The sequence below is a fragment of the Microbulbifer sp. HZ11 genome (assembly GCF_000708675.1).
GTDB lineage: Bacteria > Pseudomonadota > Gammaproteobacteria > Pseudomonadales > Cellvibrionaceae > Microbulbifer.
This window is the reverse complement of record NZ_JELR01000002.1, coordinates 1,786,466-1,844,136: the sequence shown is the minus strand read 5'-3', so window position 1 is coordinate 1,844,136 and position 57,671 is coordinate 1,786,466. Positions and strand designations below refer to the sequence as shown.

Sequence of the window (57,671 nt, the reverse complement as noted above, 5' to 3'; positions counted from 1 at the left end):
GGCAACAACTGCTCGAAAGCCCCGGCTCTGGTCGGATACACTTTACCCATTCACCCGAGAAGTAGACCGCGAGCAAGCCGTACCGGACATGCGATCATTTTTAGTTAAAGCCTTCCTGATACTTCTGCTGCTGGGCGCGCTGGTAGTGGGGGCGTTTGTGGCTTTTCCCGGTCTGAAGTACGAGCTCTACCGGAAACTGCCCCCCAAGATCCGCTGGAATATCTCCTACGCACTCACTGACAAATTCGTAGTGGGCATGGTCTACTTTGTCGAGCGCAACAATCAGCTGTTGCTGGTGCGCCATACCTATCAGGATAAGTGGGCCCTGCCCGGGGGCTGGGTGGAGCGCAACGAATCATTCGAGGAATCGGCGCGGCGCGAGCTGAGCGAGGAACTGGATATCAAGATCGACGACTTCGAGGTGCTGGAAGTGAACAAGGTACCGCGCTCGGGAATCATCAACATCGCAGTTCGCGGCCGCCTCAAGGACAAGCAGGTGGCGATCCGCGACGGAGAAATCTACGGCTACCGTTTCTTCGATCTGCATCGCCTGCCGGACGATGTGATCTATACCCACAAGCCCTATATCAAGCGTTACCTGGAGGCGCGGCGACCACCGAGAGAGTTACCGCCGGAAGAGCCGATACCGGCATCGCCGCCGGAACGACAGTCTCCCTAGACGACGCTATCTCATCCCTTGATGCCATTGGCAATCTGGAACACCACCCGTGCGGCCGTGCGCGCCGCGTGATCCTCGATATCAAAGTAGGGATTGAATTCCGCGATATCTGCCAGGCACACCTTCTTCGATTCCAGCACCGTATCCAGTAGCGGTTCGAACAATTCAAACGCCACGCCGCGCCCGGCCGGTGCAGACACCGCGGGCATCACGGCCGCCGGAAGCACATCCAGGTCGATGGTGAGGTACACATAATCCACTCGGTCGATAAAGTCGGCGATCTGCTTTTGCACCAGCTCGATCCGCCAGGGCACAATTTCCCGGTCGGAAATCACCTGTGCCCCCAGCTCTTCCGCCCGGTGATACAGGGCAGGGGTGTTCGCGGTGGCGGCGGCGCCAACGCAAAGGTAATTGAAGGGACGGCCGTTCAGATCGCACTGTTCGGCGATCTGGTAAAACGGGGTGCCCGAAGACCCCTGGGGGGCAGGCAGGCGGATATCCAGGTGCGCATCAAAGTTGATAATGCCGAGGGTCTTGTCCCGGTGCTGTTCGCGCATCCAGCGGGCGATCCCCTGATAGCTACCATAGGCGATCTCGTGGCCACCGCCGAGTACCATGGGGAAGTGCCCGGCACTCATCAACTCGGTAACGCGCGCCCCGAGCATGGCCTGCCCGGACTCGAGGTCGTCCTTTTCCACCCGCACGTTGCCGGCATCGTACAAAGGTGCACCAAAGGTTTTCGGCAGATTCGCCAGGGCCAGGCGCAAAATCCGCGGCCCTTTGGCGGCGCCGATACGGCCCTTGTTGCGGCGCACTCCCTCATCGGAGGCGAAGCCGAGAATGGCAAAGCCCGGCGGACTGTCCAGGTGCAGCGGCACTATGTCCTGGTGCCAGCGCTTGCCGGCCTTGCCATCCTCACTGTCAACCCGTCCGCTCCAAAGGCGCATATCAGCCAGCTGTAACATGAAGCCCCCCAACAAAGATTTCGGCCGGTTTCAGCGCGCCCACCTCGTAGGCAAGCTGGTCCGGGGTTTCCATCGGCCACAGTGCCATATCCGCACGCAGCCCCGCGCGCAGTACCCCTCGGGAACAGCAGATTCCCAAGGCGCGGGCCGCGGACCGGGTGACGCCGGCGAGCGCTTCCGCCGGTGTCAGGCCAAACAGGTTGCAACTCATATTCATCATCAGTCTCAGGGAGGCGATGGGGCAGCTACCGGGGTTCAGGTCGGTGGAAATCGCCATGGGGACACCGGCAGCGCGCAGGGTTTCCACGGGCGGTACACGGGTTTCCTTCAGGGTGTAAAAGGCGCCCGGCAACAGCACGGCGGCGGTGCCGCTCTCGGCCATGGCGGCGACGTCTTCATCGGTGATGTATTCAATATGTTCTACCGAGAGGGCACCGGCGCGGGCAGCCATTTTGGTGGCACCGGTTGCCGCGAGCTGTTCCGCATGTACCTTTACCGGCAGATCCAGCTGCTGCGCGGCCTTGATGACCCGTTCGCACTGTTCCACCGAGAAGGCGATATGTTCACAGAACATGTCCACGGCATCGGCCAACTGCTCCTTGGCGACAGCGGGCAGAATCTCGTTGCACACCAGGTCGATATAATCGTCGGCGCGGCCGTCGTATTCCGGCGGCAGAGCGTGGGCGGCAAGGCAGGTGGTAAGGATATTCACCGGGTGATGCTGAGCGAGACGGCGGGCGACACGCAACTGCTTGAGCTCGGTGTCGAGGTCCAGGCCGTAGCCGGATTTGACCTCGACGGTGGTGACACCCTCGCCCATCAGGGCTTTGAGGCGCGGCTGGGCCTTGCGGTACAGGTCGTCGGCGCTGGCGGCACGGGTGGCGCGCACGGTAGACAGGATACCGCCACCGGCGCGGGCAACTTCTTCATAGCTTTCACCGCCGAGGCGACGGGCAAATTCCCCGGCGCGGTGGCCGCCGTACACGAGATGGGTGTGACAGTCGATCAACCCCGGCGTGAGCCACTGACCTTCGCCGTCGACAACCTGGTCGGCGGTACATTCCGGCAGTTCGCGGCGCGGCCCTATCCAGACGATTTTGTTGCCCGTCACCGCCACCGCGGCATCCTCTACCGCGCCATATGCGCCGGGCAGGGACGGGTCCATGGTGGCCGCGTGGACATTGGTAATCAGCAGATCACAGCGTTCAGTCATAGTCGCTCACTGAATTGGCGTTATTTGTAACGATAGCCCTGTTGGGAGAGTTTGGCGCGGATTCTCACAGCGCTTGAACTTCGTTTCTTGGCGGCCGGGCACCTTGGTCTCGTGCGTTGGCCGCCAATCACAGATTGGCGTCGTTAGGCTGCGCGCGAAGCAGTGCTTCGCAAACACTTGCCTAACCCATGTACGCTTCGTCGGCAACGTCCCTGTTGCCGACGATCCTGAAACCCTGCCCCCAGCACCTGACCTTCGATTCATACTTCTGCACTTCGGCCCTCGTCATCCCGGACTTGATCCGGGATCCAGTGCCACTGAACTGGCCGAGCTTCTGGATGCCGGATCATGACAACAACAATCCGATCCTTTTGTAGGAACCTGCCCTGCAGGCGAACAACCACCCACCTATTGACAGCCTCCCACATCAAATCCATAGTTGCCCCACCAACAAGCTTGTATATACAAGAATGTACAACCAGGCGGACACTCTACCCGAGCAGGTAAAGACCACACAAGTATGAGCAGTCAGTTATCCACAACCACCGCCACTACAGATCTCGGCAGTCAGCCCCGCTACGCCGCCATCAAGGCGTATATCCGCGCGCAGATCGAATCCGGTGAATGGCCCGCGCACTTTCGCGTGCCCTCGGAAAACCAGCTCGCCCAGGACTTCAACGTCAGCCGTATGACCGCCCGCCGTGCACTCAGCGAACTCACCGACGAAGGCGTACTGATCCGCTCCCAGGGCCTCGGCACCTTCGTCGCCGAACCGGTGCCTGCCGGCTCCCTGCTGGAAGTCCGCAACATCGCCGACGAAGTTGCCGCCCGCGGTCACAGTTATAGCAACCGCATCCTCAAACTGGAGCAGACCGAAGCCAACACCGAAGTCGCCGTCGCCCTCGGTCTCGCCGAAGGCGCTGCGGTCTACCACTCCATCATCGTGCACCTGGACAACGACCTGCCGATCCAGTTCGAAGAACGCTATACCAACCCCACACTGGTGCCGGAATACCTGCACCAGAACTTCCACGCGGCTACACCCAATGAATACCTGACCCGTGTGGCACCGCTGACGGAGGTGGATACCACGGTTGAAGCGATTGGTGCGGATGAAGCAGTTGGTACGGCGCTGGAAATCAAGCAGGGGACGGCGTGCCTGCAGATCTGGCGGCGTACAAAAAGCAGTGCGGGCACGGTGAGTTTTGCGCGGCTGGTGCACCCGGGGAATCGGTACCGGTTGGGCGCACAACTCCGGTTTTAAAAGTTCGTCATGCCGGTACCGGATCGAGTCCGGCATGACAAAAGCATCCGGCATCCAGATGTGTTGCCAGTTCGGAGGCACTGGATCCCGGATCAAGTCCGGGATGACGAGACTCGAAGGACAGAAGCACGAATTGAAGGCGGGGTGCCGGGTAGAGGTTTTCAGGATCGTCGCAAACAGGATGTTTGCGCCGAAGCGCCCAGGGATGGGTTCACAGCGGTCCTGAAAACCTCTACCCGGTGCCTCGCCGCCACAGAACCAGATTTAAAACTGCGGGCCAAAAACCCACCAAACTCCAATTCAAACTATCCACAGAATTTGGAAATAGACGAGGCAACCATGACCGATAAACGTCACGACCCCAGCCGCAAAATTGCCGCACCTACCGGCACCAAGCTGAACGCAAAAAGCTGGCTCACCGAAGCCCCCCTGCGCATGCTGATGAACAACCTGCACCCGGACGTCGCCGAGCGCCCGGAAGATCTCGTTGTTTACGGCGGCATCGGCCGCGCCGCGCGCGACTGGGAGTGCTACGACAAAATTGTCGAAGTCCTCAAGCGCTTAGAAGACGACGAAACCCTATTGGTGCAATCTGGCAAACCCGTGGGCGTGTTCAAAACCCATGCCGACGCCCCCCGCGTATTGATCGCCAACTCCAACCTCGTCCCCCACTGGGCCAACTGGGAACACTTCAACGAGCTGGATAAAAAAGGCCTGGCCATGTACGGCCAGATGACCGCCGGCTCCTGGATCTACATCGGCTCCCAGGGCATCGTCCAGGGCACCTACGAAACCTTTGCCGCAGTGGCCCGCAAACACTTCGACGGTGAAGCCAAAGGCAAATGGGTACTCACCGGCGGCCTCGGCGGCATGGGCGGCGCTCAGCCGCTGGCTGCCACCATGGCCGGCTTCTGCATGATTGCCGTCGAGTGCGATGAAACCCGCATCGACTTCCGCCTGCGCACCGGCTACGTGGACAAAAAAGCCACCAGCCTCGACGAAGCCCTGGCGATGATCAACGAAGCCATGGAAAAGGGGGAAGCCATCTCCGTCGGCCTGCTCGGCAACGCCGCCGATGTATTCCCGGAAATTGTCGAGCGCGGCATTGTCCCGGACTGCGTTACCGACCAGACCTCCGCCCACGACCCGCTGAATGGCTACCTGCCGCAAGGCTGGACCATGGACCACGCCGCCGAAATGCGTAAGCGCGACGAAGCGCTGGTAGTCAAAGAAGCGAAAAAGTCCATGGGTGTGCAGGTGCAGGCCATGCTCACGCTTCAAGAGCGCGGCACCGCCACCCTCGACTACGGCAACAACATTCGCCAGATGGCGTTTGAAGTGGGTGTGGAAAATGCCTTCGACTTCCCCGGCTTCGTACCCGCCTACATCCGTCCACTGTTCTGCGAAGGCGTCGGTCCCTTCCGCTGGGCGGCGCTTTCCGGCAACCCGGAAGACATTTACAAAACCGACGCGAAAGTAAAAGAACTGATCCCGGATAATCCCCAGTTGCACAACTGGCTGGACATGGCCCGCGAGCGCATTCAGTTCCAGGGACTGCCCGCACGTATCTGCTGGGTCGGCCTGAAAGACCGCGCACGCCTGGCACTGGCGTTCAACGAAATGGTGGCCAAAGGCGAACTGGAAGCACCGGTGGTGATCGGTCGCGATCACCTGGACTCCGGCTCCGTCGCCAGTCCCAACCGCGAAACCGAATCCATGATGGACGGTTCCGATGCCGTTTCCGACTGGCCGCTGCTGAACGCGCTGCTGAATACTGCCTCAGGCGCCACCTGGGTGAGCCTGCACCACGGCGGTGGCGTGGGCATGGGCTTCTCCCAGCACTCCGGTGTGGTGATCGTGTGTGACGGTACCGAAGCCGCGAAAAAACGCATCGAGCGCGTGCTGTGGAACGACCCGGCCACCGGCGTTATGCGCCATGCGGATGCGGGCTATGACATTGCCAAAGAGTGCGCCAAGGAGCAGGGCCTGGACCTGCCGATGCTAAAAAACTGATCAATCTTATTTAAATCGTCATCCCGGACTTGATCCGGGATCCAGCATCGGCGCCTGAAAAAACTCCGCTGCCAAATCACTGGATACCGGCCTTCGCCGGTATGACGGGGCAATCAAAAATTCTCGGTGAAAAATTTTATGTACCAACTGCAAATCACCCCCGGCCAACTGAGCCTGGAACAACTGCGCCGCGTCGCCCGCGAGCCGGTCAAACTGACCCTGAACAGAGACGCACACGCAGCCATCGAAGCGTCCGCGAAAACTGTTGCCGACGTACTGGAACAGGGCCGCACCGTATACGGCATCAACACCGGTTTTGGCCTGCTGGCCAACACCCGCATTGAAAAGAAAGACCTGGAAACCCTGCAGCGCGCCATCGTTCTTTCCCATGCCGCCGGCACCGGTAACTTCATGAGCGAAGACACCGTGCGCCTGCTGATGGTACTGAAAATCAACTCCCTGGCGCGCGGCTTTTCCGGTATCCGCCTGGAGGTGATTCAGGCACTGATCAAACTGGTCAACGCCGGTGTCTACCCCGCCATTCCGGAAAAAGGCTCCGTGGGCGCCTCCGGTGACCTGGCGCCGCTGGCACATATGAGCGTGGTACTGCTGGGCGAAGGTGAGTGCTTTATCAATGGCGAGCGCAAGGCCGCGTCCGAAGGCCTGCGTTTTGCAGAAATGCGCCCGCTGGTGTTGGCGCCGAAGGAAGGCTTGGCACTGCTGAACGGCACCCAGGCATCCACCGCGTTTGCCCTGCAGGGTCTGTTCAGCGCGGAAGACCTGTTCGCCGGTGCTGTGGTAACCGGAGCGCTGACCCTGGAAGCCGCCAAAGGCTCCCGCCGCCCCTTCGACGACCGCATCCACGCCGCCCGCGGCCAGGTTGCCCAGCGCGACGTGGCCGCGAGCTTCCGCGACCTGCTGGGAGATGAAAGTGAAATTGGCGAGTCCCACGAGAATTGCGAAAAAGTGCAGGATCCCTACTCCCTGCGCTGCCAACCCCAGGTGATGGGCGCCTGCCTGCAGCAGATTCGCTTCGCATCTGAAGTGTTGCTGGCGGAAGCCAACGGCGTGTCCGACAACCCGCTCGTGTTTACCGACCAAGAGAACCCGGAAAACTCCGACATCATTTCCGGTGGCAACTTCCACGCAGAACCGGTGGCGATGGTGGCAGACAATCTGGCGCTGGCGATTGCCGAGATCGGCTCCCTGTCCGAGCGCCGCATGGCCCTGCTGATCGACTCCAACCTGTCCGGCCTGCCGCCGTTTTTGGTGGACAACGGCGGGGTGAATTCCGGCTTTATGATCGCGCAGGTGACTTCTGCGGCACTGGCCAGCGAGAACAAGACCTTCGCCCATCCGGCAAGCGTGGATTCACTGCCCACCTCCGCCAACCAGGAAGACCACGTCTCCATGGCCACCTTCGCCGGCCGCCGCCTGCGGGATATGGCGGACAACACCTGCGGCATCCTCGCGGTGGAACTGCTTGCGGCCTGCCAGGGCCTCGACTTCCGCGCACCGCTGAAAACCACCGAGAAACTGGAAAGCGCCAAGGCCGCCCTGCGCGAGCGCGTACCTTTCTACGATAAGGACCGCTACTTCGCACCGGATATTGAGGAAGCCAAGCAGTTGCTGGCAAGTGCGTATTACCGCGAATACCTGGCAACCGAAATGTTGCCAAGCAACCGGTAACGCCTGAACCACCAAGCCTGAATCGGCTGTCTTCGCTTGTACACACCCTGTGCGCAGGCGAAGACAGACTTTTGAAAACGCTTCCCCGCCAATCGCGCCGGGGTTAACCCTCCGCCTTCATTGCCACCGGTGATCCTTCGGCCTTGTATTTTTTGGCCAGCTTGCCACTCATCTTGCCCGTAGCCGCCCACACCAGCAGCGCCACCCACGCAATCCACGACAGTCCGGCCGGGATATTGGCGAGGAAAATTTTCCCCAGGTGCCCGCGATTGAAAAAGATTGCCAGAAGGCTCGGCAGAAACCAGATCGCGAAAAAGAAAATGACGAAACCGACGGTCTGGACCGGATCCATTTGTGCAAGCAGCTCGAGAAAATCGGAAAACTTTTGTTCAAGGTTCGACAACATGGTTAATGTCTCTTTAATGATAGAAATTCGTTATTCGCTGATCGATCGACACCTTCTGTAGTACCCGCACATATCGCTTTCTTACAATTTAATTTTCAGTTACTGCGATATTTTCCTGCTGCCATTTCGCGATCTGCTGCTCGCTGCTCTTTATGCGGCGCCAGTACCAGAAACTCCAGATACCCATGGCCAGCGCAAACACAGAAATCCAGGTAAGGGCAAAGCGGCCTGAATCGGCGAATACTGGCTCCAGCCAGCCATACGCCGACAGCCACTGCCACACCGCAAAAATCCCCAGCTCTGCGATAAAAAACAGCCAGGCAAAAATCAACATGCGCCGCTTGCGCACGAGGCGCAGTCGAGCCAGGTCCAGATAACCGCGTACCGACTCTTCCAGCGGTTCCCACACACCGCGGCGGTTAACAACCGAAAACGCCATGGCAAAGGCCAACAACACAACGACCAGCAACGCGCGCCAGAGGGCATCACCGGCCTCGCTTCTCAGCACCAGGTAGACGCCGCCTACGCCGACGACGAGGGATGTCCCCCATTCAAACCAAGCGTACCAGCGCATGCGTCGCTCCTGCCGGCCTACGTGCGCACGAATGGCTTCGGGTACTGGCGCCGCAACCGGAGCCTGTTGCCACAGATTGGCGAGATCCTGCAGTCCATCCTCTGCATTTTGATCCGCGCTGGGCCCGCCGCCTGCTCGATTGTTCATCTGCTGATTCACACCGTGTTACTCAATTTTGTGTTCAGGCGGTCGCGCGCCCGGTTTAGACGCACCGCCACATTGGACTCGCTGATCCCCAGCACCTCGGAAATCTCGCTATAGCTCAGGCCCTCGAAGCGCAGGGTCAGAACCTGCCGCATACCCAGGGGCAACAGGGAAACCGCCCGCATCAGCCGTTCCGCGTCGCGACTCCGCTCCAGTTGCGCCTCGGGGCCCGGCCGCTCATCGGCGACCGTTTCCAGCACCTCACTGTCTTCACTGTCGCGGCGACGGGCCAATTGGGTAACGCTGCGGTTGTGGGCAATACGGTAGGCGAAGGTGCGCAGGCTGGAGTCTCCACGGAAACCGGGTAGCGCCCGCCAGATGGCCAGCCAGATCTCCTGCACCAGGTCTTCGCGCTCGGCCTGATTGCGCACATAACTGCCCGCAAGGCGGGCAATACCGCCGCCGCACTCCTCGATCAGCTGCTGGAAAAGTTGTTCGCGCGCGTCCAAGTTGTGGTTCTTCTTTCCATGTCGTTGGGGCCGCCTGAGGCGGGTAGTGCCAGTTACTGTATCCAGTAGCGCCAAAACCTTACATAAATTTTCCGCCACTGCCGCCGGCGGGTAATCCGGCGTCAGCGAGACCGGTTAGGTGCCGCCAGTCACGATTTGGCCCAGATTGACGTTTACGTTAACGTAAACGTCAACTAGACTTCGGGCAAATCTGAGGACTATCCATGAGCGCCCCAGCCATATGAGCAGCACTGTGACCCAAAGCTACAGCATCTCCGAGCTGGCCCAGGAGTTCGGGATTACCACCCGCACCATCCGTTTCTATGAGGACAAGGGACTGATCAGCCCAGAGCGCCGTGGGCAGACGCGGGTGTACACAGCGGAAGACCGGGTGCGCCTGAAGCTGATCCTGCGCGGCAAGCGCCTCGGGTTCTCGCTGGATGAGAGCCGGGAAATCATCGATATGTACGACCCGGCCCACGGCAATGTGGAGCAGCTCAATCGCCTCCTCGACCGTATCGACGCCAAGCGCCAACAGCTGCGCCAGCAGCAGCGGGATATCGAGAAGATGCTCGCGCAGCTGGACGAGGCGGCAGCCCGCACCCAGGCGGCGCTGAAAGAACACAACAACTGACACTTACTCGAACAATACTCTGACTGATTCACTGCGGAGCAGCCCATGAATACCCCTTACCCAACCCTGAACTTCGACCTCGGTGAAGACATCGATATGCTGCGGGATATGGTCTACAAGTTCTGTCAGGCAGAACTGGCCCCGCGCGCGGCGCAGATCGACGAGGACAATCTGTTCCCCGCCGATATGTGGAAGAAGTTTGGCGAGCTGGGCCTGCTGGGCATGACTGTGGAAGAGGAGTACGGCGGCTCCAATATGGGCTACCTGGCCCATGCGGTGGCGATGGAGGAGATCTCCCGCGCGTCTGCGTCTGTCGGTCTGTCCTACGGCGCCCACTCCAATTTGTGTGTAAACCAGATTCGCAAGAACGGCACTCCGGAGCAGAAGGCGAAGTATCTGCCGAAGCTGTGTTCCGGTGAACATATCGGTGCGCTGGCGATGAGTGAGCCGAACTCCGGTTCCGATGTGGTGAGCCTGCAGTTGAAGGCGGAAAAGAAGGGTGACCGTTTTATCCTGAACGGCAACAAGATGTGGATCACCAATGGTCCGGATGCGCACACTTATGTGATCTATGCGCGTACCGAGCCGGGTATCAGTTCTGGTGGTATTACGGCGTTTATTGTTGAGCGCGGTTTTAAAGGTTTCACTCAGGCGCAGAAGCTGGACAAGCTGGGTATGCGCGGTTCCAACACTTGTGAGCTGGTGTTTGAGGACTGTGAGGTGCCGGAGGAAAATATTCTGGGCCAACTGAACGGCGGCGTGCGCGTGCTGATGAGCGGTCTGGATTACGAGCGTACGATTTTGTCCGGTGGCCCGGTGGGCATTATGCAGGCGTGTATGGATATCGTGGTGCCGTACATTCATGAGCGCAAGCAGTTTGGCAAGGCGATCGGTGAGTTCCAGTTGATGCAGGGCAAGGTTGCGGATATGTATGCGGATCTGAATGCGAGCCGCGCTTATTTGTACGCTGTAGCCAAGGCTTGTGACCGCGGTGAGGATTCGCGCAAGGATTCTGCGGCGGTGATCCTGTTTACTGCGGAGCGTGCGACGCAGATGGCGCTGCAGGCGATTCAGACTCTCGGTGGTAACGGTTATATCAACGAATACGCGACCGGCCGCCTGCTGCGCGATGCCAAGTTGTACGAGATTGGCGCGGGCACTTCCGAGATCCGTCGCATGTTGATCGGGCGCGAGCTGTTTAACGAGACTCGCTAAGCTTCGTAGGTATGAACGGGGCGGCACTACTGCCGGGATGGGTTCGCTGGACACGCCGTGAACCCATCCATGGGGGCTCTGCAAAAACATCCTGTTTTTGAAGGTCCAACGAACCCATCCCGGCAGCAGCGCCTGCGCATTTTATTTCTGTGTTCTAACCAACCAAACTATTTCTATGAACCAGATTCAGACCAAGATTAATTCCCGGGATCCGGCGTTTGCGGAAAACCGCGAGCAGATGCAGAGCATTGTGGATGACCTGCGGGAGAAGCTGGAAACCATCGCCAAGGGCGGCAGTGAGTGGGCGCGGGAGAAGCATGTCTCCCGCGGTAAATTGTTGCCGCGCGATCGTATCGACGCGCTGCTGGATCCGGGCAGTCCGTTCCTGGAGTTTTCTCAGCTGGCGGCTTACGACGTTTACGGTGAAGACGTGCCGGCGGCAGGGATTCTGACAGGCATCGGTACCGTTGCCGGCCAGCCCTGTGTGATTGTCGCCAACGATGCGACGGTGAAAGGTGGAACCTATTACCCGCTGACGGTGAAGAAACACCTGCGTGCACAGGCAATTGCCGAGCAGAACAACCTGCCCTGCATTTATCTGGTGGATTCCGGCGGTGCCAACCTGCCACGCCAGGACGATGTGTTTCCGGATCGCGAGCATTTCGGGCGTATCTTCTTCAATCAGGCGAACCTGTCTGCGCAGAACATTCCGCAGATCGCGGTGGTGATGGGCAGCTGTACCGCCGGTGGCGCTTATGTGCCGGCGATGGCGGATGAGTCGATTATGGTGAAGGAGCAGGCGACGATTTTCCTGGCGGGGCCACCGCTGGTGAAAGCGGCTACCGGGGAGGAGGTTTCTGCGGAAGAACTCGGCGGTGCGGAGGTGCACTGCAAGACTTCCGGGGTTTCCGATCACTTTGCCAATAACGATATCCACGCGCTGCAGATTGCGCGCAATTCCGTGGCGCGGTTGAACCGGGTGAAAAATCCCGGTCTTGATGTGCAGAAGCCGATCGAGCCGATTTATCCGCCGGAGGAGATCTACGGCATTGTACCGAAGGATTCCCGCCAGCCATTTGACGTGCGCGAGATTATTGCGCGGGTTGTGGATGGTTCCGAATTTGACGAATTCAAGGCGATGTACGGCACTACCCTGGTGACGGGCTTTGCCCGGATTCACGGCTACCCGGTGGGTATTGTTGCCAACAACGGCATTCTGTTTGCCGAGAGCGCGCAGAAAGGGGCGCACTTTATTGAGCTGTGTGCACAGCGCAATATTCCGCTGATTTTCCTGCAGAATATCACCGGTTTTATGGTAGGCAAGCAGTACGAGGCCGGCGGCATTGCCAAGCACGGTGCCAAGATGGTGACCGCGGTTGCCACCGCCAAGGTACCGAAGATCACGATTCTGATCGGCGGCTCTTTCGGCGCCGGTAACTACGGCATGTGTGGCCGCGCCTACGATCCCAACTTCCTGTTTATGTGGCCGAACGCGCGCATCTCGGTGATGGGCGGCGAACAGGCGGCCGGTGTGTTGGCACAGGTGAAGAAAGATCAGATGGCGGCAAAAGGTGAGGACTGGAGCGAGGAAGAGATCGCCAAGTTCAAGCAGCCGATCATCGATGACTACGAACACCAGGGGCATCCCTACTACGCCTCCGCGCGACTGTGGGATGACGGGGTGATCGACCCGAAAGATACCCGCACCGTATTGGGACTGTGTCTGGCCGCGGCCACGCACAAGGAGCCAGAAGAGACCAAGTTTGGGGTTTTCCGAATGTAGTATGGTGGCCGGTTCTGACTTCAGAGCGGGGCCCTGCTACCGGGTCGGGTTTGCTGGACACGGACTAGGCGTCCCCCCTCAACCCATCCATGGGGGCTCTTCCGCGACATCCCTGTCGCAGAAGGTCCAGCAAACCCGACCCGGTATCAGGACCTTCTGCACTTCGAACCAGAATAGCCGCAAACACATTTGAACTAAGGAATCACCATGACCGAAAAAATGCTGTGCGAAATCGACAACGAAGGCGTGGCCACGGTTACCCTCAACCGTCCGGAAATCCACAACGCCTTTGACGACGACCTGATTCGCCAGCTGGGCGAAACCTTCGACAACCTCGCCCGCAGTGGTGGGGTGCGCGCGCTGGTTCTCGCGTCCAACGGCAAAAACTTCTCCGCCGGCGCCGACCTGAACTGGATGAAGCGCATGGCGGACTACAGCGAAGAACAAAACCGCCAGGACGCCGCCGCTCTCGCCGCCATGCTGCACAAGCTCGACCAGTTCCCCGCCCCCACCATCGCCCGCGTACAGGGTGCTGCGTTTGGCGGTGCGGTTGGCCTGGTTAGCTGCTGCGACATCGCCGTCGCCGCCGAGCGCGCCAGCTTCTGTCTGAGTGAAGTAAAAATCGGCCTGCTGCCAGCCACCATCAGCCCTTATGTCATCAACGCCATCGGCACTCGCCAGGCGCGCCGATACTTTGTGACGGCCGAGCGCTTTTCCGCAGAACGCGCAAAAGAAATCGGCCTGGTTTCCGAAGTCGTGCAGGAAGCCGAACTGGATCTGACGGTACAGAAGCTGGTGAACAGCATTACCGACAACGGCCCCAACGCTGTGACCATGGCCAAACAATTGGCGATGTCCATGTCCAACCGCGTTGTTAATGACGAGCTGCAGGGGCAGACCAGCGCACTGATCGCTGCCGTTCGTGTGTCGCCGGAAGGACAGGAAGGGCTGAGTGCGTTTCTGGAGAAGCGCGCGCCTAGTTGGATGAATTCGAGCGAGGATTAAGCCTCGCAGGCTGGATCCCGGATCAAGTCCGGGATGACGATGCTCAAAGTGATACAGAAATTTCGTCATTCCGGACTTGATCCGGAATCCAGAACTTACGAAGTACAAATATTTCGACTGAAGGCAAAGTACTGGGGGCTGGTTTTTGAAAGCGTCGGCGACAGGGACGTCGCCGACGCAGCGTACAAGGATGTATTGAAGGGGGGCGCCTAGCCCGGTTTCAAAAACCAGCACCCAGTGCTTTGCCGCCACCGTAGAAGAACAGAGCACCAAACAGAGCCAGCTATGATTCGCAAACTGCTGATCGCCAACCGCGGCGAAATTGCCTGTCGTATTATCCGCACCGCGCGTCGCCTCGGCGTCGCCACCGTCGCGGTTTATTCCGACGCAGATGCCAACGCCCTGCACGTCCAGCAGGCCGACGAAGCCGTACACCTCGGCCCCGCACCGGCCAAAGAATCCTACCTGGACATCGACAAAGTCCTCGCCGCCGCCAAACGCACCGGCGCCGACGCCATCCACCCCGGCTACGGATTCCTCTCCGAGAACGCCCACTTCTGCCGCGCCTGCGAAGAAGCCGGCATCATCTTTGTCGGCCCACCCGCCGCCGCCATCGACGCCATGGGCTCCAAATCCGCCGCCAAGCGGATCATGGAAGAAGCCAATGTACCCCTGGTGCCCGGCTACCACGGCCAGAACCAGGACCCCGGCATTCTCGAAGGCCACGCCAACCGCATCGGCTACCCGGTACTACTCAAAGCGGCCGCCGGTGGCGGTGGTAAAGGTATGCGCCGCGTAGACAACCCCGACGACTTCCACGCAGCACTGGACGCCGCCAAGCGCGAAGCGCGCAACGCCTTCAACGATGACATCATGTTGATCGAGCGCTACGTGGTGAATCCACGCCACGTGGAAATCCAGGTGTTCTGCGACAAACAGGGCAAAGGCGTATATCTGTTCGAACGCGACTGTTCGGTACAGCGCCGCCACCAGAAAGTGGTGGAAGAAGCCCCGGCGCCCGGCTTGTCCGCCGAGACCCGCAAGAAAATGGGCGAGGCCGCCCTGCGCGCCGCTCACGCCATCGGCTATGTGGGCGCCGGTACCGTCGAATTCCTGCTGGATGCCGGCGGCTCATTTTACTTCATGGAAATGAACACCCGCCTGCAGGTAGAGCACCCGGTAACCGAAATGATTACCGGCCAGGACCTGGTTGCCTGGCAGCTGTCTGTCGCCGCCGGCGAATCCCTGCCGCTGGCCCAGGACGACCTGCATATCGTCGGCCACGCATTTGAAGTGCGCATCTACGCGGAAGACCCGGACAACGATTTCCTGCCCGCCACCGGAAAACTGCTGCGCCACCAGCCTCCGGCGGAAACCCAATCGGTACGTGTGGATACCGGCGTGCAGACCGGCGACGAAATCAGTGTGCACTACGACCCGATGATTTCCAAACTCATCGTGCACGGTCGCAACCGCCGCGAGGCCCTGGCAAAAATGGATCGCGCCCTGCAGCAGTATCAGATTGCCGGGCTGCGCCACAATATTGAATTCCTGCGCAGAGTCATCAACCACACCGCCTTCGTGAATGGTCGCGTCAACACGCATTTTATCGAAGATCACGAACAGGAAATCCTCCAGCAGGAGCAACAGCTGCGCTCCCAGCAGTGTGCCGCCATTGCCGCCTTTCTGTTCCACAGCGAGGCGCGCGCGCAACACCGCTCCGCGCCAAAAGCCGACCCTTTCTCCCCCTGGCACAGCGGCAACAACTGGCGCAATGGCCTCACCGTTTGGCGCAGCAAAAAAATCGAAGTGCATGGCCGTGAGATTGAAATCCGTTTCTCCGGCAGCGAAGACAACCTGCGCTGGCAGTGCAGCGCCGCCGTGGACAATCAGAGCGGCACCGTCGCCGCTCTACACGGTCAGAATGTGGCAGTGCTCGACGGGCGCCGGGTGAACTATTCCAGCGTGGCTCATGACAGTGAGGGTACGGTATTTGTCAGTGGTGAGCAGGTGGACTTCAAGATCCTGCCACCAGACACCGGCGAAAGCGCCGATGCCGCCCACGGTCTGGAAGCGCCGATGAACGGCACCATCGTCACCCTGCTGGCGGAGCCCGGTGACAAGGTCAGCCGGGATCAGCCCCTGCTGGTGATGGAGGCCATGAAAATGGAACACACCCTGCGCGCGCCGGCAGACGGCACCGTCAACCAGTTCTTCTGCGCTGCTGGCGAACTGGTGGATGGCGGCAGCCTGTTGATCGATTTCAGCGCTGAAACCGCAAACGCTTAAGGAGTTGTTGAAACATGGCTCTTCCGGATCGCGTAAAAATTGTCGAAGTGGGCCCGCGGGATGGCCTGCAGAATGAGAAACAACCCATCTCCGTAGAGACCCGGGTGCAGCTCATCGACCTGCTGAGCGACAGCGGTCTCAAGGTGATCGAGGCGGGCAGTTTCGTCAGCCCGAAATGGGTGCCGCAGATGGCATCCAGCGAGGAAGTCCTTGCCGGTATCCGCCGCGAGCCCGGTATCACCTACAGCGCACTCACCCCCAATATGGTGGGCTACGAGCGCGCACGGGATGCAAAGGCGGACGAAGTCGCGGTGTTTGGCGCGGCGTCCGAGAGCTTCACCCGCAAGAACATCAACTGCTCCATCGAGGAAAGCCTGGAGCGCTTTCGCCCGCTGGCGGAGCAGGCCCGCATCGACGGCATTCCGGTGCGCGGCTATGTATCCTGTGTGCTCGGCTGCCCCTACGAGGGCGACATCAGGGCCGAAAAGGTGGCCGAGGTCAGCAAAGCGCTGCTGGATATGGGCTGCTACGAGATCAGCCTCGGCGACACCATCGGCGTCGGCACACCGGACAAAGCCCGCTATATGATCGAGACAGTAGCGCAGCAGGTGCCCATAGAAAAGCTCGCGGTGCACTTCCACGATACCTATGGCCAGGCCCTGGCAAACATCTACGCTGCACTGCAGGCCGGTGTGGCCGTGGTGGATTCCGCGGTGGCCGGACTCGGCGGATGCCCCTACGCCCGCGGCGCCTCCGGCAATGTGGCCAGCGAAGACGTCCTCTACATGCTGGATGGACTGGGGATTCGCACCGGTGTGGATCTCGCACGACTGGCCAAGGCGGGCAACTTTATTTCCCGCGCACTGGGTCGTGAAAGCGGCTCGAAAGTCGCACGCGCTATCGCCGGTGAACCCGGGGTCATCAAGGGGGACTGACATCTCTCAGGGTCGATCTTGATCACAAGGTCACCAGATTCATTGCGATCTGATACTATCGGGCGCTTCGATTCAAAGCGCCCGAATTTTGACCACATGAAAGCCCTACGTTTACTTCTTGTTACCCTCACCGCACTGCTGTTGCTGGCAGCGCTGATTGCCCCCGGCCTGATTGGCCCCAAAGTCGAGGAGGCAGTGCAACAGCAGCTTACCCTGCAGCCAAATATCGACCTCTCCGGCTACCAGCGCGGCTGGTTCGGCGCCGAGGCGCTGACCCTGCTTAAAGGTAAGGACGGTGCCACCGAAACCATCAGCGAGATCCAGCACGGCCCGGTCCTGTTCACCCGCAGCGGCCTCAGAGTGGGCGCTCTATACGTGGAGACCCGCCTTACCGGCGAACAGCTGGAGCCGGTGTTACGCCACCAACTGGAGGCCTACTATGGTCCTATTGGTGCGAATGTGGACGACAGCCCGGTAGTGCTGGAAACCCTGGTCGCCGCCAACAACCGTGTCATCAACACCCTGTATCTTGAGCCAATTGACCGCGCCGTGGCGGACCAGCAGATCCTGTTCAAGGGTGGTGAGATCCGCTTTGTGACGGACTATCGGGGCAGGCAGCAGGACAGCCGTTTTGATCTTGGCGAATTCGTACGTATGGACGGCCACCGCGAGGCTTTGTATGTGCAATCTGCCCAGGGTGATTTTGCCCTGGCGCCCTCCGGCGCCGGCACCCTGCATGCCACCTTGCCACTGGTGCGCACCAATAACGACAACGGCCCACTGGAACTGCGGGACGTGCAGCTGGAGTACGCCAGCGAACTGGTGGCACCGCGCACACTCAAGGTTCAGGCCGGAGTAAAGCTGCCGGAAATTCAGTCATCCACACCGGCCCGCAGCCTGACCCAGCAGATCAACCTGCCATCCATCAGCTACGACGACCTGCACCACTTCCTCTACAACCTGATGTTGACCCCTTCTCACCAGCGCAGCTGGCCCGTGGTCTTCCAACGCCCACTGCAAGCGCAGCAGCAGCTGGACATTCAGACCGCCAATGGCCCGATGCAGCTGCAGCTGGATGTCGACTGGAAGGGCATGCCACGCAGCCGCAACATTCCCGAGAAAAAACTGTCCTGGCTGGACAACCTGAACGGCAGCGCCAATATTTCCGCCGCAGAGCAGGCGCTGATGCAGTCACCTCTGATCATGCAGGCCAGCGCCCTGAAACAGTACGGATTTATGCAGGAGCAAGATGGCCAGCTGACCATGCACCTGCAGCTGGACCGAGGCAACCTGGAAGTGAACGGCCAGCTGTTGCCCGCGGACCTGTTTGTACTGGCATTGATGGGCGGTATCTGAAAGCGGCAGGTAAAAGAGCCAGAGAACAGACAAAAAAAGAGCGGCCAATTGGCCGCTCCAACGGTTTCTCTCACCGTTTATCGGTACTACTAAAATTGGTACTACTAAAATTGGTACTACTAGAATCGGTACATCAAAATTCTGTCACCGTACCGTCTCAGGGATAGGCCGGTCGGTTCTCCGACAAGGTCAACCAGCCGCGTATCACGCGATAGCACACCCACACCCAGCTGATTCCCCAGACCACGAAGCCCACCAGAATCCACACGGTTGCCCAGCCAATCACAAACCACAACAGGCTGTACCAGAAGGTGCGAATCTGCCAGCGGAAGTGTGACTCGGCAACGGTGCCACGCACATCCCCCATCTTCACATAGTTGATAATCACGCCAACAAAAAAGGGCACGGCGGTGAAGATACTGATTGCCTGGATCAGGTATACCAGGGTCGCGATGTCGCGCCCGGCGCGCTCGCGTTCGGATTGCTGTTCGGCGGGATACTGCTCGGACATGGTCGGGGTTCCAATCGATTATTCAGCGCTTAAGTGTAAGCGTTAATTCCATCACCGATAAACACACTGTCGTGTCCTTCCCGTTATTTATCGCACGCTGGCCGGCAAACGGGCTAGCGCAGCGCCCACTCAGTGTGCACATTTTTCTCCCGCCAGGCTTTCAACTGCTGAATGGAAGAGCGCATCAGCCCGAGAATTTCTGTGCGCTGGTGGCGACAGTATTCGCGCTCACTATCGATGGTCAGCCGCGACGACAACGCCTGCAGACGCGCGGCAATCACTTCCAGCCCGACACTTTCTGCCTCCGCGGCAATCGCCTGGGCCTGATGCTGTGCATCGAGCCAATGCCGGCCAGTGAGAGCGCTGGTAAAGGCCGTGATCTTCTTCGGCAGACTGGCCAGGCGATCACCCAACAGCTCAGCAAATGTCAGATGGCCCAGAGTATCCCGCTGGCGCTCCAGAGTACTTGCGTTCAACACCTTGCTGGCTCGAGACGGTTTGCCCGCCGGGGACTTGGGTTGGGTCTTCTGATCCACCCAACTCAACAGCTGTATCAACTGTGCATCCGACGGGTTGCAAGGGAGCACACCGGAAAGGCCGCGCCCGGCGAAGCGCTCGCGATCGTCCTTGCTGACGCTGTCCAGCATTCCAAAAATGAACAGGTTTTCATTGGAAAAATCACCACGCATCTTGCGCGCAGTCTCGACTCCGTCAATCAAGGGCAGGCGCACATCGATGAGCACCAGATCATACTTGGCCCTGAGTGCCGCCTCGGCACCATCGATACCATTGGTTTCCCGGCGTACCTTGTGGCCGCCGGCCTCGAGACGGGGGCGCAGGCTGGGATGGCTGTCGTTCTCCACCAACAGGATATGCAGCGCACGCCGAGGCTCTTCAACCGCCACGGGAGGGGCGGCAATGGCCTCATGCCCGTCGGCGCTGCCCTGACCCGCGCGCTGGATTTCTTCTATGTTGCTGCGCAGCGTACGGCACTGCCCGAGTGCGGCGTCGGCCAGGTGGCGGGTCTCATCATCGCCGCCGCGGGACAGCAGGTTCATGGTGCTCACCAGGGTTTCCAGTGGCTTGCGCATCCGGTGCCCGGTGAGCGAGAGAAAGTCCCGATACTGTTCCTCTGCCTGCTCGGCAGCAATCCTGGTTTCTTCGAGCAGTTTGTCACGCTCCATCAGCTCGTGCATTCGGGTTTGCACCTGACGGAACAGCTTGCCATTTTCCGCCTGTAGATCGGACACTCGGGTACCCGCCGCATCCTGGGCGATTTGCAGCCGGGTGCGCAGGCGTATGTTCAGCAGCACCGTCACAACCAGTGCGACTGCGACCAACAGGGTCCAGAAGAGAGGTACGTGGATCTCGAGCAGAAGCTCCTGCCCGGGAAAAGCGCAGGCAATGGCAGGAGTCAGCGTGGTAATCGCCACAGTAACACGGCCACCTGTTGCCCTTCGCTGGGCAGGTAGCCGACGGCTTACTCTAGAGCTGGCACCCACACAGGCGCCACTCGCCGCACGGCAGTAGATCATGGTCATATTCATCCTTGTAACCACTGAAGAATTCGGGTTATTCCAGCAACCCGGCCCATATCCCCTGTCCATTCGTCCCACCCTGCTGCTTTCAGCGGGCGGTCTTTTCAGGGGCCATTTCTCGTCGCATGGGCAGTACGGCGAGCGCTTCATGGTGTTGGTGTGGTGAACACGCGTTCAGTCACATTTCTGCGGCAACCAAGGCATCCTGCCCGGTACTCACTTTGCTGTACACCAAATCCGGTGCCGCATGACACTATTTTACGCCAGAATTTCAATATGCGACGTATTTCTCGCTGGGCGCATTTGAAGGCAGTAACCAAAGCAAGTCAACTACACAGCATTACAAGCCATTACGCCCGTTCCAGGTCAGTTGATGTCCGGTGGTATTCAGCGCCTTTGCAACGGGTCCCCCCGCGACTCCAGAGCCGTCGCAAAAAATCGAGATACATGCCGTAAGGGCGGCCAAGCACACCAGCGATCAGGGCAAATGTGACACAGGCGGTAGCTATCTCCCCCGCCGAGGCGCCCCCCAGTAGCATATTGGCGGTGTACAGCGGCAACTGGAAACTGAGAAACACGAACGTATCCACACCGTAATTGTGCAGGGCACTGCCGCGCCCGAAGCGCTCAACCACCCAGTTGCGGTAGAGGCTGAACGGCCGTGCGATGAGGGTATTGAACACCACCGCCAGCAACCGCACCTTCAGGTGCTCGCGCCAGCTCATCCCCGCCAATACCAGCTCGATGGGGATCGCAATAGCCCAGGAGAAGCTGTTCATGGCAAACACGTCGAGCAACCACTCGCTCCAGCGGGTACGGCGGTTGCGGCGCTGATTCAGGCGGGAGTTGGTGCACTGGGATGTCTCAACGGGAGTCTCGTCCTCCAGTGCCATCACGGGCGGAGAGACGGGAATGGCTTCGGTAGCCTGAGACAGGGACTGGGGCGACATGACGAAACTGGACCTGAAATACAGTGGCTTTTGGCCACGGGGATGACGGCTATTGCACATTATTCAGCCACTTTTGATGGCCGAGCGCGATTATATCCACAGAAACCGTAATTTCCAGCCTTCTTATATTATATTTAGGTTAATTATCGCCAATTGCATCCTAATAATGCATATTGCACGAAACACTCATCACCCCCACACCTCTAAACTCTAGCGCCTACCTCACTACTGCTATCCTCACCGGCACCGGGACCTTACACTACTTACCTATGCAACTTTACGCATAGCTACTCCTCAAACCGTCGAGAACCCCAATGTCTCTGAGATTTGCCGTGCTCAGCCTGCTGGATATAGAGGCCGGCAGTGGCTACGACCTCAAACGCCGCTTCGAGCGCAGCGTCAATCATTTCTGGAGTGCCAGCCACCAGCAGATGTACCGAGAGCTCCACAAGCTGCACAACGAGGGGTTACTGGATTGCGTGGAAGAGCGACAGGATGGCCGCCCGGACAAGAAAATATACAGCCTGACCGATGCCGGGCGGGCTGCGTTGGAAGCCTGGATCACCCAGCCCGCCGCCGCACAGAAGATCCGCGACCCTTTCTTGATCCAGGTGTTTGCCGGCCACCACCTGTCCGCAGCGCAGATGCGTGCAGAACTCACCGACCACCTGAGTCAGCACCGGGACAAACTCGCCACTTACGAGGCCCAGAATGCCCGCTTCTACCGGCGCCCGGCAGACCAGCAGCAACGACTGTGGATTTCCCACCAGCCTTTATTGCTGGGCATAGAAACGGAGAAAACCTGGATCCGCTGGGCGGAAACGCTGTTGTCCCGCCTGGACGAGGAGATCGCCAATAGCGGCTCGGTGACTGACTAAGACTCCCCCGGATCAGGAGCGATACCGCAGAGGACGTGGTTCAACGGCATGCTGGAAGCATCGGACTCCACACCGCCAGGACAGGCAAGAATATTCCTGCTTCATTCGACGCTGTCGGGAAAATACACCTGAGGACTCAGAAGGCATCTTCGGGAATATGGCACACCACTTCGACATTGTGCCCATCCGGGTCCAGCACAGAGGCGCTAAAGTAGTTGTCGTGATATTCCGGGCGCAGGCCAGGAGCGCCGCTATCTCTGGCACCGGCCTCCAGAGCAGCATCGTAGAATGCCAGCACCGTGTCCCGATCTTCAGCACTGAACGCAAGACGCAGCGCGGGCGACGTGCTCGAGCCACCTCTGATTAACAACTGGGATTTACCACCCCAGCCAAATCCGGCCCAGTCGCCCATCTCCATTACCAGCTCGTACCCAAGGGGCGCCAGAGCGGCCTGATAAAACGCTTTACTGCGATCATAGTCGTGCACAATCAGACCAATATGGTCCAGCATGGTAGCCCCCAGGCGCGATCAATTCTCACTGAGAAAACTCAGTATAGATACGAGCGGGCAAGACCGCTGGCAGTGACCAGCGGAAACACACTATACGATTGAGAAGTACGCCAGAAAACCGTAGATGACTACGGCACTACCACAGAGAAACTGTCCCAGTATCAGTGCACGAATTGCGACGGTATAGCGGATACAACTGCCCTGAGAATACAGATCGCGGGTAAATACTCGTGCCGCTTCCGGCAATTGCGTTTCTACCGCACGCAGCCCCGGAACCGCCAGACTCAATAGCTGACGACTACGCATATCCATCACCCAGAAAACGGCAGATACGATCACGACAAAGCCGCCAAGCAACACCAGGATCAGAGGGTGAAATCCTTTCTCCACAGCCGTGAAGACACCACCATCGGCAAACATGGAGAGAACCACAAAAAAATTGAATGCTTTTAAACGCTGCTCCGCGTTAAAACGATAATGGTCACACAGGTACTGCTGTTCGTTCACGAGTCGGACTCTGCAATAATTATTCGATGATCATGGAGACTGCTGGGCAAGTTTGCCGTGAACACCATTCACGGTTTTCACCGCCGCGGAACCGTACCAGGGGTGCAGTTCCATCACCAGGCGGCCAGCCTGAATCGCGGGGTCGGTTTCTGTCAACTTGCGCGCCTCTTCCACGGTATCCACATCGAAAATATAAATACCGCGCAGTTCACCACCATCCAGAAAGGGACCGGCGAGCACCAGTACACCTTCATCCGCCAATCGCTGAATATTTGCCATATGAGCACGCTGCAACTCCGCCGCAGATGCCTTATCCTGGTCGCGATTGGGGCCGGCTTTCAGTAGCGCCAACACATATTTGTGCATTCCATATTGATCGGCACCGAGTGCCTCGGCAAGTTGCGGATCGTAAATAGCGTTTTCACTTCCGGATTCCGCCACGCTGGCACGGGCCCAAAAAGTTAACCCGACCAACAGCAGGGTCGCCAGGCTCCACGATTTCAATGGCATTGAGAGTTCTCTCGCTTATTGTTGTTGAAGTAGAGGCCGTTGGATTTACGGCACGACCATCACATCGGTATTGCTGCGCCCCAGTATACGCTCGGCGGTATTCCCCAACAAAAACCCTTTCGGTCCTTTGCGTACACCGCGCCCGACCAGAATGGCCCTCGCCTTGTTCCGGTCAACAACCCGGTTCACCTCTGCGGCGGGCTTGCCTGTGACAAAGTGGGTTTTCGTGCAGTGCACACCACTGTCGGTGATCACCTTGTCCACCGCGTCGAGAAGCGCACCGGTTTGCTCACGAAACGCATCCAGGTCGACAATTTCATCCGGCGCCGGCACACAGGCCACCGCTTCGAGATCCGCCCCCAACCGCTGGCTTATGGCCTCACCGAACGCAAGCACCCGCCGATTGAGCTCGATGTGCAGGGGGTTATCCAGTGCGGGGTCGAGGGCACTGACAATACGGTCGTGCTTCACCCAATGGGTACTGACCGCGAGCCAAAGAGGGGTGGGCAGGTTTTCAATCAGGCGCCAGTCAATAGACCCGAATCCGCCCCGGCCGAATTGCTTTTGAGCCGTCTTGATAACGAGGTCGCAATCGTTATCGGCCAGATAATCCAGGATCCACGAGGGAATATCGTGGTGCCAGACCACTTCTGCGCGAGAGCCTGCCGGTAACGCGTGTTTCTGTTGCATTTCCGCAAGCCATTTATGGCGAGCTTCCTGCATCTCGGCACTGACATTCAGGACTGCTCCCGATAAAAATGAAATAGACGCCAACGGCTCATAAACGAAACTCACCAGATGCAGCCGGGCTCCCGATTTTTCCGCGAGATCCAGCGCTCGCTGCAGCGCAATCTGTTCGTGCTTGGGCTTATCGAGAATAACGAGAATGTTCTGCATTGTGCCTCCGTCCGGGGGTTTCCTGACTCGCATGCATAGCATTCTAAACCACGTTGAAGTCAGCCTCTCGTTTCATTTCCGCGCCCACGGCGCACTGGACCGGGAAATCGGGTGACCTCTCCAGCAGATGACCCTGCACCGCGCAATCGGTCATTCACAATACATTCACTCTATTGCAATAAAAACGTCCTAGTCTCCCCGGCCGGTAAATCAACAAATAACGCTCAGGGCAATATAATTTAAGGACTTCCCCATGCGCCAAAACACACGTAAATTCCCACGATATTCCGGCGAGAAGACACTGCTCGCACTGGTAATCGGCCTCGCCGTCTCAGGCTCCGCCATGGCGCAGCAGAGTGCCGAAAGCATGGAAGAGGTCGAGGTCTACGGTGGCTCCCGCGCGGCACTGGCCAATGCCCTGGAGAAAAAGCGTGCTTCCGACAAGGCATCCAGTGTTGTCGACTCCGACGCCATGGGCAACTTTGCCGATACCAACGTCTCCGAATCCCTGCGCCGCCTGCCCGGTATCATGGTGGAAAACGACCAGGGTGAGGGGCGCTACGTATCGGTGCGCGGTATGAACACCGACCTGAACGCCATGACCATCAACGGTGTGAGTACCGCCTCTCCGGAAAACCGCCGTGGCGTGATGCTGGACGGGGTACCTTCGGACATGCTCGACTCCATGACCGTGTACAAAACCCTGACCCCGAACCTGGACGCGGACACCATCGGCGGTGCCATCGATCTGGAAACCATCAGCGCATTCAAGTACGACGGCTTCCACAGCAAGGTCAAAGCCGAGACCTCCTACAACGAGCTGACCAAAGACGGAAGCAACCCCAAGCTGGCCGTTACCGCCACTAACCGCTTCCGCCTGCAGGACGGCGAACTGGGTGTGGCCATGGTACTCAGCGACCAGACCCGTCACATCGTCGCGCGCAACAATGAAACCGGCGGCTGGGGCGACGAAGCCATCGATTCCGACTTTGAAATGCGCTACTACGACCTGGAGCGCGAGCGTCAGGGTGTGGTACTGAACTTCGATTACCAGGCAGATAGCGGCAACAGCTACTTCGCGCGCTTCTTCCACAACGAGTACACCGACACCGAAGACCGCGCCAAGTGGGAGACCCGCTCACTGGAAGACGATGCCACGGTAGAAGGCGATATCGCCACCTACCCGACCCAGCGCATGGATACCGAATCCCGCCCGCGTGTTGAAGTGCGCAACATCAGCTCCGCCCAGTTCGGCGGTGAATTCCAGCTGAGTGAGCGCAGCACGCTGAAGGCGGAAATTTTCGGTTCGCAAGCGGAGCAGGACGACACCGACAAGTGGAATGCCATCTACCGCAGCATCGAGCTCGATACGCCGATGACCTACGACAACAGCGACCCCAAAAAACCGGTGCTGAACTACGCCGATGAACTCTACGATCCACAAAACTACTTCCTCAAGGCACTGGAAAGCGAAACGGCGCTGAGCACCGACCGGGATTTCGGTCTGCGGGTGGATATGGACCTGGCCCTGAACGACGTTACCGAACTGCAATACGGCATCAAGTATCGCCAGCGCGACAAGGACAACGACTTCAACTTCTGCGGCTACGAGCCCATTGATGATGTCACTCTGGCGGAACACGACAACCGTGTGATCGGGGATTACTTCGGCAACAATCACGGCCCCTCACCCACCTTTGACGGTGTGCGCGACCTGACCCCGACCCTGGGCAATGGCAGCTTCGCTCTGTCCGACGGCACCAGCTGCCGCGCCCCCGGCGAGCTCTATGAGCTGAGCGGCGACGAAGAAGAAGAATCCATCGCCGCAGACTGGTACGCGGAAGAAAATATTTTCGCCGGCTACCTGATGGCCACCACCACTACCGACTTCGCCACCTACGTCTACGGCCTGCGCTACGAAGACACCCGCGCGACCTACCGCGGCAAGCAGTTCGACGGCGATGCCTACGCAGGGGATGTTGCCTATGACAACGACTACGGCTTCCTCGCGCCCTCACTGAACGTGCAATTGCAACTGGCCGGTGACCAGCTGTTGCGCCTCGGCGTATTCCGCTCCCTGGTACGCCCCGGCTTCGGTGAGGCCAGTGCCGGCGCCGAAATCGATCTGGAAGATAACGAGATCGAGGGCGGCAACCCCTACCTGGATCCGACCACCGCGTGGAACCTGGATGTCAGCTACGAGTACTACGTAGGTGAAGGTACTTTTATCGGCGCCGGTCTTTTCTACAAAGACATCAGCGATGCCATCGTCGAAGTCAGCGCAAGCGATGCGGAGTTACGCGGACAGGTATGGGATCGCATGGAAACCTACATCAATGCGGACGACAGCCGTATCTGGGGTGCGGAACTTGCGCTGCAGCACGCCTGGGACAATGGCCTGCTGGCGATGGTCAACTACACCTTTGCCGACGGCGAGACCGATCTGCCTGCGGATTCTGCCTATGGCGATCGCACCACACCCTACGTGAAACAGGCGCGCAATACCGCCAACCTGGCCTTCGGTTACGACAAGGGTGCCTGGGATATTCGCCTGGCCGCCAACTATCGCGACAAGTATCTGGATGAGCTCGGTGACAGCGCGCTGAACGACCGCTACACCAGCGATTTCATGCAGGTGGACCTGACCGCCAAGTACGAAGTCAATGACAACCTCACGGTGTCCGCAGCGGCGATGAACCTCAATGACCGTCCGGAGTTCTACTACTTCGGCAACGAGAGCCGCCTGTCACAGTACGATGAGTACGGCTCCACATACGAGCTGGGCTTCAGCTACACCTATTGATGGGATAGCAAACCAGACGAAAAACGCCGGGCAATGCCCGGCGTTTTTCGTTTCAGATCCTGACGGAAAAAAGTGATTAGCGGTTCGCGCGGTGATCCACCAGCTCTTCCACCACGGATGGATCGGCCAGGGTAGAGGTATCCCCCAGAGAATCCAGCTCATTACTGGCGATCTTACGCAGGATACGGCGCATGATTTTGCCGGAGCGGGTTTTCGGCAGGCCCGGGGCCCACTGGATAATATCCGGCTTGGCGATGGGGCCGATTTCCTGCACGCAGAGATCGATCAATTCCTTGCGCAGTGCATCCGACGGCTCGCGGCCATTTTTCAGAGTGACATAGCAGTAAATACCCTGCCCCTTGATATCGTGGGGGTAGCCCACTACCGCGGCTTCCGCGGTGTCTTCGTGCAGTACGATCGCACTCTCGATTTCCGCGGTACCCAGGCGGTGGCCGGAGACGTTGAGCACGTCATCGATACGTCCGGTAATCCAGTAGTAGCCATCTGCATCGCGGCGCGCGCCGTCGCCGGTAAAGTAATAGCCGGGGAAGGTGGAGAAGTAGGTGTCGATCATGCGCTGGTGATCGCCGTACACACTGCGGATCATGCTCGGCCAGCTGGCCTTCATGACCAGTGCGCCCTCGCCTTCACCTTCAATCTCCTGGCCTTTCTCATCCAGCAGCGCCGGCTGTACACCGAAGAACGGATGGCTCGCGGAGCCGGGTTTAAGCGGGGTAGCGCCGGGCAGTGGCGTGATCATGTGCGCGCCGGTCTCCGTCTGCCACCAGGTATCCACGATCGGGCAACGCTTTTCACCCACCACATCGTAGTACCACTCCCAGGCCTCCGGGTTGATCGGTTCGCCCACGGTACCCAGCAGCTTCAGGGAACTGCGGTCGCACTTGGTCACGAAATCGTCGCCGGCGCCCATCAAGGCGCGAATGGCGGTGGGAGCGGTGTAGAAGGTGTTTACCTTGTGCTTTTCCACCACCTGCCAGCAGCGGGAGGCGTCCGGATAGGTGGGCACACCTTCAAACATCAGGGAAATGGCACCCGCGCACAGCGGGCCATACACGATATAGCTGTGGCCGGTGATCCAACCCACATCCGCGGTGCACCAGTAGACGTCGCCTTCCTTGTAATCAAAGGCGTACTTGAAGGTCATGGTAGCGGCGAGCAGATAACCGGCGGTGGTGTGCAGCACGCCCTTGGGTTTACCGGTGGAGCCGGAGGTGTAAAGGATAAACAGCGGGTCTTCCGCATTCATCGGCTCCGGTGCGCAGTCCGCGCTCTGCTCGGCAACGGATTCGGCGTACCAGATGTCGCGCTTGCTGTCCCAGTCGATATTGGCACCGGTGCGCTTAACCACGATGGCGGTGTGCACATCCGGGCAACTGGCGAGGGCTTTGTCCACATTGGCTTTCAGCGGTACCTTTCTGCCGCCGCGCACGCCTTCGTCGGCGGTGATCACCAGGCGGCAGTCGGAGTCGAGAATACGGTCTTTCAGGGAGTCCGGGGAGAAGCCACCGAACACCACGGAATGCACGGCGCCGATTCGGGTGCAGGCGAGCATGGCGTAGGCGGCTTCGGGGATCATGGGCATGTAGATACACACGCGATCGCCCTTGCTGACACCGCGGGCCTTGAGCAGGTTTGCGAGACGGCAGACCTGTTCGTGTAATTCCTGGTAGGTGATGTTTTTGCTGTCGGCGGGATCATCGCCTTCCCAGATCAGCGCGGTCTGTTCGGCGCGGGCCGGCAGGTGGCGGTCGATACAATTGGCGGAGACGTTCAGTTCGCCGTCGGCAAACCAGGCGGCGCGGCCTTTTTTCAGATCTTCTTCCACCACTTTGGTGAAAGGTTTGCTCCACTGCAGGAAGTCGTTGGCCTGCTGGGACCAGAATGCTTGCGGGTCTTCCACCGACTGGCGGTACATCCGCTGGTAGTCGTCTTTGGTGACGAGGGTATTGGCGGCAAAGGTTTCGGGCACCGGGTAGGTGTGCACTTCAGACATCGTTTTCTCCCTTATTAGTATTATCGGGCTGCTGTGCCGTCCTTTGAGCGAGCTACTAGTGAGCAGTCGCTTCGGCACGTTCATCGCAGTTGTTTACCCGGGTGCGCCCACGTGGGGGCCCTGGGCATTTATCCCGATAAGTTATACCACTGGCGGCCAAGAAATGACAACGCTGTCACCTCTCCTTTCATTTCATCATAGCGTGCAGGGTTTGCGGTTTCCCAGCTTTACGTTGGATTCTGGTGCCTTTTTGTTGGTTCTGGTTTTGGTTTGGGGTGGCCACTTAGAGGTCTAGTGGCGGTAAAGCGCCGGGTACAGGTTTTCAGGACCGCTGTGAACCCATCCCTGGGCGCTGCGGCGCAAACATCCTGTTTGCGACCTGAAAACCCGTACCCGGCACTCCACCTTCTCATCAGCTTGTGGGTATTTGTTCGGTTAATTACCAATCAGGCCTTTGAGGTGTGCAACCACACTGCGCCCCAGGGCGGACAGGGCATAACCGCCCTCGAGGGCGGAGACGATTCGCCCCTCACAGTACTGGTCCGCATACTGTCGCAGCTGTTCTGTCACCCACAAGTAGTCCTCTTCCTTGAAGCGGAGCTGCGCCATGGCGTCTTCGATATGTCCGTCAAAACCGGCGGATATAAACAGCATCTGTGGATTGAATTTTTTCAGTGCGGGCAGCCATTGCTGTTCGACAACTTCTCGCAGGGCGTCGCCACCGGCGCCGGCCTCCAGAGGAGAGTTGACGATATTGTCCGGTAGCTCGCCGGTGCCGGTAAACGGGTAGTAGGGGGACTGGAAGCTGGAGCAGAAGAGGTAGCCTTCGCGGCCGGCGGTGAAGTCTTCGGTGCCGTTGCCGTGGTGGACGTCGAAGTCGAGGATGGCCACGCGTTCCAGGCCGTGGGCTTTGCGGGCGTGGGCGGCGGCGATGGCGATGTTGTTGAAGAAGCAGAAGCCCATGGCTTTGTTGCGCTCGGCGTGGTGGCCCGGGGGGCGGACGGCGCAAAAAGCGGAGTTGATTTCGCCGGCGATGACGCGGTCTACGGCGTCAACGCCGCTGCCGGCGGCGTGCAGTACTGCGGCGAGGGTGTGGGGATTCATGCGAGTGTCTTCGTCGAGGGCTTCGATACCCTCGCTGGGCGCGCGGTCGAATATGGAGGCAACGTATTCGGGGGTGTGGACCCGTTCGAGTTGTTCACGGGTGGCCTGGGGAGCGTCGAAAAAACGCAGTACGTATTCCATGCCACTGCTCAAGAGCTGGTCCTGGATTGCATCCAGACGCGCAGGGCTCTCGGGGTGTTCTTCGTCCATATCGTGACGATTGCAGGCGGGGTCTGAGAAAAATCCTACGGTGGGCATGGTCAGTCCTTTTTATCCTTGTCGCCGCTGTTTTTCTTATCGCTTTCTGCACTGGTGAGGTCCAGTTCCAGATAAAGTTCATCCATGGAATCACCCGGGCGTGTGACAAAGCCGCTGCTTTCGAACACTTTGAGCATTGGCTTGTTGTCGCGACGCACACAGGCAAACATTTTTTCGATACCGCGCTTGCGGGCGATGCGTTCCATTTCTTCAAGAAGGGTGGAGGCGATACCCTTGCCGCGACGGCTTTCTTTAATTACGAAGGCCACTTCGCAACTGTTGTTGGAGTAAAAGTAGTAGCGACCGACCCCCTGAATTACTTCGCTGCCGCCGTCATAATCGGTAAAGCACAGCGCGAGGTCTTTGCGCTGGTCGACGCTGACCAGGCTGCAGGATTTTTCCCGGGACATCTGTGTTACGTGGTGGTTGTAACGCATCATCAGGGTTTCTTTGTTGTGGGTGTAGAAAAACTCCTGCAACCTGCGCTCATCGGAAGGACGCAGCGGGCGCAGGGTGTAGCGGATACCGTCGAAGGTATAACGCTTCTGATCAACCGGCCCCAGCTCCGGTACCGTGGTGGGCGCCTGTTCCTGATATTCCGGCACCCAGTAAAACTCACGCACTTTCTCCAGCAGCTCCCGGCGGAATTCCGGGTGGGCAATGCGGATCATTTCCAGGGTGCGCTCGCGCACGCTTTTTCCGCGCAGTGAGGCAATGCCGTATTCGGTAACCACGTAATGCACATGCGCCCGCGTGGTTACCACGCCGCCGCCCGGTGTCACGGACGCAACAATACGTGAGATCAATTTTCCGTTCTTGTCCCGCGCGGTAGACGGCAGCGCAATGATCGGCTTACCGCCCTTACTCAGTGCCGCCCCGCGAATAAAATCCACCTGACCACCGATACCGCTGTACAGCAGACTGCCGATGGAGTCAGACACTACCTGCCCGGTGAGATCTACTTCGATGGCACTGTTGATGGCCACCATTTTGTCGTTGCGGGAAATTTTTACCGGTGAGCTGACATGCTCCGCCGGGTACAGTTCCACATGGGGGTTGCCATCGACAAAGTCGTACAGCATTTTTGAACCCATGCAGTAACTGGTGATCGTCTTTCCCCGGTGGTAGGTTTTTTTGCGGTTGTTGATCACACCACTTTTCATCAACTGCGCCACGCCGTCGGAAATCATTTCCGAATGCACACCCAGATCTTTGTGATTACCCAGATACCGCAGCACCGCATCGTGCACCTTGCCCATCCCGATCTGCAGCGTAGAACCATTCTCTACCAGCACCGACACATATTGCCCGATCTGCTCCACCGCCTGATCCATTTCCGGTGGTGGTGATTCGGGGATGGGTGCGTCGGCCGTCATCCAGGCGTGGATCTGATCCCTGTGGATAAAGGTATGGCCGTTGGTACGGGGCATACTGGGATTGATCTGGGCGATGACGGTGGTGGCATTTTTCACCGCGGAAGACACCACATCCACACTCACACCCAGGGAACAGTAGCCCAGCTCATCCGGCGGGCTGACCATGATCAGGGCGGCATCCAGTGGCAGCACATGATCACTGAACAGCTTCGGCACTTCGGAAAGAAACGTCGGCGTATAGTCCGCCCGCCCCTCCGCCACCGCATTGCGCACCGCGGTACCGCCAATATAGAGCGCATTGACGGTAAACAGCTCGGCGTATTTACGCTCGGCCCAGAAGTTATCCGAGAGGGTAAAGACGTGGGTCACCTCAATATCATTGAGGCCACGGCTATTGGCCACCAGGTCGGCCATAAGCTCATTGGGGACAGCGGCGTGAGAGCCGAGAAATATCCGGCAGCCGCTTTTTAACAGCTGGTCCCACGCGAGGGGCTCATTGGTCTTGGGGCTTGTCAGGGACGACATAGAATTTAGCGGGCTCCTAACAATTGGGTGATTCTATGGTAAGTGGTGCAGTGCCCAAAATAATTTCCCAATGGTGATCTCAGGTCGACACGCGGTGATTTTAAATCACTTGACCAAAACCTGTGAATTGACAAGCATCAAATAGCAGCCACAAACACAATGTAACCAGGAATATTTAGAATCGCGGCTGCAACACGCTCGTTAATATAACAATACCTTATAAGCATGGTGAGAATAATGAAACCGAGATCGCTCAAGGGAAGCGGGACATTCTGCCGCGTCCTATTTATATCCATAGTAACCAGCCTGTTTATTTCTACCCAATCCCACGCTGGCAACTGGACCACAGAACATTATCTGGCGGGCATGGACTCGGTGCACATCTATGTGCCGACAACTGCACCTTTGATCAACAATAAACGCGCACTCATGATCAACCTTCACGGTTGTTCAATGAGCAATACGGACATGAAAAACAATGCGGACTGGAAGCCCACCGCCGATCAGTTTGGAATGATTATCGCCCTGCCGGATGTACCCGGACTGGGAGCATCGAACATAAGCTGCTGGGATTACTATGGCGAGAACCACACCCGAAGCAACAAGCACAACAATGAAATTATCAATCTCGCTATTGAGCTGACGAGCCGCACCGCCCTGAACATTGACCCTAACCAGGTTTACATTACCGGTTTCTCTTCTGGCGGAGGCCAAGCCAATGTGATTGCCTGCCTCGCGCCGGACATTTTTGCCGGCGTCGGCAGCTCAGCGGGACCCGGCCTCGGCACCACCACCTACCAGTACGCCAGCGTCCCCTGGAACTATTCCGACGCAAATGCCGCAGCACACTGTGCCGATCTCGCAGGAAGCAACAATTCACATCTGGAGACACAGATTTATTCAACCATTCACGGAAATGCAGATTCGACGGTAGACCCAGGCTTCAATCAGCACGGTGCAAATATCATGAGTCTGGTATACGGTGCTACCTCAGAGGGGCCGGCCACCAGCATTGCAGGCGGCGGAACCAAGGTCATTTTCTCAGACACCACGGGACCTCGTGTATCCAGAATATCCGTGAGTGGTATGGGACACGACTGGTCTACTGGAAATGGCGGAAACTCCGGCTACTTCGTCAACACCAAAGTGGACTACCCCAACTACGTAACCCAATGGTTTTTTGACAACAATCGTCGAATTGGCGGAACCTCGGGTAATGATAGCGATGGGGATGGATTCAGTTCCGGCAGTGACTGCAATGACCAGGATGCCAGCATCAACCCAGCGGCCACGGAAATTTGCGATGATGGGATTGACCAGAATTGCAGCGGCAGTGATTTAGCCTGCAATGCCTGGACCTGCAAAGAATACACAACCGCTAACACATACCACTACAACAGCACCCCGCAACGAGCAACTGTCTGGTACTTCAACTGGGTGTATCACTACTACGCCAAGGGCAGCGGTGAAGAGCTTACGTTCCCCGGACCCTATTCATACAATACCATCTCGGAAACCAGTGAAGGGTACTTTGAAGCGGGTAGCTGCCCGTAACTGAACACGTTAGTCCAGTGGTTACAACTTTAACAAATGCCTCCGGAGCCTACGATTGCGGCTCCGGAGAGCTAGACACCCCGCATACCAATTTTGATCCCCAGCTCGATTCGAGTAAATCCAGACAAAATATTACGGATCATGCACGCAGTGCAATGCCGGCCGTCGACGCATAAATTCTTCCGCTTCAGCAAGAATCCATTTTCGAAACATCACCGTCGGCTTGTGGGTCGCATAACTGGTGGGGCACACGAAATAGTACGCTTTTTCGCATAGCATCGTGAATTCGTGTGCAACGACCAGTTTCCCGGAATCCAGCAAGGGGTCGACTAACGGCCGGTACATGGGAATGATCCCAAGCCCATCCACAGCGGCCTGCACGGCCACCGCAACATTGTCGAACGCCATTACCCGCTTGCGGGCAAATGCCGAAGCGTCGCCACCGGCCTTGGCCAACCAGTTTGGCCACAGTTCGGGAAGGTGCTTGTACCCCAACCATGGGTGCTGCTCTATTTCAGGCAACGACAACCCGGTCCTCGCTGCTGTCAGCAATTCAGGCGCGCAAACCAGTTGAATATGCACATCCAGAAGCTTATCGCTCTGACATCCGGGCCAACTTCCTGTTCCCAATCGCACCGCTGCATCCATTTCCCCGCTGCTGAAATCGACCGATTCTTCCGTGGTATCCAACGCGTTGGTAACAAAGGCGACGGCCAGCTCTGGATGCAGATCGTGAAGCCGATTCAGGCGCCCGATCAACCAGGTGGAATTAAACGTGGCCGAAAGACCCAGCTTGAATTTTCCATCGCCTTCGCACCCCAGGATGGCGTCGGTGGCCAATTTGATATCGGCGAAACAAAGTGATAGCGCGTTAGAATAGCTAACGCCACTCGGGGTCAGTTCCAATCCTGACTTTGCTCGCTTGAACAGGCTTGTACCGAGGAAATCTTCCAACCCTTTGATCTGCCTGCTAACGGCGGATCTGGTCACGAACAACTCCTCGGCCGTTCGGGTAAAGCTCAGAGTGCGCGCGGCAGTAATAAAAAACAACAGCGCGTTCAGCGGTGGGTAATGCCTGGCCACTTCATAGCCTCAAACGGTATATTGGTGAGTTTGTAGATGTCAGGAAAACTCCGTAAATAGCAAATTCGGCAACAACTAGATACCTCGAATGCACACATATTTGATCTCGAGATAGTCGTCGATGCCATACCTGGATCCCTCCCGACCGACACCAGACTCTTTCACACCGCCAAAGGGCGCCACTTCTGTTGAAATCATACTTTCGTTCACACCGACCATGCCGAAATCCAGTGCTTCGGTCGTACGTAGAATCCTGGAAATATTTTGCGTATAGATATAGCTGGCCAACCCGGCGCTGGTATCGTTGGCCAGTGCAATGGCTTCGGCTTCCGAAGAAAACTGGACAACAGGCGCTACCGGACCAAATATCTCCTCCCGAAACACCTTCATGTCTGGGGTAACATCGGCAAGCACCGTGGGCTCATAAAACCCACCACCAAGAATGGATACCTGACCTCCAGCCATCGCCCTGGCGCCACAATCCAATGCATTCCGAACCAGGGAATCAACATTGTCCAGAGCCGCTCCGGTAATCAAGGGGCCGATATCGGTTTCGGGATCGCGGCCATCGCCCAGCTTGAGTTTTTTTACCACGCGGGTCAGCTCCTGAAGGAAGTCCGAATAAATTCCCTCCTGCACCAAAATGCGGTTGGCACTGATACAGGTCTGCCCGGCGTTGCGAAATTTTGATGCCATCACACCGGCAACCGCCGTCGGCAGATCCGCGTCATCAAATACGATAAACGGGGCATTGCCCCCAAGCTCCATCGACGTTTTCTTGACGGTTCCTGCGCACTGGGCCATGAGCAGTTTCCCCACGCGAGTGGATCCGGTAAAGGTCAACTTTCGCACTTGTGGATGACTACTGAGCTCTTCGCCCATGCCGATGGCATCGGTGCCGACAACAATATTCAAAATACCGTCTGGCAATCCCGCCCGGTGCGCCAGCTCCGCCAGAGCCAGTGCCGAAAGCGGCGTCTCAGCGGCAGGCTTGATGACCAGCGCGCATCCCGCAGCCAGCGCAGGCGCTGCCTTGCGGGTAATCATCGCGCTTGGGAAATTCCATGGCGTTATTGCGGCGACCACGCCCACTGGCTGCTTCACCGTCAGCAGGCGCAAATCGGTAGCGTGCGCCGGTATGACATCGCCGTAGGCACGCTTGCCCTCTTCCGCAAACCACTCAACAAAGGACGCCGCGTAGCGAATCTCGGCGCGAGATTCCGCCAGCGGCTTACCCTGCTCCCAAGTCATAAGAAGCGCTAAATCTTCTGTATTCGTGAGAATCAAATCAAACCAATTGCGCAGGATATTTGCTCTGTCTTTCGCTGTGCGTAGCTTCCACTCTGCCATCGCCACTGTGGCCGCCTCGATCGCGACTCGCACGGTTTGTCGCCCGGTATCTGATACGGATGCGATTACCGTCTCGTCGGCTGGATTGAATACGGGAAACTCGCCCCGACCGGGCTCATCCACCCAGCGTCCCGCAACAAATGCTTTGGTGCGCAGTAGCGAAGGGTCATTAAGTTGAAGCATGTTTTATCCAGTCAATGTACTTGTCACGGCCGCGATCACCGTGACCTGTTTGGCTGGATCAATAGTGTTAATTGACCGCCCAGGGGTCAAGCAACCAAATTTCAACAGCTGTTGCCGTAAATGCACCAGGGACCATCAAGTCACTCAATCCTCGGGCTTGCGGTATTGCCAGCAACGACGGACTGGCGCCCCACGGGACACTGTCGCGCTCTGCGCAACAAGCTGTCCAGTTTTAATCGCTTGTACCCTTCGCTTGCTCGGCACCATCATGGGTATACACGGCTGAGCCTAGATACCTTTGCATAGGCGCCTGGGCATAAACGCCAACGTCGGTTCATAGAACAAGTCTTATATCAGTCTTATAACAACGTATATAACAAAAACGGTTTTCGGAGCAGTGTCCCGCATGTTCGATTTGGAAGTTGCCCAAGATAGAGATCTTCACTGGCTACTGAGCCCAGGCGTCAAGCCCATGAAGGAAGGTACAGCTGGTTCGGCCGGTATATCTGGCGCGCCGCTAGCGGCGATCGAAGTTGCCCCTGAGGGACGTGAAATCCTGCAAGTCATCAATAGCCTGCCGGCAATGCCGGAATACAGTCCAGATCAGGTTCGCGCACAACGCGTGGTCCGCGGTAACCCCTGGGATCACGGCAACCCAAGCGGCATCCTTCGGCGGGATATTCGGATCGAGCTTGATGACTGCACATTGCCCACTCGAATTTATCTGCCGGAGGTCAACGACGAGTATCCGCTTGCAGGGCTGGTGTACTTTCACGGGGGCGGCTTCGTTCTGGGCAGTATCGAGAGCTACGACAACTGCCTCGCTCAGCTCGCGGCACTTTCGGGGTGCGCGGTAATATCAGTGGAGTACCGGCTGGCTCCCGAGCATCGCTTCCCGAGTGCGGTTTACGACACCCAAAACGCCTTTAATTGGATTTACGAGCGCGCCGGCACACTGGGCCTGGATGCGAGCCGGCTTGCCATTGGCGGCGACAGTTCCGGGGCAAATCTGGCTGCAGTGGCCTGCCTGTTAAATCGCGACCAAAAGCGCCCGCGCCCCAGCCTTCAACTACTTATTTATCCTTGTACCGAAGGCAATACACCAACACCCAGCAGACAAGAATTCGCCAACGGCCTTCTGCTGACCCAGGCAGGCCTGGAGTGGTTCCACAACCATTACATTTCGAAGGACCACGACAGCGACTGGAGATTTCGCGTATTGCACGCAGAAAATCACAGTGATTTGCCCCCGGCGTTTGTGCTGACCGCAGGGTTTGATCCACTGCGCGACGAGGGTGCCGCCTATGCGGAAAAGCTGCGACGCGCTGGCAACCCGGTGCGCCACTCATGCTACACGGATATGTTTCACGGCTTTATCAACTTTGGCACTTTGCCCCAGTGTCAGGTCGCCCTTTCCGAGTGCGCATCCGTACTGCGCGCTATGCGCATCTCCGCCGGAAGTAGCGAATCAACATATGACCCAGGATAAATCATGGGTCAGTTTGAGAGGTAACGCTTGAGGTCACAATAACGACAACCGTTTTAATAAAAAGAGAGATAGCGATGAACACAAAATTTTCCAGCCGAAAAACACTGAGTGCGGCCATTTCTCTGGCCATAGTCAGCGGATCCTGTGCGGTCGCCGCACAAGAGGATGGTACTTTAGAAGAAGTCATGGTGACCGGTTCCTATATCAAGTCATCACCCGACGATGCGGCCGTTCCGGTTCAGGTGGTGGGTCGCGAATATATTGATTCTATCGGCGCAACGACGGTGGCCGATGTCATGGCCAGGCTACCGCTCATCTCAGGCTCGGAAAATCAGGCCGACTCCTTTACTCAGGGTTCAACCCAGGGAACATCGAACGTCAATCTTCGCGGTTTGGGTCTGAGTTCTACCCTCGTGCTGATCAATGGCCGAAGACAAACAATATCCGGGGCTCTCAGCAATGACGGGAGCGTATTTGTCGATACCAGCACAATTCCTGTGGATGCCATCGAGCGCGTTGAGGTACTGAAAGAGGGCGCCGCGTCCGCGTACGGATCCGATGCCGTTGCCGGTGTGGTCAACTTTATTTTGCGCAGCGATTTTGAAGGTGTTGAGATCAACGGCGGCGTGCGCAGGACCGGTGACGGAGGCCAGCAGGATACGAATTTTGGCATGGTCTGGGGCGGAGGAGATGAAGACACACGTTTCACTCTCTCAGCACACTACCTCGACCGCACTCCTCTTAGCGGCGCTGATCGCCCGGAGCTTGTCGACAACGCGATTAGCTCACTTGGAAACTCGTTTCTCCCCTATGCCGCGGCACCGGTCAATGTCGCCAGCGGTGCATACGCCGGCACATATATGCCCTTCGAATCGGTTCCGGATGCCGGGTGTACCGACAATAAAGAAGGAGTGCTGATTCCGCAGCCCAGCGGTGTACGCTGTGGCTTTCACTACGGTGAATACTACAACCTGGTCAACACAGAAAATCGTGCCCAGGTATACGGCAATCTGACCCAGGAGTTTTCTGGCGGAATCGAACTGTTTGCGGAGATCGGCTATTCGAGCAGCGAAGTTACCGACAATCCACAGTCTCCCAGCTATCCGGATTTGACCTTCCCGGTTATTGATGCAAGTCACCCCGGCAACCCATTTGGCGTACCGGTCATTTGGTTGGGGCGCCCACTAGGTGCGGGTTTCGAACCCCCGACCGCGGCGCGTGAGAATGACACACTGCGCACGTCACTGCAGTTGACCGGCGAAACCGCCGGTGGCCTATCGTGGGATAGCGCATTGACTTACAGCGCCAACCAGTACACACAGTTTCAGCAAGACACACTCAAATCCCGATTACTCGCCGGCCTGGCAGGAATGGGCGGACCAAATAACGATGAATGGTTTAATCCGTTCACCCCGACAAGCAATAGCCAGGGCCTGATCGATGATTTCTCCTATGTGACCGAGGCAACCCGCGAAACGGATTTGCTGATATGGGATGCGGTAATCAGCGGAGACCTTATGGAATTGCCCGCAGGAACCCTGAGCTTTGCCGCAGGTGTACAAGCGCGCAGCGAAGGCTTCTCTGTGGATACCGATGACGTATACGAGCTGAAAAAGGATGCCAATGGCAATCCCATTCCTGTCGACCTGATTTTCCTGGGTGGCTTATCGCATGTGGATGAATCCCGTAATGGCACGGCCGTATTTACCGAGGTTAAAGCACCGCTGACGGACACACTTGAGCTCACCGGCGCATTGCGCTATGAAAACCTGGATACCGATAGCAGCTTTGATCCAAAACTCGCCGCGCGCTGGCAAATTTCAGATCAATGGATACTGCGCGCATCGGCCAGTACCGCATTCCGCCAGCCTTCGCTGTCACAGCAATATGCCACGGCAGTCACCCTCAACGGCATTCAGGATTTCAACGCCGATGGTACAACCAAGGGTGGGGTCGCTTTTATTCGTGTAGCCGCGTCGGGTTCCGATGAGCTGAAGCCCGAAGAGTCTGAAAACTACAACATTGGTGTGATATTCCAACCCACCGATGATCTGGATTTCAAACTCGACTATTGGCGCGTTGACTACACCAACCTGATCACCGTAGAAAATGCCCAGGGTAAACTGCTGGCCAATCTGGACGGACCCGATATTCAGCGCGACCAGTTTGGCAACCTTTCCGGCATCAATGTCGAGTACTTCAATTCCTCCAGTGTTGATGTAGCCGGCCTGGATTTTGAATCTATCTGGCAAGTCAATGACCAGTGGTCTACGGCACTGAATATCGCGCACTTCCTGAGTTATGAAATCACCAATGAAGCGGGAAATACCGTGGAAGCGGCGGGCTATTTCAACTATGACAACTTCGCGCGGTCAATGCCGAAAACCAAGGCCAATCTCGCGATCAACTGGATGTCTGACAGACAAACCGCGGGCCTGAACATCAACTACATCTCCAGCTACGATATGCGCCAGGCGGTTCCAGACACCGAGCAGGCGGGCGTGGATTCCGTTGTAACCCTGGATACCCAATATAGCCGCAGTTTCGCGTTCGGAATGACGGAGGATGCGGAAACCACGCTCAGCATTGGCATCCAGAATCTTCTGGATGAGGCACCGCCGCGCGCGTATAACGGCGCGAACTTGAGCTACGACCCGAAGCAGCACAATCCACTCGGACGTGTATTCTACGCCCGCGCTAAATACAGCTTCTGATCACCGACGCGTTTCCGGGAAGCACAAGCTTCCCGGAAACGGGCAAACCCAAATGACTCCCTTTCGCAAGTGACATTCTTGTTGTTAAAGATTGATCGCTTGCTTTTTTAATTCGGTAATTTCGCATGTCGCACTTTAACTTTGACTCGTGCAACTCTATCGTCTGCCAGCCCGGCGCCGTTTCAAGGCTTGGCGAGCTTTGCGTGAACCTGGGAATTGAGCGGGCTTTAATGGTAACGGATCAGGGTCTTGTGGATGCAGGGCTGCACCAGTCAGCGATGACCATTTTGACCGAGGCCGATATCGAATGCCGGCTATTTACCGAGGTGGTTGCGGACCCGCCAGAGTCTGTGGTGGAGAATGCCATTGAATTTGCTCGGGACAATAAAGTCGACGGTGTCATCGGGTTCGGTGGCGGCAGCTCGATGGATGTCGCCAAACTCGTAGCAGCGCTATGCCGGTTACCGATTCAGTTAAAAGAAGCCTACGGTGTAGGCAATATTCGCGGCAACCGCTTGCCGCTCATTCAGATTCCAACTACCGCGGGAACCGGCTCGGAAGTTACCCCCATTGCCATCATCACCACCGGGGAAACCACAAAATCCGGCGTGGTCTCGCCAAAACTGTTGCCCGATATTGCGCTGCTAGATGCGGATCTGACTCTCGGCCTGCCGCCGCACGTAACGGCGGCCACCGGTATTGATGCCATGGTCCACGCCATTGAAGCCTACACCAGTGCAATCAAAAAAAACCCTTACTCAGACATGCTCGCCAGAGAAGCTCTGAGATTACTCAGCAGAAATATTGAAACTGCGGTTTACGATGGGCAAAACCGGGAAGCGCGCAGCGCTATGCTGCTGGGATCGCTGCTGGCCGGGCAGGCATTCGCGAATGCGCCGGTTGCCGCGGTACACGCGCTCGCCTATCCACTCGGCGGTCATTTTCATATTCCCCATGGGCTCAGTAATTCGCTGGTATTGCCCCATGTAATGCGCTTTAACCTGCCGGTGGCTGCGCCACTGTATTCAGAGCTCACCCCTATCCTGATCGAAGATTACGACAACCCGGGAGCCGATTCCCTCGAGAGAAGTCACGATCTGATCGATTATCTAGAGCAGCTGATTGCCAAGCTAGAACTCCCAAACCAGCTGCGTGCGGTCAATGTTCCGGAACACAGCCTCAGCGGGCTGGCACACGATGCCATGCTGCAGGAGAGACTACTGGTCAACAATCCGCGGGCACTTACAGAACACGATGCGCTGATGATTTACCGCGCCGCCTACTAATTCGGAGACCGAAAAATGCAGACTGAGAGTTTAAATTCAATTGCGCCCAGCTCTGACTCTGGCGGTGCCGCGGCTGCAAAATCCGGTCGCTATGCCTGGTACGTCATCGGCGTACTGTTGGTTGCCTACACCTTCTCATTTATTGACCGCCAGATTCTCAGCCTGTTGGTGGAACCAATGAAACGCGACCTGGGAATATCCGACACCCAGGTGAGCTTGCTGCAGGGCCTGTCATTCGCGTTGTTCTACACCATCCTGGGCCTGCCGATGGGGCGCCTTGCCGATACCGTAAGCCGGCGCGGGCTTATTGCGACTGGCTTGACCCTGTGGAGCCTCGCCACCGCTGCCTGCGGCCTGGCGGGCCAATACTGGCAATTGTTCGTCGCGCGCATGGGTGTTGGCGTTGGCGAAGCCTCCCTGTCTCCCGCCGCATACTCCCTGATCGCCGACAGCGTGGATCGCAAGAATCTGGCTGCGGCGATTGGGGTTTATTCAATGGGAATTTATATCGGCGGCGGGCTGGCGTTGATTGTCGGTGGCGGCGTCGTGGCCTGGGCCGTGAACATTGATAGTGTTGTGGTTCCGCTCATCGGGGAAGTCCGCTCCTGGCAGCTGGTGTTTCTCGCGGTCGGCCTGCCTGGCCTGCTGCTGGTCCCGTTTGTTCTCGCACTGCGCGAGCCACGCCGTACCGGTGGGACGGGTACCGCGATACCTCTGACAGAAGTCTGGCAGTTTCTAAGACAGAACCGCCGCACCCTGACGCTGCTGATTCTCGCCGCTGCGCTGGCATCGCTGGCGGGCTACGGTTCTGTGGCGTGGGTACCCAGCTTTCTCATTCGCAGCCATCAATTGGGCTTTGCCGAGGCTGGCCTTGCCTTTGGCCTGATCGTTTTATTCTTTGGCTCGGCGGGTGTTGTCTGCGGTGGGCGCATTGCAGATTGGATGGGGCAACGGGGGTGGCGAGACGGGAAGCCGCGCACAGCGCTATTCGCAGCACTGCTGGGGCTGGCACCAACGCTTCTCTATCCGCTGATGCCGACACTTACGGGCGTATTGATACTGCTCTCGGTATCCACATTCTTCACCAATTTCATGATGGGACTGGGGCCCGCGGCCATTCAGGAAGTGGTGCCCGCCAGAATGCGCGGACAGATATCTGCGCTGTACCTGTTTGTGGTAAACATTATTGGGCTGGGACTGGGGCCACTGAGCATTGCGTTGGCGACGGATTTCCTGTTTCAAGACCCGAGCTTGCTGCGCTATTCATTGGTGCTCGCACCGGGGTGCGCACTCACCATTTCCGCGTTACTGCTATGGCGAGCGCTGCCACACTACCGTGCGAGTCTCACAAAAAGTGAGACAGTATAAACGCACCGATTATTTATTTTTCACGCAATTGAGAAAGAGAATTTGCAAAGACAGCCGTAAAAAATCAGAAGACACTACAGAAGAGTGTCTTCTGACTTTTTCACTTCGTTAAGCAACCAATTCCGGAAAAATTCGATCGCCGGGTTTTTGGCAGAGTTCTTTGAATACAGCAGGTAATAAGACTCCTCTTTCAGCATGGCAAAATTGTGCGCGCACGCCACTCTTCCATCCGCAATCAATGGCGCCGTCAGAGGCATATACATGGGAATCAGCCCCAAGCCATCGGCGGCGGCCTGCGAGGCAACGGCGACATTATCCAGGATGATATTGCGCTTTTTGGACTTCAATTGCGGCACGCCTGCTGCGGTGAGCCACTGCGACCACAGATCCGGGAGATGCTTGTAATGGAGCCAGTCGAATTCAGCCAGCGATTCCAAATCTTCAAAGGGCGCCGTGCCACCAAGTAACTTCGGCGCGCCCATAATCTGAATGGGAATATCAAATAATTTGTCGAACTGGCAATCCTGCCATTCGCCTTTGCCCAGGCGGATGGCAGCGTCCATAGATCCATCAAGATCCAGTGCCGGGTAGCTGGCATCGACATTGTTTGTAATAAAGGAAATTGAAAAGCCGGGAGATAGTGCTTCGAGGCTGGATAAGCGGCTCATCAGCCACATGGCGTTAAAGGTGGCCGACACATTCAGGCGAAAACTTTGCTCGGCGCGCCCGGTGACCAATCGGTCGGTTGCAGCTTTCAGCTCTGCAAACAGGGGGGCTACTGCTTCGAAGTATTCGGCACCGGCCGCCGTCAGCGCCAGGTTCTTGTTGCTGCGTTCGAATAATCGAAGCCCGAGGAACTCTTCCAGACAGCGGATTTGCCGGCTAATCGCCGATCGGGTAACACACAAATTCTCTGCCGAGCGGCTGAAGTTGAGCGTGCGCGCTGCGCTGACAAAGCACAACATGGCATTGAGCGGGGGGTGTCTATCGAGCATTTCATCGCTTCTTTTTTCGATGATACTACTGACAAACTTTCGACCTGGCAATCCGGAGCCAGAGGTTCAGCTCCGGTAAGAGCAATGTCGGCTCCCCTGCTGTGCTTGCCGGGTTCGACCAGCATAATTTCTGCTTATACTCTGGGAATTTAAACCAATTCTGGCCGCTGCACAGGAATTGTATTCGTACTGCGCTCAACCCGATTCTGCTCATCCAGATAAACCAGCTTGGGCTTAAAGGAATCCGCTTCGGATTCAGACATCTGCGCATAGGCAGCGATGATGATTCGGTCACCAACCTGCACCCGGCGGGCGGCGGCACCATTCATGGAAATAATCCCGGAACCACGCTCCGCGAGAATCACATAAGTGTGGAAGCGTTCCCCATTGGAAACATTGTAAATATCGATTTTCTCAAACTCGCGCAGCCCGGCCAGCTCCACCAGATCTTCATCAATCGCGCAGGAGCCGTCATACCAGAGCTCCGCCTGGGTCACCGCCGCCATATGCAGCTTGCCCTTCAGCATCTCGATTTGCATAACCAGACTCCTATTATTCCAACTACCAAATTTCAACTACCAACTCTTTAAACACTCAACGAAACATTGTCGATCAACCGCGCACCACTGGTGTACATGGCACCCAGGATGGTGATCTCGCAGTCATCGTGGGCCGCGGGCTGCAGATCCTTGCTGTTGCAGATGGAGAAGTAATCCACCTTGAAGCCCGCTTCCTGAATTTTTGCTCGCGCCTCTTCCTCCAGGGCCGGAAAATCCTTGCGACCGTTTTTAATTTCGTTGCTCACCCAGTTCAGCGACTGATTCAGGATCGCCACCTTCGGGCGCTCTTCCTCGGTGAGGTAACCATTGCGCGAACTCATCGCCAGGCCGTCGTCTTCCCGGTGTACCGGCGCCGCGACAATCTCCACCGGAATGCACAGATCCTCCACCATACGGCGGATCACCGCCAGCTGCTGGAAGTCCTTGACACCGAACACCGCCTTGTCCGGCTGCACGATATTGAAGAGCTTGGCCACCACGGTGGTCACGCCCTCGAAGTGACCGGGACGGCTCGCGCCGCACAGCACATCGGTCATCGCCGGGCAGATCACCTTGGTCTGCTGATCCATACCATTGGGATAGATTTCTGCTTCTTCCGGATGGAACAGGTAGTCACAATTGGCGGCACGCAACCTGGCCATGTCTTCCTGCATGGTACGAGGGTATTTATCCCAGTCCTCGTTCAGGCCGAACTGCAGGCGGTTGACGAAGATGGAAACCACCACCACGTCACAGTGCTGATGCGCCAGGTTGACCAGTTCAATATGGGCATCGTGGAGGTTGCCCATGGTGGGCACGAAGCCGATGCTCTTGCCATCGCGACGGGCCTCGGCCAGCGCTTGACGCAGGCTGGCCACATGGTGAAAAACTTGCATTAACGGTGTTCCGCCAGAGGTATACACGGGCGGCATATTACCCCCCTGCGCCCATGGGAACAAATGACGTGAACCAGTTGAAACCATTGGTCACATTCGGTTTTTCCCATCACTGGCAAAATTCCTGCGTTGATTCAGGAAGGATTCAGTGTACACAGCGCAAACTGCTCTCCAAGTTATCGAGAAGCCCCTCCAGGGGCACAAGACAGTCGCCCCGGCGGCTGGGGAGAGCGACCATGAAGAGACTGATCACCGTCATTGCTGCCGCGGGCCTGTTACTGACCGCCACACCGACTCTTGCCGATCGAGACGACCGCCATCACCGCGATGAACACCGGGATAAATATGTAAAGCAGCAGCGTGAGAAGCATCACAACAAGATCAGGAAAATCGAGGAGAAACGCCGCGACGTTGTGAATCGTCAACGAAATCAGCAACACGTCCGTGAAGCCCACCGCAAGAATACACACAGCAGGGAGCGCCGAGACGCCCACCAATACTCAGACAACCGCCGTCATGACAAGCGTCACCACGACCGCAAGCACGGTGATCACAAACCGGGCCGGCCGGCGCACAAGCCTGGTAAGCCCTATTATGCCGGCCATCACAAGCCTCACCGCCCCCACTACAGACCACACAAACACCGCTGGCGCCCAAGTCATTACGGCTACGGCTACCGCTGGAAGCGCCTGCCCCGCAGCTACGTCAGTATTCACTTCGGCGGCCTGGGTTACTACTACAGCGACGGCATTTTCTATCGCCCTTACGGTGTAGGGTATGTGGTAGCACAGGCACCGGTCGGCGCGTTTGTACACACCCTGCCGGGGACCGCCGTGAGCGTCACCTTTAACGGTTTCAACTATTACGTGGCCTACGACACCTACTACCGCTGGGACCGCGCCCGTCACGGTTATTACGTGGTCGCCAACCCCGGCTTTATCTGATCGCGAACAGCACTCACAGGATCCAACCCCAACAACCGAATGAATATTCGGTTATTTACCCAGGCGACTCCCTTGAGTCGCCTTTTTTTGTCCGCGGAACAACGCTTCGCACGCCAAACTCCCGCCCCCGTCAGGCTTATGGATTTTCCTGCTAAAAAACCGAACAAAAATTTAATTTTAAGCTTTAAAAAAGGCCAAATTTCTTTTCTATAGTTATTGCTTTCCACACACTCTGGCCCCAAGATTCGCGCCCCCGAGTGGCCCATGCGAACGGTTACCCGATTTCCTCCATGAACCACCGGCAGCCCCGGAACTCTTCTCGGAGAATGCTTTCGGAACCCCAGAGGTTCCCCCTAACTTAAAAGGCGCCATGAAACAGCAACAAATCGAAAACTGGACCTGCGACGACTCCGCAGATCTCTACGGCATCCGCAACTGGGGTGCCGGGTACTTCAATTTGAACCAGTCCGGCGAAATCACCGTGGAAGTGAAAAACGAAGCCGGTGATTTGCATGCCGTTTCCCTGCTGGATATCGCCCGTGGCGCCACCGAGCGCGGCCTTGGCATGCCCCTGCTGGTACGCTTTGAGAACCTGCTGGACGCGCAGATCGCGCGCATCAACAACTCTTTCCGCAGCGCCATCGAGAGCAGCGGCTACAAGAATGTGTTCCGCGGCGTATTTCCGATCAAGGTGAATCAGCAGTGCCAGGTGATCGAAGAGATCGCCAAGGCCGGTCGTCAGTTCGGCCACGGGCTGGAAGCGGGCAGCAAGGCGGAGCTGATCGCGGCGCTGTCGATCCTCGACAACACCGACGCGCTGATCGTGTGCAACGGCTACAAGGATGAAGAGTTCATCAACCTGGGCCTGCAGGCCCAGCGACTCGGCGTGCAGGTATTCTTCGTGGTGGAAACCCCCTCGGAAGTGGATACCATCATCCACTGTGCCGAGCGCGAGAAGGTCGAGCCCAATATCGGCGTGCGGGTAAAACTGGCGAGCAAGGTGGGCGGCTACTGGAATGCCACCAGCGGCGACCGCAGTATCTTTGGCCTCGGCAGTAACGATCTGATCGCGATGGTCGACAAGCTGCGCGATCACAATATGCTGCACTGCCTGAAGCTGCTGCACTACCACCTGGGTTCACAGGTGCCGAATATCCGCGACATCCGTACCGGCGTGCTGGAAGCCTGCCGCTACTACGCGGATCTGGTGGAAGAGGGCGCAGCCATGGGTTACCTGGACCTGGGGGGCGGCCTGGCGGTGGACTATGACGGCTCCAAAACCAACTATACCCACTCCAAGAACTACTCCCTGGACGAGTACTGTGTGGACGTGGTGGAAGCCATCATGGGCACCCTAGACAGTGAGGGCGTGGAACACCCGGTAATCATTACCGAGTCCGGCCGTGCCACGGTAGCCTATTCGTCGGTATTGCTGTTCAATATTCTGGACACCACCAGCTTCGAGCCTATCGAACTGGAGGAAGACCAGATCGGCGACGACGCGCACCCGATGCTGAAAAATCTGCAGCACGCGCTGCAAAGCGTAACGCCTAGGAATCTCCAGGAGAGTTACAACGACGGCCTCTACTACCGCGACGAGATCCGCGCACTCTACCTGCACGGCCAGGTAAGCCTGCGGGACCGCGCGCTGGCGGAGAACCTGTTCCTGCAGTGTGCGCAGAAGATCCGCAAGCTGCTGGACGAAGTGGAGCAGGTGCCGGTGGATCTGCAGGCACTGCCTGAGGTGCTGTCCGACATTTATTACGCGAACGTGAGTGTGTTCCAGTCCCTGCCGGACATCTGGGCCATCGACCAGTTGTTCCCGCTGGTGCCGGTGCACCGCCTGGATGAAGCGCCGACCCGTTCGGCGATCATCGCGGACATCACCTGTGATTGCGACGGCAAGATCGACCGCTTTATCGATCGCCAGGATGTGCGCAAGACACTGCCACTGCACGCACTGAAGGAAGGTGAAGAGTACATTCTCGGCACCTTCCTGGTGGGCGCCTATCAGGAAACCCTGGGCGACCTGCACAACCTGTTCGGTGATACCAATGTGGTGAGTGTGCGTATTGAAGAAGACGGCAGCGTGGATTACAGCCGTGAAATTCACGGGGACAGCATTGCCGATGTACTGAGCTACGTGGAGTACTCGCCGCAAGACCTGTTCGAGCGCTTCCGCAAGCTGGCGGAGCGCGCGGTAAAAGAGAAACGCATTACCGCGCAGCAGCGCAAGGATATTCTGCACACTTACACGGCAAGCATGAGTGGGTATACCTACTTCGAAAAATAGTAACTGGCACCGGCGGACCTGGTGGTACGTATTTTCGCCAGCCCGGTGGCGGCAGAGCACCGGGCATTGGTTTTCGGAACCGCGGTGAACCCATCCCTGGGCGCTGCGGCGCAAACGTCCTGTTTGCGACGCTTCCGAAAACCAATGCCCGGCACTCTGCCTTAACTTTACATTTCTGTACTCCGTAGCAATATCGAAGTACAAATTTTTGATGCGAAGATCCTGCTGGCGATATGCCTTTGCTGGACCTTCAAAACAGGATGATTTTGCAGAGCCCCATGGATGGGTTCACGGCGTGTCCAGCAAAGGCATATCGCCAGCAGGATTGCCACACAACGACTTCGAGGGTACCCCAAAACCCATAGCCACCCGAAACAGGGAGAAAAAAATGGCCAACGTTCTGATTGTCGGCGCCGGCGGTGTCGGCCAGGTGGTTGCACACAAGTGTGCCCAGGTAGAGGAAGTGTTTGAAAACATCACCCTCGCCAGCCGCACCAAGTCCAAGTGCGACAAGATCGCCGATATGCTGCCGCGTAAAATCAATACTGCGGAAGTGGATGCGGACAACGTCAAGGAAATGGTCGCGCTGATCGAAAAGGTCAAACCGGACATGGTCATCAACGTGGCCCTGCCGTATCAGGACCTGCACATTATGGATGCGTGCCTGGAAACCGGCGTGCACTACCTGGACACCGCCAACTACGAGCCGCCGGAAGAGGCCAAGTTCGAGTACAGCTGGCAGTGGGCCTATCAGGACAAGTTCGAGAAAGCCGGCCTGATGGCGCTGCTGGGCAGTGGTTTTGACCCTGGTGTGACCAGTGTGTTTACCGCTTATGCCAAGAAGCACCACTTCGACCGTATCAAGACCCTGGACATCCTGGACTGTAATGCCGGTGACCACGGCCTGCCGTTTGCCACCAACTTCAACCCGGAAATCAACATCCGCGAAATCACCGCGAATGGTCGCTACTGGGAAGACGGCAAATGGGTAACCACCAAGCCCATGGAAGAAAAGCGGGTATTCGAGTTCCCGGAAGGTATCGGTGAAAAAGACCTGTATCTCCTGTACCACGAGGAGCTGGAATCCCTGTCCAAGCACTTCCCGGAAATCGAGCGCGCGCGTTTCTGGATGACCTTCGGTGCCAGCTACCTGAAGCACCTGGAAGTGCTGCAGAACGTGGGCATGACCAGCATCGAGCCGATCGAATTCCAGGGCCAGGAAATTGTGCCGATTCAGTTCCTGAAGGCACTGCTGCCGGACCCCGCGAGCCTCGGTCCGCTGACCAAGGGCAAGACCTGTATCGGCAACATCATCAAGGGTGTGAAAGACGGCGAAGAGAAGATCTACTACGTCTACAACATCTGCGATCACCAGGAAGCCTATAAAGAAGTGCAGTCCCAGGCCATTTCCTACACCACCGGCGTACCGGCGATGATCGGCGCCAAGATGATGATGGAAGGCAAGTGGATGAAGCCCGGCGTGTGGAATATGGAGCAGCTGGACCCGGATCCCTTTATGAACGACCTGAACAAATACGGCCTGCCCTGGCAGGAAACCTGGCTGGACAAACCGTTCGTTTAACCTTTCCATCTGGACCCCGGCCTTCGCCGGTATGACGATCACCGTCACCCCGGCGAAGGCCGGGGTCCAGTATTCCACTCGATAAACTTTCAGGAACCACACCTCCCATCTATGGACCTCACTCCCCGCAAAGACTACTTCGGCGAATTCGACCCGAACCGCGTTTCCACCCCGTGCTTCGTAGTGGACGAAATCGCCCTGCGCGACAACCTCGAAGTCCTCGCCGACGTGCAAAAGCGCAGCGGCGCCAAGGTACTTGCCGCGCTGAAAGCGTTTTCCATGTTCAGCATCGGGCCCATTGTCGCGGAGTATCTTTCCGGCACCTGCGCCAGCGGCATCAACGAAGCGCGACTGGGCTTCGAAGAATACGGCGGCAAGGATAAGGGCAAGGAGGTACATGTTTTCAGTGCCGGCTACAAAGAGCAGGAACTGAAAGAGATCCTCGAATTCGCACACCATGTGATCTTCAATTCGTTCTCCCAGTGGAAGCGCTACAAATCTCTGTGCCTGGACGCGCAAAAGAAGCGCCCGGAGTTGCAGTTCGGTTTGCGTATCAACCCGGAACACTCGGAAGGTCACACCCCGATCTACGATCCCTGCGCGCCCTGCTCGCGCTTGGGCATTGTGCGCTCGCTGTTTGACGGCGAAGACTTAACTGGTATCAGCGGCCTGCACTTTCACACTTTGTGCGAACAGGACTTCAAACCATTGGAGCGCACCATCAAGGCAGTGGAAGAAAAGTTTGGCGATCTGATTCCACAGATGCAGTGGATCAATTTCGGCGGTGGCCACCATATCACCCGCTGCGATTATCAGGTGGAAGAGCTGATCAGTGCGGTGAAGGCTTTTTCCGCGAAGCACGATGTGCAGGTTTATCTGGAGCCCGGTGAAGCGGTCGCGCTGTTTTGCGGTGTGCTGGTGGGCGAGGTGATCGACCTGACTTGGAACGGCAAGAACCAGGCGATCCTCGACGTCTCCGCCACCTGCCATATGCCGGATGTGATCGAGATGCCTTACCGCCCGGAAATCACTGGCGCATCGCTGCCAGAAGAACTCCCCCACGCTTATCAGTTGGGTGGTCAGAGTTGCCTGGCGGGTGACCGAATCGGCGAATACAGCTTTGCCGAGCCGCTGAAGATCGGCGACCGGATTGTGTTTGAGGAAATGGCCTACTACACCATGGTCAAAACCAACACCTTCAACGGTATTCCGTTGCCTTCCATCGCTTTGTGGAACTCGGATACCGATGAATTGCGGATGATCAAAGAGTTCGGTTACGAGGACTTTAAAAATCGCCTCTCCTAACACCAAGCCACCGCAGGTGCTTTGAAATTACTGCGGTGGCGGAGAAGCACCGGGTACAGGTTTTCGGGACCGCTGTGAACCCATCCCTGGGCGCTGCGTCGCAAACATCCTGTTTGCGACGCTCCCGAAAACCTGTACCCGGCACTTCCCCTTAAATTCCGACTATGTACTTCGTAAGCCAATCAAGCGGCAATTACGAAGTACCAAACTACAAATTGAAGGCCAAGTGCCGGGGATCTGTTTTCAAAAGCGTCGGCGCCATGGACGGCGCCGACGCAGCGTACAGGGACGTATTCACAGCGGTTTTGAAAACAGATACCCGGTGCTTGGCCGCCACCAAAGGTTCTAAAGAACCACGAAACCTAGAACCACCAGGCCAGATCCCATGCACCAAGAAGACCCCAGCATTTTCCTCGGTTCCGAAATCGAGCAGCCGAAGCCCGAAGACGCCCTGTTCCATATCCTGCCGATTCCGTACGAGGAAACCGTCTCCTACGGCGGAGGTACGGGCAAGGGGCCAGCGGCAATTATTGAAGCGTCCCATCAGCTGGAGACCTTCGATAACTTTTCCTCACCCTGCGAACTGGGCATCTACACCCGTGAACCAGTGGATGTGAGTGGCGCCGCAGAGCAGGTGATGGAAAACATCGCCAGCGCCACCACCGACATCCTCAAGCAGGGCAAAATGCCTGTGGGCATCGGCGGTGAACACTCCGTCACCTGGGGCATCATCAAAGGTTACCTGGACGCCGGTATCAGCGACTTCGGTGTAGTGCAGATCGACGCCCACGCCGACCTGCGCGACCGCTACGAGGGCCACAAGCACAGCCATGCCAGTGTCATGCGCCTGGTGTGTGAAGCGGGCATCCCGCTGTATCAGCTGGGCATTCGCGCTTACTGCGAAGAAGAGATGGAAGCGCGCAAGCAGTACAACGTGCGCTACCTGGACGCCCACCAGCTGGTGCCCACCCAGATCCAGTCCATCGAACTGCCGGACGATTTCCCCAGCAAGGTGTTCTTCACCCTGGATATCGACGGTATGGACCCATCGGTCTTCCCGTCCACCGGCACCCCGGTACCCGGCGGTCTCGGCTGGTACCAGACCCTGAACCTGTTCGAATCCGTCGCCAAGCAGCGGGAAATCATCGGTTTTGATCTGCTGGAGTTCGCCCCCATCGATGGCTTCCACGCCTACGAATTCGGTGCGGCCCAACTGCTGTACAAACTGATGGGTATTGTGCAGCGCAATCGCCGCTGACCCCGGCCAGGGTGGCCCACGGGTCACCCTGCGCGGTGCGCTGAGATGACAATTCTTAACGTTCAAATGAGCGCCAACCGTAGCGTGCATCGCCGTATACGTTTATTATTTGTTCAATAGTAAGTGCTCGCTCCGCGGGGGATTCAATGAACAAAACGGCAAAAATCTTGGCGCTCGGCGTGGGCGTCGCAGCCCTGCTGTCGATGGCCTTTGCCGCACCACCAGCTTTCGCACACGGCGGTCATCGCGGCCATTATCACGGCCCGGGCCATCATCATCGCGGATATTGGGGCCCACGCTACCGGGGCCCACGTATTGGCATCGGTGTGACAGTTCCCGTATTGCCCGGTGGATACGTGAACCTGAACGTGGGCGGTCGCCCCTATTTCTACGGTGGCGGCGCCTTCTATCGCCCAGGCCCCAGGGGCTACGTGACCGTGGCAGCACCTCTGGGAGCTGCAGTGCTGACGTTGCCCGCAAGTGCGGTTCGGGTTCAGGTGGGTGGCTTCACCTATTATCAGTACGGGGGCGCCTATTATCAGTGGCAACCGCCGGTGAACCGATACGTGGTGGTTCCTGCACCGGCTGCAGTCACCACCACCGTCACTACCACCACAACAACCACATCGGGGCCGGTAGCTCACGGGGCCGCCTACAGCCCTGGCCAGGTGGTGGAGACCCTGCCCACGGGCTATACCGCGGAAGTGATCAATGGCATCCAGTACTACCGCTACGGCGGCCACTATTTTATGCCCACCCAGCGCGATGGCCGCGAGGTGTACGTGGTGGTGCAGGTTTAATCGCGAATAAATTAACAAGGAACTGTTATGCACCTGCGGACACGGAAGTCCCGACTCCTGGCAATCAGCTTGCTGGCAACCACGTGGATCACCACAGCTTTTTCTTCCCCACCATTGGCCGACGCTTTTCCCCAGGGCCGCTGGATTGACCTGTCCCACGATTTCGCCGACGACACGCTCTATTGGCCGACGGCTGATAAGTTTGCCAAGAGCACGGTGTTCGCCGGGGAGACAGACAAGGGTTACTACTACTCCGCCTACAACCTGGCGACCGCTGAACACGGCGGCACTCACGTGGACGCACCGGTGCACTTTGCCCGCGACCATATCAGCGTGGACAAAATACCCCTTGAGCAGTTGATTGGCCCCGGGATCGTGATCCGCGTAGCAGATCAAGTTGGTAAAAAAGATAAGGCTGACCGCAACTACCTGATTTCCGTCGCGGATATTGAACGCTGGGAAAATCAGCACGGCACTATCGCAAAAGATTCCATCGTGCTGTTCGATACCGGCAATGCACAGTACTGGCCGGATGCGGAAAAATATATGGGCACTGCCGAGCGCGGTGACGCGGCAGTGGCAAAGTTGAACTTCCCGGGACTATCGCCGGAAGCGGCGATTTTTCTCGCCGAGAAGCGCGGGGTGAAGGCGGTGGGGCTGGACACCCCGAGCATCGATTACGGTGGATCTAGGCTTTTCAAAACCCACCGGGAATTATTCAAACGGAACATTCCCGCTCTGGAGAATGTGGCGAATCTCCAGTCATTACCGGACAAGGGCTTCACGCTGATTGCACTGCCGATGAAAATTCGCGGTGGCAGTGGTGGACCGACTCGAGTGGTGGCGTTTATTCCCCAGTAGCGGCCGTTAAACGGATGCGGCTACTCCCAATGCAGCCGCATCAGCGTCACTATGGGCCAGCTGCAGGTACAACACCTGATAGGTTGCCGGCAGGCCGGCGGGGGTACGCTGCCGTTCATAGGCTTCGGTCAGCGTGCGCAACTTTTTCCGGCTCAACAGTCCCTTGCCCGCTGCGCGGTTGACATTGTGGGCGCCAATACTTTTCAGTTCCTGCATCAGGGTTTTAAGCCGGTCGAAGTGCAATACCCTCTGCTCGGTGGCGATGCTACTGTCCAACTGACTTTTTTCACAGGCACTGCGCCAGGCTTCCACCGGCAGGAAGCGGTTTACATGCACCGCCTCGTCCACCGCCGCCCAGCTCGTTTCCAGTTCTCGCAAGGTGCCCGGCACCAGGGTGGAAATCAGTGTGTTGCCCTCGGGACTTAACACGCGACGGATTTCCGCAAACAGTTTCGGCAAATCGTAGCACCATTGCAGGGCGAAACTGGAAAACACCAGATCGATTGTTCCGCCCGCCAGCGGTAACTGCTCCGCGTCTGCCGCCACATAGCCGTCCGCCACCGGGCGGTGTTGGCGGGCATACCCAAGCATCTGTGGCGCAATATCCAGAGCGATGATCTCCGTATCCGGGAAGCGCTTGCGCAGCAGTTCACTGCCGTAGCCGGTACCGCTGCCGAGATCGAGAATCCGTTTCGGCGACCAGCTCTCTCCGGCGCGGCTCAAAAGCTCCCGGCAAACAGCGCGCTGCAGATGGGCCGCCGCATCGTAGCTGGCGGCGGCGCGGCCAAAGGCGCGTGCCACCGAGGATTTTTCCAGTGGCGCAAGGCTGGTATTCAGTGACCGGGAAAAGCTTCTGATCAGGCCGGCAATTTCCTGCGCGCGCGCAAGGTGCGGGCAGTGGCCCGCCTGGGGAATGACCTTGACCTGCGCACCCACCGCTGCGATCGCCTGGGTCGCGGCCACCGGTACCAGCGCATCTCTCTCGCCGAATATATGCAGCGCGGGGAGCTCCAGCGTCGCCAACAAAGCCCGATTATCGAGCTCGCCGAGGCAGGCCAATGCGTCGCACCAGGCAGCTGGAATGATTGCGGGCTGCCAGCCTTTCAAGGTTTTCAGCAGGCTGCGCATTTCCGAGTCGCCGCGCGCCTCCAGGCCGCAAAAGCGCGCGAAGTTTTTCTCTGGCGCCTCACGCTGGACCCGACAGAAACCGGCAAACACGCCTTTATCCATTCCCGGCCATTCCTCCCGTGCGACAAAGCTGCCGTTGCAGGCAATGGTTACCAGGCCGCGAACTTTACTGTTGGTCGCCGCGAGGCGCGTTGCCAGCATTCCTCCAAGGGACCAACCAATCAGCAGGCAATCCGCGGGTAGCTGCGCTTCCACCTGAGCAAGCAACTCTTCGGTATTCGGCCAGGGTTCCCGCGCCCGCGCACCGAAGCTCGGCAGCTCGATATTGACGGTCTGCACAAACAGCCCTTCCAGCTTTTCAAGCAGCGGCTGCCAGCAGCGCGCGTCGCCGCCCCAACCGTGAATCAGTGCCAGGTTCATACCACCACCTCGCGATCTTTGATTAGTGCCAGTGCCTCGACCAGTGCATACAGTAAACCGTCGATCTGCGCTTGCGAGTGCGCCGCCGAAAGGGTGATACGCAGGCGCGCGGTGCCGGCGGGCACGGTGGGCGGGCGAATGGCACCGACCAGGAAACCCGCTTGCTGTAACTGTTCGGCAATGGCCAGCACGGTTTTTTCGCAGCCCAGCACCATCGGCTGAATCGCACTGGTGGAGTTTTCCAGGGGCAGCGCAAGCGCGGCGGCGCGCTCGCGGAAATAAGCAATGCGCTGCTGCAGAGTTTCCCGCAACGGCTCTTGCTGCATCAATTCCAGCGCGCGCAGACAACCCGCCGCCACCGCCGGTGGCATGCCCGTGGTGTAGATATAGGTGCGGGCAAACTGGGTAAGGTAATCTATCAGTGCTTGGGAGCCTGCAATAAAGGCACCGCCGTTGCCGGCAGCTTTGCCGAGTGTTCCCATCACAATGGGCGCGCTTTGCTGATCCAGACCCGCGGCAGCAGCGCTGCCGGCACAGGGAAATTCATCGCTGCCCATCACGCCGAAGC

The 57,671-nt window shown here is 57.8% G+C and carries 47 protein-coding genes (1 of these 47 cut by a window edge); 25 read left to right on the top strand and 22 right to left on the bottom strand.

Annotation, left to right across the window (positions count from 1 at the left end):
- Nucleotides 1-88: 88 nt before the first annotated feature.
- Nucleotides 89-679 carry an NUDIX hydrolase gene (locus tag AU11_RS15425; protein WP_043320150.1) on the top strand — a complete coding sequence of 197 codons (591 nt, stop codon included), beginning with the start codon at nt 89-91 and terminating at the stop codon, nt 677-679.
- 11 nt (nt 680-690) lie between these two features.
- Here the strand turns inward: AU11_RS15425 and hutG are convergent, their stop codons facing one another.
- Complete coding sequence (gene hutG / locus AU11_RS15420) at nt 691-1,644, bottom strand: formimidoylglutamase (RefSeq protein WP_043320149.1); 954 nt, start codon at nt 1,642-1,644, stop codon at nt 691-693.
- Nucleotides 1,628-2,857, bottom strand: a complete 1,230-nt coding sequence (gene hutI, locus AU11_RS15415; protein WP_043320148.1) for an imidazolonepropionase — start codon at nt 2,855-2,857, stop codon at nt 1,628-1,630. Before hutI ends, hutG begins: the two co-directional genes overlap by 17 nt.
- Nucleotides 2,858-3,377: 520 nt before the next feature.
- Here hutI and hutC point away from each other — a divergent pair.
- The 3 genes from hutC (at nt 3,378) to hutH (ending at nt 7,823) form a co-directional block, all read left to right on the top strand.
- Nucleotides 3,378-4,121, top strand: a complete 744-nt coding sequence (gene hutC, locus AU11_RS15410) for a histidine utilization repressor (RefSeq protein WP_051687303.1) — start codon at nt 3,378-3,380, stop codon at nt 4,119-4,121.
- A 339-nt stretch (nt 4,122-4,460) separates the two neighbouring features.
- Complete coding sequence (gene hutU, locus AU11_RS15405; RefSeq protein WP_043320619.1) at nt 4,461-6,134, top strand: urocanate hydratase; 1,674 nt, start codon at nt 4,461-4,463, stop codon at nt 6,132-6,134.
- Between the two features lie 138 nt (nt 6,135-6,272).
- Nucleotides 6,273-7,823: a histidine ammonia-lyase gene (gene hutH, locus AU11_RS15400; protein ID WP_043320147.1), complete on the top strand. Its 1,551-nt coding sequence runs from the start codon at nt 6,273-6,275 to the stop codon at nt 7,821-7,823.
- 103 nt (nt 7,824-7,926) lie between these two features.
- On the opposite strand, the gene AU11_RS15395 is transcribed toward hutH, so the two are convergent.
- The 3 genes from AU11_RS15395 to AU11_RS15385 all read right to left on the bottom strand — a co-directional run bounded on the left by AU11_RS15395 (nt 7,927) and on the right by AU11_RS15385 (nt 9,456).
- Nucleotides 7,927-8,229 carry a superinfection immunity protein gene (locus AU11_RS15395; protein WP_043320146.1) on the bottom strand — a complete coding sequence of 101 codons (303 nt, stop codon included), beginning with the start codon at nt 8,227-8,229 and terminating at the stop codon, nt 7,927-7,929.
- A gap of 88 nt (nt 8,230-8,317) precedes the next feature.
- A complete protein-coding gene (locus AU11_RS15390) occupies nt 8,318-8,950 on the bottom strand; it encodes a hypothetical protein (protein ID WP_156035352.1) in 633 nt (210 codons plus the stop codon).
- Between the two features lie 8 nt (nt 8,951-8,958).
- On the bottom strand, nt 8,959-9,456 hold the full coding sequence (locus tag AU11_RS15385; RefSeq protein WP_043320144.1) for an RNA polymerase sigma factor: 498 nt from the start codon (nt 9,454-9,456) through the stop codon (nt 8,959-8,961).
- A 241-nt stretch (nt 9,457-9,697) separates the two neighbouring features.
- Here AU11_RS15385 and AU11_RS15380 point away from each other — a divergent pair, with 241 nt between their 5' ends.
- The 7 genes from AU11_RS15380 (at nt 9,698) to AU11_RS15350 (ending at nt 18,673) form a co-directional block, all read left to right on the top strand.
- Nucleotides 9,698-10,090, top strand: coding sequence for a MerR family DNA-binding transcriptional regulator (locus tag AU11_RS15380; protein ID WP_043320143.1), 393 nt, complete (start codon nt 9,698-9,700; stop codon nt 10,088-10,090).
- Nucleotides 10,091-10,135: 45 nt separating this feature from the next.
- Entirely contained in the window at nt 10,136-11,305 is a 1,170-nt protein-coding gene (locus AU11_RS15375; RefSeq protein ID WP_043320142.1) for an isovaleryl-CoA dehydrogenase, read from the top strand.
- Between the two features lie 175 nt (nt 11,306-11,480).
- Nucleotides 11,481-13,088 carry a carboxyl transferase domain-containing protein gene (locus AU11_RS15370; protein ID WP_043320141.1) on the top strand — a complete coding sequence of 536 codons (1,608 nt, stop codon included), beginning with the start codon at nt 11,481-11,483 and terminating at the stop codon, nt 13,086-13,088.
- A 207-nt stretch (nt 13,089-13,295) separates the two neighbouring features.
- Nucleotides 13,296-14,093, top strand: coding sequence for an enoyl-CoA hydratase/isomerase family protein (locus AU11_RS15365; protein ID WP_043320140.1), 798 nt, complete (start codon nt 13,296-13,298; stop codon nt 14,091-14,093).
- 285 nt (nt 14,094-14,378) lie between these two features.
- Entirely contained in the window at nt 14,379-16,382 is a 2,004-nt protein-coding gene (locus AU11_RS15360; RefSeq protein WP_043320139.1) for an acetyl/propionyl/methylcrotonyl-CoA carboxylase subunit alpha, read from the top strand.
- A gap of 14 nt (nt 16,383-16,396) precedes the next feature.
- Nucleotides 16,397-17,317: a hydroxymethylglutaryl-CoA lyase gene (locus tag AU11_RS15355; protein WP_043320138.1), complete on the top strand. Its 921-nt coding sequence runs from the start codon at nt 16,397-16,399 to the stop codon at nt 17,315-17,317.
- A 96-nt stretch (nt 17,318-17,413) separates the two neighbouring features.
- Nucleotides 17,414-18,673, top strand: a complete 1,260-nt coding sequence (locus tag AU11_RS15350) for a DUF945 family protein (protein ID WP_043320137.1) — start codon at nt 17,414-17,416, stop codon at nt 18,671-18,673.
- 157 nt (nt 18,674-18,830) lie between these two features.
- On the opposite strand, the gene AU11_RS15345 is transcribed toward AU11_RS15350, so the two are convergent.
- The 3 genes from AU11_RS15345 to alaE form a co-directional block, all read right to left on the bottom strand.
- A complete protein-coding gene (locus AU11_RS15345; protein ID WP_043320136.1) occupies nt 18,831-19,184 on the bottom strand; it encodes a membrane protein in 354 nt (117 codons plus the stop codon).
- 113 nt (nt 19,185-19,297) lie between these two features.
- Nucleotides 19,298-20,731, bottom strand: coding sequence for a hypothetical protein (locus AU11_RS15340; protein WP_197023849.1), 1,434 nt, complete (start codon nt 20,729-20,731; stop codon nt 19,298-19,300).
- A 341-nt stretch (nt 20,732-21,072) separates the two neighbouring features.
- The gene (alaE, locus tag AU11_RS18180) at nt 21,073-21,672 is read right to left on the bottom strand and encodes an L-alanine exporter AlaE (RefSeq protein ID WP_081848155.1); all 600 of its coding nucleotides are present in this window, start codon (nt 21,670-21,672) and stop codon (nt 21,073-21,075) included.
- A gap of 314 nt (nt 21,673-21,986) precedes the next feature.
- Here alaE and AU11_RS15330 point away from each other — a divergent pair, with 314 nt between their 5' ends.
- Nucleotides 21,987-22,550, top strand: coding sequence for a PadR family transcriptional regulator (locus AU11_RS15330; protein WP_043320134.1), 564 nt, complete (start codon nt 21,987-21,989; stop codon nt 22,548-22,550).
- 136 nt (nt 22,551-22,686) lie between these two features.
- On the opposite strand, the gene AU11_RS15325 is transcribed toward AU11_RS15330, so the two are convergent.
- The 4 genes from AU11_RS15325 to AU11_RS15310 all read right to left on the bottom strand — a co-directional run bounded on the left by AU11_RS15325 (nt 22,687) and on the right by AU11_RS15310 (nt 24,975).
- Nucleotides 22,687-23,061: a VOC family protein gene (locus tag AU11_RS15325; RefSeq protein ID WP_043320133.1), complete on the bottom strand. Its 375-nt coding sequence runs from the start codon at nt 23,059-23,061 to the stop codon at nt 22,687-22,689.
- Between the two features lie 90 nt (nt 23,062-23,151).
- Nucleotides 23,152-23,568 carry a hypothetical protein gene (locus AU11_RS15320; RefSeq protein ID WP_043320132.1) on the bottom strand — a complete coding sequence of 139 codons (417 nt, stop codon included), beginning with the start codon at nt 23,566-23,568 and terminating at the stop codon, nt 23,152-23,154.
- Nucleotides 23,569-23,598: 30 nt separating this feature from the next.
- Nucleotides 23,599-24,078 carry a YciI family protein gene (locus AU11_RS15315; RefSeq protein ID WP_043320131.1) on the bottom strand — a complete coding sequence of 160 codons (480 nt, stop codon included), beginning with the start codon at nt 24,076-24,078 and terminating at the stop codon, nt 23,599-23,601.
- 45 nt (nt 24,079-24,123) lie between these two features.
- Nucleotides 24,124-24,975: a universal stress protein gene (locus AU11_RS15310; protein ID WP_043320129.1), complete on the bottom strand. Its 852-nt coding sequence runs from the start codon at nt 24,973-24,975 to the stop codon at nt 24,124-24,126.
- A gap of 253 nt (nt 24,976-25,228) precedes the next feature.
- On the opposite strand from AU11_RS15310, the gene AU11_RS15305 reads away from it, so the two are divergent.
- On the top strand, nt 25,229-27,778 hold the full coding sequence (locus AU11_RS15305; RefSeq protein WP_043320127.1) for a TonB-dependent receptor: 2,550 nt from the start codon (nt 25,229-25,231) through the stop codon (nt 27,776-27,778).
- 76 nt (nt 27,779-27,854) lie between these two features.
- Here AU11_RS15305 and acs read toward each other — a convergent pair whose 3' ends face one another.
- The 3 genes from acs to AU11_RS15290 all read right to left on the bottom strand — a co-directional run bounded on the left by acs (nt 27,855) and on the right by AU11_RS15290 (nt 33,055).
- Nucleotides 27,855-29,792, bottom strand: coding sequence for an acetate--CoA ligase (acs, locus tag AU11_RS15300; RefSeq protein WP_043320125.1), 1,938 nt, complete (start codon nt 29,790-29,792; stop codon nt 27,855-27,857).
- A gap of 435 nt (nt 29,793-30,227) precedes the next feature.
- Complete coding sequence (locus AU11_RS15295; protein WP_043320123.1) at nt 30,228-31,154, bottom strand: histone deacetylase family protein; 927 nt, start codon at nt 31,152-31,154, stop codon at nt 30,228-30,230.
- A gap of 2 nt (nt 31,155-31,156) precedes the next feature.
- The gene (locus AU11_RS15290) at nt 31,157-33,055 is read right to left on the bottom strand and encodes a bifunctional acetyl-CoA hydrolase/transferase family protein/GNAT family N-acetyltransferase (protein WP_051687302.1); all 1,899 of its coding nucleotides are present in this window, start codon (nt 33,053-33,055) and stop codon (nt 31,157-31,159) included.
- 237 nt (nt 33,056-33,292) lie between these two features.
- Between AU11_RS15290 and AU11_RS15280 the strand changes: the two genes are divergently transcribed.
- On the top strand, nt 33,293-34,609 hold the full coding sequence (locus AU11_RS15280) for a PHB depolymerase family esterase (RefSeq protein WP_197023848.1): 1,317 nt from the start codon (nt 33,293-33,295) through the stop codon (nt 34,607-34,609).
- 132 nt (nt 34,610-34,741) lie between these two features.
- Here AU11_RS15280 and AU11_RS15275 read toward each other — a convergent pair whose 3' ends face one another.
- Both AU11_RS15275 and AU11_RS15270 read right to left on the bottom strand, forming a co-directional pair.
- Nucleotides 34,742-35,692, bottom strand: coding sequence for a LysR substrate-binding domain-containing protein (locus AU11_RS15275; protein WP_081848152.1), 951 nt, complete (start codon nt 35,690-35,692; stop codon nt 34,742-34,744).
- Nucleotides 35,693-35,767: 75 nt separating this feature from the next.
- Nucleotides 35,768-37,225 carry an NAD-dependent succinate-semialdehyde dehydrogenase gene (locus AU11_RS15270; RefSeq protein ID WP_043320119.1) on the bottom strand — a complete coding sequence of 486 codons (1,458 nt, stop codon included), beginning with the start codon at nt 37,223-37,225 and terminating at the stop codon, nt 35,768-35,770.
- Between the two features lie 472 nt (nt 37,226-37,697).
- Here AU11_RS15270 and AU11_RS15265 point away from each other — a divergent pair, with 472 nt between their 5' ends.
- The 4 genes from AU11_RS15265 to AU11_RS15250 all read left to right on the top strand — a co-directional run bounded on the left by AU11_RS15265 (nt 37,698) and on the right by AU11_RS15250 (nt 44,082).
- Entirely contained in the window at nt 37,698-38,714 is a 1,017-nt protein-coding gene (locus AU11_RS15265) for an alpha/beta hydrolase (protein WP_051687300.1), read from the top strand.
- Nucleotides 38,715-38,788: 74 nt separating this feature from the next.
- Nucleotides 38,789-41,428 carry a TonB-dependent siderophore receptor gene (locus tag AU11_RS15260; RefSeq protein WP_043320118.1) on the top strand — a complete coding sequence of 880 codons (2,640 nt, stop codon included), beginning with the start codon at nt 38,789-38,791 and terminating at the stop codon, nt 41,426-41,428.
- A gap of 125 nt (nt 41,429-41,553) precedes the next feature.
- Nucleotides 41,554-42,714 (top strand): iron-containing alcohol dehydrogenase, encoded by a 1,161-nt coding sequence (locus AU11_RS15255; RefSeq protein WP_043320117.1) that lies wholly within the window; start codon nt 41,554-41,556, stop codon nt 42,712-42,714.
- Between the two features lie 15 nt (nt 42,715-42,729).
- A complete protein-coding gene (locus AU11_RS15250; RefSeq protein WP_043320116.1) occupies nt 42,730-44,082 on the top strand; it encodes an MFS transporter in 1,353 nt (450 codons plus the stop codon).
- 74 nt (nt 44,083-44,156) lie between these two features.
- Here AU11_RS15250 and AU11_RS15245 read toward each other — a convergent pair whose 3' ends face one another.
- The 3 genes from AU11_RS15245 to panC all read right to left on the bottom strand — a co-directional run bounded on the left by AU11_RS15245 (nt 44,157) and on the right by panC (nt 46,512).
- Nucleotides 44,157-45,047, bottom strand: a complete 891-nt coding sequence (locus tag AU11_RS15245; protein WP_197023847.1) for a LysR substrate-binding domain-containing protein — start codon at nt 45,045-45,047, stop codon at nt 44,157-44,159.
- A 179-nt stretch (nt 45,048-45,226) separates the two neighbouring features.
- A complete protein-coding gene (gene panD, locus AU11_RS15240) occupies nt 45,227-45,616 on the bottom strand; it encodes an aspartate 1-decarboxylase (protein WP_043320113.1) in 390 nt (129 codons plus the stop codon).
- 47 nt (nt 45,617-45,663) lie between these two features.
- Nucleotides 45,664-46,512, bottom strand: a complete 849-nt coding sequence (gene panC, locus AU11_RS15235) for a pantoate--beta-alanine ligase (RefSeq protein ID WP_043320112.1) — start codon at nt 46,510-46,512, stop codon at nt 45,664-45,666.
- A 236-nt stretch (nt 46,513-46,748) separates the two neighbouring features.
- Here panC and AU11_RS17875 point away from each other — a divergent pair, with 236 nt between their 5' ends.
- The 7 genes from AU11_RS17875 to AU11_RS15200 all read left to right on the top strand — a co-directional run bounded on the left by AU11_RS17875 (nt 46,749) and on the right by AU11_RS15200 (nt 55,555).
- On the top strand, nt 46,749-47,456 hold the full coding sequence (locus AU11_RS17875; protein WP_051687299.1) for a DUF6515 family protein: 708 nt from the start codon (nt 46,749-46,751) through the stop codon (nt 47,454-47,456).
- Between the two features lie 370 nt (nt 47,457-47,826).
- Nucleotides 47,827-49,749, top strand: coding sequence for a biosynthetic arginine decarboxylase (gene speA, locus AU11_RS15225; protein WP_043320111.1), 1,923 nt, complete (start codon nt 47,827-47,829; stop codon nt 49,747-49,749).
- Between the two features lie 388 nt (nt 49,750-50,137).
- Nucleotides 50,138-51,331 carry a saccharopine dehydrogenase family protein gene (locus tag AU11_RS15220; protein ID WP_043320110.1) on the top strand — a complete coding sequence of 398 codons (1,194 nt, stop codon included), beginning with the start codon at nt 50,138-50,140 and terminating at the stop codon, nt 51,329-51,331.
- Between the two features lie 111 nt (nt 51,332-51,442).
- On the top strand, nt 51,443-52,636 hold the full coding sequence (nspC, locus tag AU11_RS15215) for a carboxynorspermidine decarboxylase (protein ID WP_043320109.1): 1,194 nt from the start codon (nt 51,443-51,445) through the stop codon (nt 52,634-52,636).
- Between the two features lie 385 nt (nt 52,637-53,021).
- Complete coding sequence (speB, locus tag AU11_RS15210; protein WP_043320108.1) at nt 53,022-53,894, top strand: agmatinase; 873 nt, start codon at nt 53,022-53,024, stop codon at nt 53,892-53,894.
- A 146-nt stretch (nt 53,895-54,040) separates the two neighbouring features.
- Nucleotides 54,041-54,694 (top strand): DUF6515 family protein, encoded by a 654-nt coding sequence (locus AU11_RS15205; RefSeq protein WP_043320107.1) that lies wholly within the window; start codon nt 54,041-54,043, stop codon nt 54,692-54,694.
- A gap of 27 nt (nt 54,695-54,721) precedes the next feature.
- Nucleotides 54,722-55,555 carry a cyclase family protein gene (locus AU11_RS15200; protein ID WP_051687298.1) on the top strand — a complete coding sequence of 278 codons (834 nt, stop codon included), beginning with the start codon at nt 54,722-54,724 and terminating at the stop codon, nt 55,553-55,555.
- Nucleotides 55,556-55,561: 6 nt separating this feature from the next.
- Here AU11_RS15200 and bioC read toward each other — a convergent pair whose 3' ends face one another.
- Together bioC and bioF are read right to left on the bottom strand one after the other, a co-directional pair.
- A complete protein-coding gene (bioC, locus tag AU11_RS18175; RefSeq protein WP_081848150.1) occupies nt 55,562-57,103 on the bottom strand; it encodes a malonyl-ACP O-methyltransferase BioC in 1,542 nt (513 codons plus the stop codon).
- Nucleotides 57,100-57,671 carry the final stretch of an 8-amino-7-oxononanoate synthase gene (gene bioF, locus AU11_RS15190; RefSeq protein WP_081848149.1) on the bottom strand. 631 nt of this gene lie beyond the right edge of the window, so 572 of the gene's 1,203 nt are visible here — the last part of the coding sequence; the start codon falls outside the window, past its right edge; its stop codon occupies nt 57,100-57,102. The genes bioC and bioF overlap by 4 nt, the downstream gene beginning before the upstream one ends.

Excerpts from the sequence above, each read along its gene's own strand:
- AU11_RS15425 (WP_043320150.1), top strand. The coding sequence starts at position 89 with ATGCGATCATTTTTAGTTAAAGCCTTCCTGATACTTCTGCTGCTGGGC.
- hutG (WP_043320149.1), bottom strand. The coding sequence starts at position 1,644 with ATGTTACAGCTGGCTGATATGCGCCTTTGGAGCGGACGGGTTGACAGT.
- hutI (WP_043320148.1), bottom strand. The coding sequence starts at position 2,857 with ATGACTGAACGCTGTGATCTGCTGATTACCAATGTCCACGCGGCCACC.
- hutC (WP_051687303.1), top strand. The coding sequence starts at position 3,378 with ATGAGCAGTCAGTTATCCACAACCACCGCCACTACAGATCTCGGCAGT.
- hutU (WP_043320619.1), top strand. The coding sequence starts at position 4,461 with ATGACCGATAAACGTCACGACCCCAGCCGCAAAATTGCCGCACCTACC.
- hutH (WP_043320147.1), top strand. The coding sequence starts at position 6,273 with ATGTACCAACTGCAAATCACCCCCGGCCAACTGAGCCTGGAACAACTG.
- AU11_RS15395 (WP_043320146.1), bottom strand. The coding sequence starts at position 8,229 with ATGTTGTCGAACCTTGAACAAAAGTTTTCCGATTTTCTCGAGCTGCTT.
- AU11_RS15390 (WP_156035352.1), bottom strand. The coding sequence starts at position 8,950 with ATGAACAATCGAGCAGGCGGCGGGCCCAGCGCGGATCAAAATGCAGAG.
- AU11_RS15380 (WP_043320143.1), top strand. The coding sequence starts at position 9,698 with ATGAGCAGCACTGTGACCCAAAGCTACAGCATCTCCGAGCTGGCCCAG.
- AU11_RS15375 (WP_043320142.1), top strand. The coding sequence starts at position 10,136 with ATGAATACCCCTTACCCAACCCTGAACTTCGACCTCGGTGAAGACATC.
- AU11_RS15370 (WP_043320141.1), top strand. The coding sequence starts at position 11,481 with ATGAACCAGATTCAGACCAAGATTAATTCCCGGGATCCGGCGTTTGCG.
- AU11_RS15365 (WP_043320140.1), top strand. The coding sequence starts at position 13,296 with ATGACCGAAAAAATGCTGTGCGAAATCGACAACGAAGGCGTGGCCACG.
- AU11_RS15360 (WP_043320139.1), top strand. The coding sequence starts at position 14,379 with ATGATTCGCAAACTGCTGATCGCCAACCGCGGCGAAATTGCCTGTCGT.
- AU11_RS15355 (WP_043320138.1), top strand. The coding sequence starts at position 16,397 with ATGGCTCTTCCGGATCGCGTAAAAATTGTCGAAGTGGGCCCGCGGGAT.
- AU11_RS15350 (WP_043320137.1), top strand. The coding sequence starts at position 17,414 with ATGAAAGCCCTACGTTTACTTCTTGTTACCCTCACCGCACTGCTGTTG.
- AU11_RS15345 (WP_043320136.1), bottom strand. The coding sequence starts at position 19,184 with ATGTCCGAGCAGTATCCCGCCGAACAGCAATCCGAACGCGAGCGCGCC.
- AU11_RS15340 (WP_197023849.1), bottom strand. The coding sequence starts at position 20,731 with ATGAATATGACCATGATCTACTGCCGTGCGGCGAGTGGCGCCTGTGTG.
- alaE (WP_081848155.1), bottom strand. The coding sequence starts at position 21,672 with ATGTCGCCCCAGTCCCTGTCTCAGGCTACCGAAGCCATTCCCGTCTCT.
- AU11_RS15330 (WP_043320134.1), top strand. The coding sequence starts at position 21,987 with ATGTCTCTGAGATTTGCCGTGCTCAGCCTGCTGGATATAGAGGCCGGC.
- AU11_RS15325 (WP_043320133.1), bottom strand. The coding sequence starts at position 23,061 with ATGCTGGACCATATTGGTCTGATTGTGCACGACTATGATCGCAGTAAA.
- AU11_RS15315 (WP_043320131.1), bottom strand. The coding sequence starts at position 24,078 with ATGCCATTGAAATCGTGGAGCCTGGCGACCCTGCTGTTGGTCGGGTTA.
- AU11_RS15310 (WP_043320129.1), bottom strand. The coding sequence starts at position 24,975 with ATGCAGAACATTCTCGTTATTCTCGATAAGCCCAAGCACGAACAGATT.
- AU11_RS15305 (WP_043320127.1), top strand. The coding sequence starts at position 25,229 with ATGCGCCAAAACACACGTAAATTCCCACGATATTCCGGCGAGAAGACA.
- acs (WP_043320125.1), bottom strand. The coding sequence starts at position 29,792 with ATGTCTGAAGTGCACACCTACCCGGTGCCCGAAACCTTTGCCGCCAAT.
- AU11_RS15295 (WP_043320123.1), bottom strand. The coding sequence starts at position 31,154 with ATGCCCACCGTAGGATTTTTCTCAGACCCCGCCTGCAATCGTCACGAT.
- AU11_RS15290 (WP_051687302.1), bottom strand. The coding sequence starts at position 33,055 with ATGTCGTCCCTGACAAGCCCCAAGACCAATGAGCCCCTCGCGTGGGAC.
- AU11_RS15280 (WP_197023848.1), top strand. The coding sequence starts at position 33,293 with ATGAAACCGAGATCGCTCAAGGGAAGCGGGACATTCTGCCGCGTCCTA.
- AU11_RS15270 (WP_043320119.1), bottom strand. The coding sequence starts at position 37,225 with ATGCTTCAACTTAATGACCCTTCGCTACTGCGCACCAAAGCATTTGTT.
- AU11_RS15265 (WP_051687300.1), top strand. The coding sequence starts at position 37,698 with ATGAAGGAAGGTACAGCTGGTTCGGCCGGTATATCTGGCGCGCCGCTA.
- AU11_RS15260 (WP_043320118.1), top strand. The coding sequence starts at position 38,789 with ATGAACACAAAATTTTCCAGCCGAAAAACACTGAGTGCGGCCATTTCT.
- AU11_RS15255 (WP_043320117.1), top strand. The coding sequence starts at position 41,554 with ATGTCGCACTTTAACTTTGACTCGTGCAACTCTATCGTCTGCCAGCCC.
- AU11_RS15250 (WP_043320116.1), top strand. The coding sequence starts at position 42,730 with ATGCAGACTGAGAGTTTAAATTCAATTGCGCCCAGCTCTGACTCTGGC.
- AU11_RS15245 (WP_197023847.1), bottom strand. The coding sequence starts at position 45,047 with ATGTTGTGCTTTGTCAGCGCAGCGCGCACGCTCAACTTCAGCCGCTCG.
- panD (WP_043320113.1), bottom strand. The coding sequence starts at position 45,616 with ATGCAAATCGAGATGCTGAAGGGCAAGCTGCATATGGCGGCGGTGACC.
- panC (WP_043320112.1), bottom strand. The coding sequence starts at position 46,512 with ATGCAAGTTTTTCACCATGTGGCCAGCCTGCGTCAAGCGCTGGCCGAG.
- AU11_RS17875 (WP_051687299.1), top strand. The coding sequence starts at position 46,749 with ATGAAGAGACTGATCACCGTCATTGCTGCCGCGGGCCTGTTACTGACC.
- speA (WP_043320111.1), top strand. The coding sequence starts at position 47,827 with ATGAAACAGCAACAAATCGAAAACTGGACCTGCGACGACTCCGCAGAT.
- AU11_RS15220 (WP_043320110.1), top strand. The coding sequence starts at position 50,138 with ATGGCCAACGTTCTGATTGTCGGCGCCGGCGGTGTCGGCCAGGTGGTT.
- nspC (WP_043320109.1), top strand. The coding sequence starts at position 51,443 with ATGGACCTCACTCCCCGCAAAGACTACTTCGGCGAATTCGACCCGAAC.
- speB (WP_043320108.1), top strand. The coding sequence starts at position 53,022 with ATGCACCAAGAAGACCCCAGCATTTTCCTCGGTTCCGAAATCGAGCAG.
- AU11_RS15205 (WP_043320107.1), top strand. The coding sequence starts at position 54,041 with ATGAACAAAACGGCAAAAATCTTGGCGCTCGGCGTGGGCGTCGCAGCC.
- AU11_RS15200 (WP_051687298.1), top strand. The coding sequence starts at position 54,722 with ATGCACCTGCGGACACGGAAGTCCCGACTCCTGGCAATCAGCTTGCTG.
- bioC (WP_081848150.1), bottom strand. The coding sequence starts at position 57,103 with ATGAACCTGGCACTGATTCACGGTTGGGGCGGCGACGCGCGCTGCTGG.